Annotated in this window: 48 protein-coding genes (1 of these 48 running past the window's edge); 30 read left to right on the forward strand and 18 right to left on the reverse strand. The window is 57.3% G+C overall.

Annotated elements, in window-relative coordinates; genetic code table 11:
• The 5 genes from IM314_RS21940 to IM314_RS05660 form a co-directional block, all read left to right on the forward strand.
• Nucleotides 1-439: hypothetical protein (locus IM314_RS21940; protein ID WP_227008766.1), on the forward strand; the 439-nt coding region annotated here is incomplete at its 5' end.
• Between the two features lie 296 nt (nucleotides 440-735).
• Nucleotides 736-1983 (forward strand): integrase domain-containing protein, encoded by a 1248-nt coding sequence (locus IM314_RS05645; RefSeq protein ID WP_193358385.1) that lies wholly within the window; start codon nucleotides 736-738, stop codon nucleotides 1981-1983.
• 1 nt (nucleotide 1984) lies between these two features.
• Nucleotides 1985-2629 carry a hypothetical protein gene (locus tag IM314_RS05650; RefSeq protein WP_193358386.1) on the forward strand — a complete coding sequence of 215 codons (645 nt, stop codon included), beginning with the start codon at nucleotides 1985-1987 and terminating at the stop codon, nucleotides 2627-2629.
• Between the two features lie 446 nt (nucleotides 2630-3075).
• Nucleotides 3076-3798, forward strand: a complete 723-nt coding sequence (locus IM314_RS05655) for a hypothetical protein (protein ID WP_060572335.1) — start codon at nucleotides 3076-3078, stop codon at nucleotides 3796-3798.
• A 2-nt stretch (nucleotides 3799-3800) separates the two neighbouring features.
• Entirely contained in the window at nucleotides 3801-4268 is a 468-nt protein-coding gene (locus IM314_RS05660) for a hypothetical protein (RefSeq protein ID WP_041908572.1), read from the forward strand.
• A 324-nt stretch (nucleotides 4269-4592) separates the two neighbouring features.
• Here the strand turns inward: IM314_RS05660 and IM314_RS05665 are convergent, their stop codons facing one another.
• Nucleotides 4593-5315: an SDR family oxidoreductase gene (locus tag IM314_RS05665; protein ID WP_193358387.1), complete on the reverse strand. Its 723-nt coding sequence runs from the start codon at nucleotides 5313-5315 to the stop codon at nucleotides 4593-4595.
• A 98-nt stretch (nucleotides 5316-5413) separates the two neighbouring features.
• Here IM314_RS05665 and IM314_RS05670 point away from each other — a divergent pair, with 98 nt between their 5' ends.
• From IM314_RS05670 to IM314_RS05695, 6 genes are all read left to right on the forward strand, one after another.
• Nucleotides 5414-6331 carry a LysR family transcriptional regulator gene (locus IM314_RS05670; protein ID WP_193358388.1) on the forward strand — a complete coding sequence of 306 codons (918 nt, stop codon included), beginning with the start codon at nucleotides 5414-5416 and terminating at the stop codon, nucleotides 6329-6331.
• 401 nt (nucleotides 6332-6732) lie between these two features.
• Entirely contained in the window at nucleotides 6733-7089 is a 357-nt protein-coding gene (locus IM314_RS05675; RefSeq protein WP_028014145.1) for a hypothetical protein, read from the forward strand.
• A 766-nt stretch (nucleotides 7090-7855) separates the two neighbouring features.
• Nucleotides 7856-17968, forward strand: coding sequence for a BapA/Bap/LapF family large adhesin (locus IM314_RS05680; protein ID WP_193358389.1), 10113 nt, complete (start codon nucleotides 7856-7858; stop codon nucleotides 17966-17968).
• Nucleotides 17969-18048: 80 nt separating this feature from the next.
• Nucleotides 18049-19452, forward strand: coding sequence for a TolC family outer membrane protein (locus IM314_RS05685; protein WP_041908566.1), 1404 nt, complete (start codon nucleotides 18049-18051; stop codon nucleotides 19450-19452).
• Nucleotides 19449-21644: a type I secretion system permease/ATPase gene (locus tag IM314_RS05690; protein WP_028014148.1), complete on the forward strand. Its 2196-nt coding sequence runs from the start codon at nucleotides 19449-19451 to the stop codon at nucleotides 21642-21644. Before IM314_RS05685 ends, IM314_RS05690 begins: the two co-directional genes overlap by 4 nt.
• Before the next feature lie 10 nt (nucleotides 21645-21654).
• Entirely contained in the window at nucleotides 21655-22824 is a 1170-nt protein-coding gene (locus tag IM314_RS05695) for an HlyD family efflux transporter periplasmic adaptor subunit (RefSeq protein ID WP_088204896.1), read from the forward strand.
• Nucleotides 22825-22976: 152 nt separating this feature from the next.
• Here the strand turns inward: IM314_RS05695 and IM314_RS05700 are convergent, their stop codons facing one another.
• Nucleotides 22977-23693 (reverse strand): helix-turn-helix domain-containing protein, encoded by a 717-nt coding sequence (locus IM314_RS05700; RefSeq protein ID WP_045629905.1) that lies wholly within the window; start codon nucleotides 23691-23693, stop codon nucleotides 22977-22979.
• Between the two features lie 97 nt (nucleotides 23694-23790).
• On the opposite strand from IM314_RS05700, the gene IM314_RS05705 reads away from it, so the two are divergent.
• Nucleotides 23791-24210 carry a nuclear transport factor 2 family protein gene (locus tag IM314_RS05705; RefSeq protein ID WP_045260879.1) on the forward strand — a complete coding sequence of 140 codons (420 nt, stop codon included), beginning with the start codon at nucleotides 23791-23793 and terminating at the stop codon, nucleotides 24208-24210.
• A gap of 45 nt (nucleotides 24211-24255) precedes the next feature.
• On the opposite strand, the gene IM314_RS05710 is transcribed toward IM314_RS05705, so the two are convergent.
• Nucleotides 24256-25437 (reverse strand): PLP-dependent aminotransferase family protein, encoded by a 1182-nt coding sequence (locus IM314_RS05710; RefSeq protein WP_028014153.1) that lies wholly within the window; start codon nucleotides 25435-25437, stop codon nucleotides 24256-24258.
• Between the two features lie 20 nt (nucleotides 25438-25457).
• Nucleotides 25458-26345, reverse strand: a complete 888-nt coding sequence (locus IM314_RS05715) for a LysR family transcriptional regulator (RefSeq protein ID WP_045260881.1) — start codon at nucleotides 26343-26345, stop codon at nucleotides 25458-25460.
• A 97-nt stretch (nucleotides 26346-26442) separates the two neighbouring features.
• On the opposite strand from IM314_RS05715, the gene IM314_RS05720 reads away from it, so the two are divergent.
• The gene (locus tag IM314_RS05720) at nucleotides 26443-27045 is read left to right on the forward strand and encodes a short chain dehydrogenase (protein WP_047364367.1); all 603 of its coding nucleotides are present in this window, start codon (nucleotides 26443-26445) and stop codon (nucleotides 27043-27045) included.
• Here IM314_RS05720 and IM314_RS05725 read toward each other — a convergent pair.
• The 5 genes from IM314_RS05725 to IM314_RS05745 all read right to left on the reverse strand — a co-directional run bounded on the left by IM314_RS05725 (nucleotide 27039) and on the right by IM314_RS05745 (nucleotide 31821).
• Nucleotides 27039-27773, reverse strand: coding sequence for a bifunctional 2-polyprenyl-6-hydroxyphenol methylase/3-demethylubiquinol 3-O-methyltransferase UbiG (locus tag IM314_RS05725; protein WP_059353949.1), 735 nt, complete (start codon nucleotides 27771-27773; stop codon nucleotides 27039-27041). The genes IM314_RS05720 and IM314_RS05725 overlap by 7 nt on opposite strands.
• 74 nt (nucleotides 27774-27847) lie before the next feature.
• Complete coding sequence (locus IM314_RS05730) at nucleotides 27848-28846, reverse strand: transketolase family protein (protein ID WP_193358390.1); 999 nt, start codon at nucleotides 28844-28846, stop codon at nucleotides 27848-27850.
• Complete coding sequence (locus IM314_RS05735; RefSeq protein WP_193358391.1) at nucleotides 28846-29691, reverse strand: transketolase; 846 nt, start codon at nucleotides 29689-29691, stop codon at nucleotides 28846-28848. Before IM314_RS05735 ends, IM314_RS05730 begins: the two co-directional genes overlap by 1 nt.
• A gap of 12 nt (nucleotides 29692-29703) precedes the next feature.
• Nucleotides 29704-30453, reverse strand: coding sequence for an SDR family NAD(P)-dependent oxidoreductase (locus tag IM314_RS05740; RefSeq protein ID WP_003862216.1), 750 nt, complete (start codon nucleotides 30451-30453; stop codon nucleotides 29704-29706).
• Nucleotides 30454-30489: 36 nt separating this feature from the next.
• A complete protein-coding gene (locus IM314_RS05745; RefSeq protein WP_193358392.1) occupies nucleotides 30490-31821 on the reverse strand; it encodes an MFS transporter in 1332 nt (443 codons plus the stop codon).
• 215 nt (nucleotides 31822-32036) lie between these two features.
• On the opposite strand from IM314_RS05745, the gene IM314_RS05750 reads away from it, so the two are divergent.
• Nucleotides 32037-32957, forward strand: coding sequence for a LysR substrate-binding domain-containing protein (locus IM314_RS05750; RefSeq protein ID WP_028014161.1), 921 nt, complete (start codon nucleotides 32037-32039; stop codon nucleotides 32955-32957).
• 18 nt (nucleotides 32958-32975) lie between these two features.
• Here the strand turns inward: IM314_RS05750 and IM314_RS05755 are convergent, their stop codons facing one another.
• The 6 genes from IM314_RS05755 to IM314_RS05780 all read right to left on the reverse strand — a co-directional run bounded on the left by IM314_RS05755 (nucleotide 32976) and on the right by IM314_RS05780 (nucleotide 40571).
• Nucleotides 32976-34355 carry an amidohydrolase family protein gene (locus IM314_RS05755; RefSeq protein WP_193358393.1) on the reverse strand — a complete coding sequence of 460 codons (1380 nt, stop codon included), beginning with the start codon at nucleotides 34353-34355 and terminating at the stop codon, nucleotides 32976-32978.
• Nucleotide 34356: 1 nt separating this feature from the next.
• Complete coding sequence (locus IM314_RS05760; protein ID WP_126344979.1) at nucleotides 34357-35313, reverse strand: carbamate kinase family protein; 957 nt, start codon at nucleotides 35311-35313, stop codon at nucleotides 34357-34359.
• Nucleotides 35310-36890 carry a xanthine permease gene (locus IM314_RS05765; RefSeq protein WP_193358394.1) on the reverse strand — a complete coding sequence of 527 codons (1581 nt, stop codon included), beginning with the start codon at nucleotides 36888-36890 and terminating at the stop codon, nucleotides 35310-35312. Before IM314_RS05765 ends, IM314_RS05760 begins: the two co-directional genes overlap by 4 nt.
• Nucleotides 36891-36901: 11 nt before the next feature.
• Nucleotides 36902-38317 carry a DUF1116 domain-containing protein gene (locus tag IM314_RS05770; protein ID WP_193358395.1) on the reverse strand — a complete coding sequence of 472 codons (1416 nt, stop codon included), beginning with the start codon at nucleotides 38315-38317 and terminating at the stop codon, nucleotides 36902-36904.
• On the reverse strand, nucleotides 38317-39858 hold the full coding sequence (gene fdrA / locus IM314_RS05775; RefSeq protein WP_193358396.1) for an acyl-CoA synthetase FdrA: 1542 nt from the start codon (nucleotides 39856-39858) through the stop codon (nucleotides 38317-38319). The genes IM314_RS05770 and fdrA overlap by 1 nt, the downstream gene beginning before the upstream one ends.
• Before the next feature lie 107 nt (nucleotides 39859-39965).
• Nucleotides 39966-40571, reverse strand: coding sequence for an ankyrin repeat domain-containing protein (locus tag IM314_RS05780; RefSeq protein WP_041908539.1), 606 nt, complete (start codon nucleotides 40569-40571; stop codon nucleotides 39966-39968).
• 319 nt (nucleotides 40572-40890) lie between these two features.
• Here IM314_RS05780 and IM314_RS05785 point away from each other — a divergent pair, with 319 nt between their 5' ends.
• Nucleotides 40891-41820: a LysR substrate-binding domain-containing protein gene (locus tag IM314_RS05785; RefSeq protein ID WP_028014168.1), complete on the forward strand. Its 930-nt coding sequence runs from the start codon at nucleotides 40891-40893 to the stop codon at nucleotides 41818-41820.
• Here the strand turns inward: IM314_RS05785 and IM314_RS05790 are convergent.
• Entirely contained in the window at nucleotides 41817-41975 is a 159-nt protein-coding gene (locus tag IM314_RS05790; protein ID WP_032644909.1) for a YqaE/Pmp3 family membrane protein, read from the reverse strand. The genes IM314_RS05785 and IM314_RS05790 overlap by 4 nt on opposite strands.
• Nucleotides 41976-42154: 179 nt before the next feature.
• Here IM314_RS05790 and IM314_RS05795 point away from each other — a divergent pair, with 179 nt between their 5' ends.
• On the forward strand, nucleotides 42155-42676 hold the full coding sequence (locus tag IM314_RS05795; protein ID WP_028014169.1) for a rhodanese family protein: 522 nt from the start codon (nucleotides 42155-42157) through the stop codon (nucleotides 42674-42676).
• Nucleotides 42677-42755: 79 nt separating this feature from the next.
• Complete coding sequence (locus IM314_RS05800; protein ID WP_028014170.1) at nucleotides 42756-42935, forward strand: hypothetical protein; 180 nt, start codon at nucleotides 42756-42758, stop codon at nucleotides 42933-42935.
• A gap of 38 nt (nucleotides 42936-42973) precedes the next feature.
• Here the strand turns inward: IM314_RS05800 and stpA are convergent, their stop codons facing one another.
• Nucleotides 42974-43378 (reverse strand): DNA-binding protein StpA, encoded by a 405-nt coding sequence (gene stpA / locus IM314_RS05805; protein ID WP_041908535.1) that lies wholly within the window; start codon nucleotides 43376-43378, stop codon nucleotides 42974-42976.
• Nucleotides 43379-43871: 493 nt separating this feature from the next.
• Between stpA and alaE the strand changes: the two genes are divergently transcribed.
• Nucleotides 43872-44321 carry an L-alanine exporter AlaE gene (alaE, locus tag IM314_RS05810; RefSeq protein ID WP_028014172.1) on the forward strand — a complete coding sequence of 150 codons (450 nt, stop codon included), beginning with the start codon at nucleotides 43872-43874 and terminating at the stop codon, nucleotides 44319-44321.
• 32 nt (nucleotides 44322-44353) lie between these two features.
• On the opposite strand, the gene IM314_RS05815 is transcribed toward alaE, so the two are convergent.
• Nucleotides 44354-44698, reverse strand: coding sequence for a DUF2002 family protein (locus IM314_RS05815; RefSeq protein WP_023308923.1), 345 nt, complete (start codon nucleotides 44696-44698; stop codon nucleotides 44354-44356).
• A 160-nt stretch (nucleotides 44699-44858) separates the two neighbouring features.
• On the opposite strand from IM314_RS05815, the gene IM314_RS05820 reads away from it, so the two are divergent.
• The 12 genes from IM314_RS05820 to emrB all read left to right on the forward strand — a co-directional run.
• Entirely contained in the window at nucleotides 44859-45185 is a 327-nt protein-coding gene (locus tag IM314_RS05820) for a DUF883 domain-containing protein (RefSeq protein ID WP_023308924.1), read from the forward strand.
• A 243-nt stretch (nucleotides 45186-45428) separates the two neighbouring features.
• Nucleotides 45429-45668 carry a glutaredoxin-like protein NrdH gene (gene nrdH, locus IM314_RS05825; protein WP_041908533.1) on the forward strand — a complete coding sequence of 80 codons (240 nt, stop codon included), beginning with the start codon at nucleotides 45429-45431 and terminating at the stop codon, nucleotides 45666-45668.
• Entirely contained in the window at nucleotides 45665-46075 is a 411-nt protein-coding gene (gene nrdI / locus IM314_RS05830) for a class Ib ribonucleoside-diphosphate reductase assembly flavoprotein NrdI (RefSeq protein ID WP_041908531.1), read from the forward strand. Before nrdH ends, nrdI begins: the two co-directional genes overlap by 4 nt.
• The gene (gene nrdE, locus IM314_RS05835) at nucleotides 46048-48192 is read left to right on the forward strand and encodes a class 1b ribonucleoside-diphosphate reductase subunit alpha (protein WP_150144955.1); all 2145 of its coding nucleotides are present in this window, start codon (nucleotides 46048-46050) and stop codon (nucleotides 48190-48192) included. Before nrdI ends, nrdE begins: the two co-directional genes overlap by 28 nt.
• A gap of 9 nt (nucleotides 48193-48201) precedes the next feature.
• Nucleotides 48202-49161, forward strand: coding sequence for a class 1b ribonucleoside-diphosphate reductase subunit beta (gene nrdF, locus IM314_RS05840; RefSeq protein ID WP_045260892.1), 960 nt, complete (start codon nucleotides 48202-48204; stop codon nucleotides 49159-49161).
• Nucleotides 49162-49493: 332 nt separating this feature from the next.
• Nucleotides 49494-50696, forward strand: a complete 1203-nt coding sequence (gene proV / locus IM314_RS05845; protein ID WP_045260893.1) for a glycine betaine/L-proline ABC transporter ATP-binding protein ProV — start codon at nucleotides 49494-49496, stop codon at nucleotides 50694-50696.
• Nucleotides 50689-51753, forward strand: a complete 1065-nt coding sequence (gene proW / locus IM314_RS05850; RefSeq protein ID WP_193358397.1) for a glycine betaine/L-proline ABC transporter permease ProW — start codon at nucleotides 50689-50691, stop codon at nucleotides 51751-51753. Before proV ends, proW begins: the two co-directional genes overlap by 8 nt.
• Before the next feature lie 9 nt (nucleotides 51754-51762).
• Nucleotides 51763-52758: a glycine betaine/L-proline ABC transporter substrate-binding protein ProX gene (gene proX, locus IM314_RS05855; RefSeq protein WP_047364379.1), complete on the forward strand. Its 996-nt coding sequence runs from the start codon at nucleotides 51763-51765 to the stop codon at nucleotides 52756-52758.
• Nucleotides 52759-52930: 172 nt separating this feature from the next.
• Nucleotides 52931-54115 carry an MFS transporter gene (locus tag IM314_RS05860; protein ID WP_028014180.1) on the forward strand — a complete coding sequence of 395 codons (1185 nt, stop codon included), beginning with the start codon at nucleotides 52931-52933 and terminating at the stop codon, nucleotides 54113-54115.
• A 315-nt stretch (nucleotides 54116-54430) separates the two neighbouring features.
• Nucleotides 54431-54961 (forward strand): transcriptional repressor MprA, encoded by a 531-nt coding sequence (gene mprA, locus IM314_RS05865; RefSeq protein ID WP_041911975.1) that lies wholly within the window; start codon nucleotides 54431-54433, stop codon nucleotides 54959-54961.
• Between the two features lie 128 nt (nucleotides 54962-55089).
• Nucleotides 55090-56262 carry a multidrug efflux MFS transporter periplasmic adaptor subunit EmrA gene (gene emrA, locus IM314_RS05870; protein ID WP_021241959.1) on the forward strand — a complete coding sequence of 391 codons (1173 nt, stop codon included), beginning with the start codon at nucleotides 55090-55092 and terminating at the stop codon, nucleotides 56260-56262.
• 16 nt (nucleotides 56263-56278) lie between these two features.
• Nucleotides 56279-57671 carry the 5' portion of a multidrug efflux MFS transporter permease subunit EmrB gene (gene emrB / locus IM314_RS05875; RefSeq protein WP_028014182.1) on the forward strand. The gene runs 155 nt beyond the window's last position, so only the first 1393 of its 1548 coding nucleotides appear in the window; the start codon lies at nucleotides 56279-56281; its stop codon lies off the right edge, out of view.

The following is a 57671-nucleotide window of genomic DNA, read 5'->3' on the forward strand; positions in this document are numbered from 1 at the left end:
TGATAATACACTATCATTTAAACACCCTATCCCAAATGATAATCCTGCAAGCTATATGATCCGCTTAAATAGGTTATCTTTCAATATTGCTTCGTTACTTGATCTAATTTGTGCAAATTCAATTTCTCATGTGTACTGTCTTGTGAAACATGGAAGATATGAATTAAAGACTTTCACTCCAGAAGAACAAATACTAGCAGATACCCTAGAAGCAACATATCATTTATCAAGGAAATTGGTTCGGTTAATATATAATGAAGAACTACCAAACTTTAACAACATTTATAATTATTTGTATGTTGGTAATCTGAGATTCGACTTAAGACAAAAAGCTACTTTTTTACAGCCATTTTCATCGCAGGACTGGACCGATTATGTAACTGAAAGTTTGTCTCTGCTACCACATACCGTTGGCGACAACTTGGCGGCAGAGGTGTAAAATCGCCTAAAACGGATATAAACAAGATAATAACAAGTCATTGTTTTTAAATGAAAGTTACTGTTTTCATTACGATAATAATGGTATGTAGAAATTTCGGACGCGGGTTCAACTCCCGCCAGCTCCACCAAACATTCATTCATGATGCATCATGAACCTTAAAAAAGCCTGTAACTTCAACGAGTTACAGGCTTTTTTGTTGCATGTGTGGTCATGATCTCTGTATGAATCTTGAGCATTATGTATCTTGTTTTGCACCGCGTTGCCAGAACGCTAAAAAAACAAGGTGCAAAAACATGCCTAAGGTATTGAAATCCCTAACCAATACCGAGATCACTGCCGCCAAGCCGCAGAAGACCGAGTATATGCTGCGCGATGGCGACGGACTGGCGTTGTTGATTAAGCCATCCGGCAGAAAGATCTGGTACATCGAATACACTCCCCCGGCGCTGAAAAAACGGACCAAAATCAGCATTGGCCCCTACCCGGTAGTCACCCTCGCCATGGCGCGAGATTTCAGGTTGCAATACCGGCGTTTACTCGTGCAGGGCATCGACCCGAAGGCCCACCAGGAGCAGGTTGCAGAGGAGCAACGACTCCAGAATGAATGCACGCTGGAAAAAGTTGCGGAACAGTGGCTCAAAGAGAAAAAACGGACCAGCGATCTTAGCGAAGATCACGCCAAAGATGTCTGGCGCTCGCTGGAGATGCACGTCTTCCCTTCTCTGGGCAGTACGCCCATCACCGAGATCCGCCCGAAGATGCTCAAGGAACACCTTACACCGCTGGAAGAACAGGGCATCCTCGAAACGCTGCGGCGGGTTATCTCACGGCTTAATGAAATCTTCCGTTTTGCCATCTCCGAAGAACTCATCGAGTTCAATCCGGCTGACAACCTGGTCGCCCGTTTCAAGAAACCGAAAAAGCAGAATATGCCCGCCCTTCACCCCAGCGAATTGGGCAGACTAATGCTGGCGCTACAGAACGCCTCTATCCGTAAAGAAACCCGCTGCCTTATCGAATGGGAGCTACTGACCTGGGTTCGCCCCGGCGAAGCCGTTAGCGCCCGCTGGTGCGACATCGATATGAAAAAAGCGGAATGGTGTATCCCTGACACCTTTATGAAGATGAACCGTTCGCACACGGTGCCGCTCAGCAAACAGGCGCTGCGCGTTCTTCAGATAATGGAGCCCGTCAGTCGCCATCGCCCGTGGGTTTTCCCCAGCATTCGCAAACCACTGGAGCATATGCATCAGCAGACCGCGAACGCCGCGCTTATCCGTATGGGGTTCGGCGGTGAGCTGGTTGCCCATGGTATGCGCAGCATTGCCAGAACGGCGGGAGCAGGTCATTTTCCCCGCGAAGTCCTGGAGTCTGCGCTGGCACACCAGAAAGAAGACGAGATCGAAGCGGCCTACAACCGCAGCGACTATCTGGAACAAAGGCGGCCGCTCATGCAGTGGTGGGGAAACTACGTTGATGCCGCCAGACAGCAGGCGCTGCTCGGTGCAGAAGAACCGCTGCGGATCGTAGAAGGAGAATAATGTGACCAGTCCCATTCGTCAGAATCTGTTTGAACGGGAATGTGATATGCCGCTGCTGGAAGCCCGGCATCTCGCCCTTCTACTTCTCGGCCTTGATGCTTCCCAATCTGCAAACGCCCTGCCGGAAGAACATCAGGAGAATTACCGTATCCTGCACGACGCCATCAGCCGGACCATTAAGGCAACAGGCATGGTCAGCGCCCCGGCGAACAAACGCATGTTCTATGCCGATGAAATGTTCGCGCTGGCCTGGCGGCTTATTGATGACGAACTCACGCCGCCAGAAATTAAGGCCCGCAGCCTGAAGGCGGTGATGAAACTGTCACGCAACAGCCGTGGCCGCAAATGGCTTAAGACGCTCGGCGACGACGCGCTGCCGGATCTCACTGCATCCACACAACCTTCCCAGCGTGGGATGCATAAACGCGACAAAGCGCGGGAGAATACTGCCCGACTCTGCTGGCTGCTGGTTCAACTCCTGGTTGAGGAGACTGACGGGCGTTATGGGACGTCTGATAAACCGGCTTCGGATCGGATACTTCGTAATCTGAAGGCACTGGCGCAGGAACGAGGAGTGCCGTCAGACGGGCTTGGGCGGGGGACGTTTTATGAAGTGTTGAAAATGGGGAGAGAAAAGAGAGTGTAGGTAATTGCTATCTGTGCGCGATGCAGAGAACCGATTAAGATCTGAAAGCTCAGACGTATAGTCGGCTTCGTGCCAAAAGCGGACGTTGCTAAATCAGACTATGTTAATTAACGGGGAGCAAGTCACCTGGTGCAGGAATGCGCACTTGTTTTGCAGAACGAGGCCTATGCCTCACCTTAGGAAAGCCATCTTGAATCAGTTTTTTGAGAAGAACATAAAACCTACTGACCAGCAAAGTAATCCCTATTAAGAACAATCTCCATTCTTTTGAAGCTGCAAATCATTCATAGCGAAAAGTCACTAGCCTCACCAATATCACATTGAAATATAATGAAAAAATATAAAATTAAAAGCAAAGTTAATAAATTTTAAAAAGAACTTTTGAAGATAATGTGCTAGAAATTTGTTCAACGCATCTCAGAGCCAATGACAGGAACAATGAGAATATGGATACGACGTTGCTGAGCGCATTAGATACCGATGGACGCGATAAATTCGAAAGCGCGATGAATGCCTTGCAAGGCGATGTTTCCGCTGCGGCCGCGAGGTTGTCAGTTGATCCACGCCTACGCCTTGAGTACTCAAAAAGAATCAAAGAAATGTCCGCAGACTTACACGCAAAGGCCAATGCTGGTGTGATCTCCTGGGACAAAGCGGCAAGAGAGGCTCAGGAAACGAGAAATTTGATCATGGAGATGGTGCGTTCTCGCAGCACTGCACTCGGACGGGCAATGGCCGAACGAATAAAAAGCGAGGGTAAGACGCTTAATGAGTTGGTAGCAAAAAAAGCGAAAGCTTTATTTGGCCCACAGGCAAATTTTAACAGTCTTTCCGAAGTACAAAAAAATCAGATTTATGCAAGTATTGTTGAATCCGCAGGCAAGTCTAACCCACAAGTAAACATGAAAATGATGCAGCTCTCGCGCATTGGAAGGGGGTTAATTGTTCTTTCGATTGCGATTTCTGTTTACGAAATTTATGCCGCTGATGATAAGGTTTCTGAATCAGGCAGACAGATAGCTATTAATGGTGCAGGTATTGCCGGTGCTGCCGCAGGTGGTGCAATGGCGGGATTAATGTGTGGGCCAGGCGCACCTGTTTGCGTGCTTATCGGTGGCTTCGTCGGCGGCGCGCTTGCTGCATGGGAAATGGGACGTTTGTGGAATTGATTATGCAACAGGTTAATTCAATAACATTGGTTAAGGTTAGTGAAGCCACCGATGTATCCCAGGCTCAATCTGACGTTGTGCTCAATGGTAAAAGCACCGGTATTATTGTACCGGGGCAAGTGCTTGAAGCAGCGGTCCAGGTTAATGAGCAGCGTTACATCCTGTTTCTGACGGATGACATTATTTTTGAAGAATCCCTGACAATTGTCCTTATTGACGTTCATGACGGGCTTAAAGAAATTGTTCGTTTGGGCAATGAGTACTCTACAGGAACTTTTGCGGATCTCCAGGTCACTGACGATAGCGTGGACTTCAGGTTTATTGGGGATTATATCTGGACACTGAAAGTATCCGATTCACCTCGCTTGCGGCTTCCTTTTGTTTCCGATCCCAAAGGGGTTAAACGGGAGTCCGGTCTGAAAAAGTACATAACGATATTTGCCGCACCGGCGTCGGAAAACGTAAGCTGAAGCCATTATTTAACAGAATGAAAAGGCTTTCCGCTGAGCTGGATAAATGCTCCTGGGAAGTATGCAGACTTCGCATCCGATGAAGTCCTAAGAGCCCGCATGGCGCAAGCCCTGCGGGCTTTTTGTACCCTCAACTGGTTGTGGAGTTCTGCAAAATTCATATTCATTTCCTCTCAATAGAGTGAAAATGAATCTAAGCATTCAGTATGAACGTCACAACCGAAATTCCGACGACCATTTTTTAGCAAGCGTAGTCTGGACTCGCAGACCAGTCAGATCTGTTGTAAACCCGCTGCGCTAACCTGCATTTTTTCATCCGCAACGTTAGTTCGCAGATGCCGTCGGTCTGATCGTAATTTCTGTTGTATCGACACTCTCAGGCGCCTCGATGATGTGGCGTACAGCGCGGGCGATATCAGCAGGTTTGAGGGCAATAGCACGGTACGCGTCCATCGCCGCCATGGTTTCCGGGTGCGTAATGGTCGAGGCCAGTTCGCTTTCCACTACCCCAGGGTTAACGCAGGTCACGCGGATGTTCGAACTTTCCTGACGTAAACCATCCGAAATCGCCCGTACGGCGAATTTGGTGGCACAGTAGACGGCAGCCGTGGGCACTACGGACAAGGCACCAATCGAGCCGATATTAATGATTTGTCCCGAGCCCTGGGCTTCCATAATCGGCAGAACGGCGCCTATCCCCCACAGCACGCCCTTGATATTCACGTCAATGGTGCGCTCCCACTCATCCTGCTTGCCTGCCGAAAGCGGAGAAAGAGGCATGATGCCCGCGTTGTTAATCAGCACGTCAATGCGGCCCCACTTTTTACGCGCTGCCTGTACGAAGTCAGCCATCGACTGCCGGCTGGTAACGTCTAAGACTGCGGCCTCTGCTTCCCCCCCTGCACTGCGGATTTCAGCAGCCAGGGCGTTGATGCGATCCAGCCTGCGAGCGCCCAGGAAAACGTTCGCGCCTGCCTTGCCTAACTCTCTGGCAATACCTTCTCCGATACCGCTTGATGCACCGGTAATTAAGATAACTTTGTTCATATTTTGCTCCTTACGTTGAGTTCAACGTGATAATAGATACTCACCATTGTTTCTTGTATCCTGCATTTACTGGACTCACTGGTTAGCAATGTTAAACAATGAAAATCGATCTCAATCTGTTACCTGTTTTTCTGGCGGTCGCAGAGGAGCGCAGCTTTAGCGCTGCCGCCGCGCGGCTGGGCATAACCCGCTCCGCTGTCAGCCAGGGGATTAGGCGTCTTGAAGATGGTTTTCAAACCCTGCTGGTGATGCGCACCACGCGCTCGGTAAGCCTCACTGAAGCAGGGGAACGGCTGCGTAAATCGTTGCAGGCCCCCATCGCCAATATTGAAGCGGCATTTGAAGACGTCGCGTCGGACAGCGCACCGCGCGGCCAGCTCAGAATCGCGGTCACCTCAATCGCGGAAGCCTTTCTCTCTGGCCCGCTGCTCGCTTCGTTTGCGGCTGCGCATCCTGCGGTATCGCTTGATATCTTCGTGTCGGACGAAGAGTTCGATATCGTGGCGGCGGGCTATGACGCCGGGGTAAGGCTGGGTGAAGTTATTGAAAAAGACATGACCGCCGTTCCCCTTACGGGTCAGCAGCGTGAGAGGGTGGTGGCTTCACCATCCTATCTGGCGACTCATGGCGTACCTGAGCACCCCCGCGAGCTGGTGGCTCACCGGTGTATCGGCTGGCGCCCAGCCCCGGACGTTGCCCCCTATCGCTGGGAATTTGAGGAGGCGGGAGTTCCTTTCGATGTGGCGATTGAACCGCAGATCACCACAAACGATCTCCGCCTTATGCTCAGCCTGGCACTGGCCGGCGGCGGCATAACCTTAGCCACGGAGGATACATTCACTCCGTATATTGAAACGGGGCAGCTTGTTGCCCTGCTGGATGCGTTTCTTCCGTCTTTTCCAGGCTTTTATCTCTATTTCCCCCAGCGTCACAATATGGCGCCCAAGCTAAGAGCCCTGATCGAGCACGTCCGCCAGTGGCGACAGCCAGCGGCAACGCAAAGCGTTCAACGCTAACAAGGCCAGTAACTTTCATGCAGATTTTCCTTACCCTGCCGCTGCCCTTTGATAAACATCAACGACACCGCTCTCCTCCCATGGAAAAGTAAAAACGGACACAATTCACTCAGGGGATATGTCGTGCCGGGGATGGCTTAACGATGTATCCCGTACGCTGGACAAGACATCACACAAGGATGGAGCCTTAAAATGTACAGACCCATGGTCGTTATTTTCTTTATTCTGCTGACCCTTGCAGCCCTCATAGAAATAGGTTTTTTATCCTTCGGGTGATCCTCAAGCAAGGAGGCGCTTACCTGGGTACTTTGATCTCATTACAGTTTTTTCCTAAAGCCACCCCGCTTCGTCTGTGCCATGCTGAATCACGCTCATAACCGATAACGTTAAATGAGGATATTATGAAAAAAACAATTATCGCATTATCTGCCGTTCTGCTGGCTTCCCCAGTATTTGCTGCGACCACACATGCAACTGACGATACCGTCGCTGCGGCGAACGCAAACGCCAACGAAGCGAAGCAAAAACTGCACGAAGAGCAGAACAAAGGCGAAGAGCTGAAGCTGAAACAGCAGCATGCTGCGGAAGGTAAAAGCGAAAGCTTTGGCAGCAAAGTCAGCGAAGATTCCCAGAAAGCCTGGCATAAAACCAAAGAAGGCACCGAGAAGGGGTGGGATGCCACTAAAGAAGGCGCAGAGAAAGGCTGGAACAAAACCAAAGAAGGTGCCAGCGAGCTGGAAAAGAAAGTCACTGAGTAATCGACACACTCATCTCAGGGCCGCGTTAGCGGCCTTTTTAATGCTTCGAACAGAGGGTATTAATGCAAACGTCCGGCTGCCCATCCCCGTGGTCATATTTTTTCGACCTTAGTATCAGGCTAATAGATGAACCGCATTGAAAATAAAGCAGGTTATTATATTTTCGCTCGCAGTAGCAGAATTCCCACACCATATAAGAATATATTTTAAATTCTAATTAATATAATATATCCTACATCAAAAATGTTACCCTAACTTAAATACAAATTAAGCAGATTTAAATAATAACATTTTTAATTACATTCAAAAACGTCACTACCAATTATTGAATTACACCTAAAGCACAAATAAAACACGCAAACTAAAAATAAAAAAAACCAATAAAAACAAGACGTTGAGAAAATAAACACATAATACATATCAATAAATTAATGCCCTCTTTACGACTTACCCCTTTATTTACGAAAGCTTAATTTGCACATTCACCGTTTTCTGGCTATATCATTTTTATATCCTCAAAACCAAATCCTCTATTAATTACAGGGTTTTATAAGGCACAAAATACGCATAGCAAACATTCTGACTCGTAAGTAATTACATTCGCTCTGATGTTGCCACTCTGAGTCCTGGCGGGCATCGTTCGCTCTAAAAAAGACGGTGAGTGCTGTTTAATAAACAGTAACTCCGCCGGGGGCGCCCTTTACCTTCTCCAGAGATGGCTCGTCTTGCTCGTCGTTCACGATAACTCTGCTGGAGTAATACCTAAATGAGCCAAATCTCTGTTATATCAAAACTCACTGGCGTGGAAACGACTACGGAAGGCACACAGGTTACGCTGAGCCATTCCTCTATCGTTGAGCTTCATGTAGAGCGAGCCGATGTCTCCCACTTCGCGCGAAGTGGTAACGATCTGGTGGTGACACTGCACTCAGGGGAAGTGATCACCCTTAAAAACTTCTATGTCACCGACGCGCAGGGCGTGAGCCAGCTGGTGCTCCAGGAGAGTGACGGTGCGTTATGGTGGATTGAAGATCCCACCGGAGCCGCCACGTACGAATCCATCGCGTCCACGGACGCCTTGCTGGCCGCATCCGGGAGTGATGCGGGTGGTGCCGCCATCTGGCCGTGGGCGCTGGGCGGCATTGTCGCGGCTGGCGCCATCGCGGCGGTGGCAAGCTCCAGTGGCGGCGGCGGCGGCGGGGATGACGATGATGGGAATAACAACAATCCTAACCCTAACCCCGGTACGCCAGTCGATCCCACCAACCCGGATACAACACCGCCGAATGCACCCTCCAGCCTTCAGTTCTCGTCGGACGGTAAAAGCGTCACCGGTACCGCCGAGCCCGGCAGTACCATCACGCTGAAAGATGCGTACGGCAACGTCCTTGGCACCGGAAAAACCGGCAGTGACGGCAACTTTACCGTGTCTCTCGGCACTCCGCTGACCAACGGCGAACAGGTGACCGCCACCGCGACGGATGCGGCCGGGAATACCAGCCAGGGCACAACGATTACGGCGCCGGATCTCACCGCACCCGATGCCCCAACGATCGGCAGCGTGACGGACGATATTGATCCTCAAACGGGGTCGGTCACAAACGGCGGCAGCACCAACGATCCACGCCCGCAGCTCAGCGGCACCGCGGAGGCGGGCTCCACCGTAACCATCTATGACGGCGGAGTCGCCATTGGCACGGCGCTCGTCGCCAGCAACGGCACCTGGACATTTACCCCGTCAACCGATCTGACTGAAAGCACCCACCAGATTACCGTGCGGGCAACCGACGCCGCCGGCAACCTCGGACCGGCCTCACCGGTATTTACCCTCACCGTGGATCTTACCCCGCCGACCGCGCCGACCGCGATTGTGCTGACCGACGACACGGGTGCGATCAGAGGGACCATAACCGCAGGCACGCCTACCGATGCGTCAAAGCCGATCCTGGCGGGAACGGGCGAGCCCGGTGGCACAATCACTATCTACGATAACGGCGTCGCGGTTGGCACCACAACAGTGTTGCCCAACGGCACCTGGAGCGTCACGCCAGATGGCCCGCTCACGGACGGGACGCACACGATAACCGTCGTTGAAACCGATGCAGCCGGAAACCAGAGCGCGCCATCAGAACCTATCACTTTCACCGTCGACACCACGCCGCCGCTGGCCCCCGGGGACCTCGTCGTATCGAATGATGGCGGCACCATCACCGGCACCGCGGAGCCTGGCAGCACGGTAACCATCCGTGAAGGCGACGCTATCCTTGGCACCCCTGTGGCCGACAGCGAGGGCAACTTTAGCCTGACGCTGACCCCGCCTAAGCTCAACGGCGAAATCCTGACCGCAGACGCCACCGACGCTGCGGGCAACACGGGGCCAGCAACCTCCGCAGCAGCGCCGGATATCACCCCACCGCAGGCCCCGGTTATCGTGTCGGTGATTGACGACGTGCTGAACACAACCGGTCCCGTGGACCAGAATGGGCTGACCAACGACCGGGCGCCGACCCTGAACGGCACGGGCGAACCCGGTTCGACCATCACGATTTTCAACGGCAGCGATATCATCGGCACGGTGGCCGTCCCCTCATCCGGCCTGTGGAGCTTTACGCCGCCCTCACCGCTGGCCGATGGTACGTACGTGCTGACGGCAACGGCGACGGATGCCGCCGGTAACCCGAGCGGACAATCGAACGCGTGGACCATTATCGTCGACGGGACGGCACCGGCCGCCCCGGTGATTACGCAGGTCGTTGACGATGTGCCTGAACGTACCGGCTCGCTCGAACTCAATGAGACCACCAATGATTCAACCCCGACGCTCAGCGGTACCGCCGCGGCCAACGCCACGGTCACCATTCGCGTGGATGGGGTTGATATTGGAACCACCGTCGCCGATGGCCTCGGCGCGTGGAGCTTTACTCCGGACACCCCGATCGCTGAGGGTCAACATACCCTGACCGCCGTCGCAACTGACGCGGCGGGCAACATTAGCGACGTTTCCAACAGCTGGGGCATCATCATTGACAGCGTTGCCCCTGATGCGCCGGTCATTACCCAGGTGGTGGATGACGTGCCAGAGCGCCTCGGCGCGCTCAACTCTGGCGACAGCACCAATGACACCACGCCGACCCTGAGCGGCACCGCGGAGCCGGGCTCAACCGTCACCATCCGCCAGGACGGCGTTGATCTCACTACAATTGTGATCGACAGCAGCGGCACGTGGACCTATACCCCAACCACACCGCTTGTTAACGGCACCTATACCTTTACCGCTGTCACCACCGATGGAGCGGGTAATACCAGCCAGCCGTCAGGCGGCTTTACCCTGACCGTCGATACCACGCCGCCAGCGGCGGCCACCATCGCCACCGTAACCGATGACGTGGGCGGCGTTAACGGGCCGCTTACCAGCGGCGACACCACCGACGACACCACGCCGACCCTGAGCGGCACCGCGCCGGCAGATGCGGTGATTACCGTTTATGACGGTACCACCCTGCTCGGCACCGCGACCCTCGACGGCAGCGGCGGCTGGAGCTTTACCCCCGTTATCCCGCTCACCGACGGCCCGCATACGCTGACGGTGCATGCCACAGATGCCGCGGGCAATACCACCATCTCAACGCCGTTTGAACTGACGGTAGATACCGTTCCGCCAGCCACGCCGGATATCCCGGCAATCACCGTCAATCCTGACGGCACAGAAACGCCGCTGAACCCGGGAGAAACCACCCGCGACACCACACCGACCCTGAGCGGCACCGGCAATCCGGGCGATACCGTGACCATCTACAACGGTGGGGTCAAGCTTGATGATGTGCTCGTGGACGGCACCGGCAACTGGACCTGGACGCCAGCTACCCCGCTGCCTAACGGCACCTATGACATTACCCTGACCGTCACCAATATGGACGGCACGGGCAACGAAAGCGCCCCGTCGCAGCCGGTCACCATCACCATTGATACCGATGCGCCAACAGCACCAGCAGCACCGGTGATTACCGACAGCGTCAGCCAGATAACCGGCCCCGTTCCCGATGGCGGAACCACCAACGATCCGCGCCCGGTCCTGAGCGGCACCGGTACGGCGAATGACGTTATCAACATCACTGATACCGTTAACGGCATACCGACCATCGTGGGCACCGTGACGGTAGACAGCAACGGCAACTGGAGCTGGCGTCCTGACAGTAATATTGGCGAAGGCAGCCACGTCTATACCGCCACCGCCACCGATGAGGCGGGCAACGTCTCTGACCCGTCGCCAGCGATTACGATTACCGTGGATACCGTAGCACCGGATGTCCCGGTATTTGACGCCGTCGGGGGCCAGCCGAATGGGGGCTTAATCACCGATGCGACGCCAACCGTCGGAGGTACCGGCACGACTGGCGACACGGTCATCGTTTACAACAACGGCGTTGAGGTAGGACGTGTCGATGTCGTTAACGGAGAATGGAGCTTTGTCCTGCCACCACAGCAGGACGGCCTGCTGAACATCACCGTTGCGGGAGTCGATGCCGCGGGTAACGTCAGCGCGCCGAGCCCGGTCGTTTCCGTCACGCTCGATACCCTTGCGCCGGAAATCCCCGTCATTAGCGCCGTTGCTGACAGCCAGCTGTCCAACAACCAGCTGTATACTAAGGACGGCACGCCAACCCTTACCGGGACCGGTGAGCCGGGAACTACCGTGATCGTTTCCGTAGACGGCACGCCATCTGCCGTGACGGTAACAGTGCAGCCGGATGGCACCTGGAGCTGGACTGCCGACGCGACGCTGCCGGATGCTACATATACCTTCACCGTCTCTTCCAGCGATCCGGCGGGTAACCTCTCTGGCAGTTCAGCACCGCTGAGCGTGACGGTCGATACCGTCGCCCCGGCCGATCCAGGCAACATGCTCCTGGCTGATGAAGGGACACCGCTGACCGGTACCGGTGAAGAGGGAAGCACCATTACCGTGAAAGACAGCGGTGGCACGGTCATTGGTACCGGCGTTGTCGGCAGCGACGGCAGCTTCTCCATTGCGCTGAGCCCGGCGCAGCTGGATCCAACCACGCTGACCGTGACCGCCACGGACGCCGCAGGAAATGCCAGCGCTGACGTGCCTTTTATCGTCACCGACTCGCCGCTTGAGCTGCCGCAGGTACCCGTCATTACGGCTATTGTCGATGACGTGGACCCGGTCACCGGCGATGTGAAAGGCAAAACCACCAACGACACCACGCCAACGCTTACCGGTACGGCCGAAGCGGGCAGCGTGATTACTATCTATCAGGACGGTAGCACGACGCCATTAACAACGGTGACCGCCGACGGCAGCGGCAACTGGAGCTATACGCCGGCCGCGCTTGGCGAGGGGCTGCACACCTTTGAGGTGACCGCGACCCTCAACGGTGCCACCAGCGGCCGCTCTCCGGCGGCCAGCGTAACCGTCGATCTGACCGCGCCGGGCACGCCAACCATTGGCTCGGTCATTGATGACGTAGGTCCTGTCACCGGTCCGCTGACCAGCGGCCAGACCACCAACGACAGCCAGCCGACCCTCACCGGCACCGGCGCGGTGGGTGATACCATCTCCATCTACAACAACGGCGTGCTGCTGGACAGCGTGGTGGTTGGTAATACCGGCACCTGGAGCTACACCACGCCCGCCCTGCCAGAAGGCAGTAATGTTCTGACCATCCGCGAAACCGATCCGGCGGGAAATCAGAGCGGTCCTTCGGCGGACTTCACCATCGTGGTGGATTCCATTTCCACCACGCCGGTCATCACCAGCGTAACGGATAATGTGGGCAATACCGCCACCCCGGTAGCGAGCGGCAGCGAAACGAACGACGCCACGCCAACCCTTTCGGGGACAGCGGACGCAAACAGCATCGTGACCATTTTCGATGGCGCTACCCAGATTGCCGTGGTTACGGCTGATGACACCGGCGCGTGGAGCTTTACGCCAGAGACCGCGCTTGTCGAAGGGCCACACGCGTTTACGGTTCAGGCAACCGATCCGCAGGGTAACCTGAGCCTGGTCTCCGCCCCGTGGAGCGTGGTGGTTGACCTCACGGCGCCGACGGTTCCAACGCTGGATACGGTAAGTGATAACGTCCCTGGCGGCGTCACGGGCAACCTCACCAGCGGGCAGGCGACCAACGACAACACCCCAACGATTAGCGGCACCGGAGAGGCAGGCAGCACCATCTACATCATGAATAACGGTACGCAGTTGGGTACGACGACCGTCGACGTAAACGGTAACTGGTCCTTCACCCCGACCACACCGCTGGACGACGGCAGCTACTCCCTGCGCGCGTACGCAACGGATGCCGCGGGCAACGCCTCGGCGAACTCGTCGGTCTTCGCCTTCACCGTCGATACCGCAGGCCCCGGCGTGCCGGTGGTGACCAGCGTGATTGACGATGTCGCACCGACCACGGGGACGCTTACGTCGGGTAACAGCACTAACGACGCGCGTCCGACCTTCAACGGTACGGGCGACGTGGGTTCTACTGTACACGTGATTGTTGATGGCAACGAAATTGGCACCGCCGTGGTCAACGCCCAGGGCAGCTGGACCTTCACGCCGGGTACCGATCTGCCCGACGGACCGCATGCCATCACCTTCAATGCCACCGACGCGGCGGGCAACGTGGGTACTGCAACAGCACCGTTTAACCTGACGGTGGATACGGGCGTGCCGTCTGCGCCGGTCATTTCAGCCGCGGCAGATAACGTGGGCAGTATTCAAACCCCACTCACTTCCGGGCAAAGCACCGACGACACCACGCCAACGCTGAGCGGCACCGCGACGGCCAACGCCACGGTCACTATCTATGAAAACGGGCAGCCTGTCGGCACCGCACTGGCAGACGGTACCGGTACATGGAGCTTTACGCCGTCCACGCCGCTGGCGGCTGGCAGCCACACCTGGACCGCCACGGTCACCGATGCCGCAGGGAACATCAGCCCCGCCTCGCCGGGCTTTACGCTGGTTGTCGATAGCACGGCACCCACCGCGCCGGTTATCAGCCAGGCGATTGACGATGTGGGGAGCATTACCGGGCCAATCACGTCCGGGCAGACGACTGACGACACCGTACCGCGGCTGGTCGGAACCAGCGAACCGTTTGCCACCGTGAATATCTATGAGGGAACCACGCTGGTCGGGACGGGCACCGCAGACGGCAGCGGCAGCTGGAGTATCTTACTCAATACCACGCTGACAGAGGGGGCGCACAGCTTCACCGCGCAGGCTACGGATGCCGCAGGCAACACCAGCGCGTCGTCCGCAAGCTTCAGTCTGACGATTGACACCGCGCCACCAGCGCTGCCGGTGCTCACCAGCATTCTGGATGACGTCGGCAATGCGGCAACGCCAGTCGCGAACGGAGGAATAACCAACGACGCGCAGCCAACCCTCAGCGGTACGGCGGAAGCGGGTTCTACGGTGAAAATTTTCGATAACGGCGTGCAGATCGGCAGCGTGATCGCTACCGGCGGGGCGTGGAGCTATACGCCTTCTCCGGCGCTGGGCAACGGCCCGCACACGTTGACCTTTACCGCCACCGATGCGACGGGCAATGCCAGCGCGCCAACCGCCGGGTACACGATTAACGTCGATACCCTTGCCCCGGCAGCGCCGGTCATCAGCTCGGTAATTGATGATGTCGGCAGCGTCATCGGACCGGTAACCGGCACCAACCCGACCAACGACACGCGTCCGGCGCTGAGCGGGACCGCCGAAGCGAATGCAACGGTACGGATCTACGATGGCATCACGCTGGTGGGCACCGTCACCGCCGACGGCAATGGCAACTGGACGCTGCCGGAAACCACCACGCTGACGCAGGGCACCCACAACTTCACCGCCACGGCCACCGATGCCGCAGGCAACACCAGCCCGGCATCGGCCGTGACGACGATTATCGTCGATCTGACCGCGCCAACGGCCCCAACCGGAACCTTCAACGCCGACGGTAGCGTATTAACCGGCAATGCTGAAGCAGGCAGTACCGTCACCATACGTCTAACGGACGGCTCGACGGTCACGACCACAGCGGGCAGCAACGGCACGTACAGCTACACCTTCGTTAACAAACAGACTGAAGGCCAGACGCTGCAAATCACCGCCACCGACGCGGCGGGCAATATCTCGCAGCCCGGCTCGGCGCTCGCGCCGGTGGTGCCGCTCTCCGCCAGCAATAATGTCGAAGAGCTGGATCTCAGCACCACGGCCACCGTCACCAACAGCCAGTACAGCGACTACGGCTTCCTGCTGGTCGGCGCCGTGGGCAACGTCCTGACGCTGCTCGGTAATGACACCGCTCAGGTCAACTTCACCGTGGGCAGCGGCGGCAGCGCGGATATCGTCGTGAACGCCAACGCCACGGGGGCCGTACTCTCTCTGCTCAACACCCTTGAGCTGGTGGTACAGCGCTTTGACACCGTTAACAATACCTGGACTACCGTAGTCGATACCGGACAGCCGCAGTTTGCCGACCTGCTGACCCTGGGGGCAACAGGCGTTTCACTAAACCTGACCGGGCTGGCGGACGGCAACTACCGCGTGCTGAGCTATAACACCAACCTGCTGGCAACCGGCTCCTACACCAGCCTCGACGTGGCGGTGAAAGAGACCGGGCCGGGCACCGTTACGGGCGACACCAGCCTCGGCGGTAACGTGATCACCGACGTTGACCCAACCGCAGGCAGCGACAACGCTCCGGCAGGGGCAACGGTCACGGCCGTCACTAACGCCCAGGGTGTCACCACCAGCGTCACTGCCGACGGCACGGTGATCCAAGGACAGTACGGTACGCTGACCATTAACCGCGACGGCAGTTACACCTACGATCTGACCAACACCAGCGCATCGGTGATTGGCCGGACGGAGAGCTTCAGCTACACCATCACGCATAACGGCGTCAGCGCGTCGGCGAATCTGGTGCTGTCGCTGGGCACCGGTACCGCCACCAGCGGTATTGTCGCGGTTGACGATACGAACTCGCTGACCTTCGATACCACCGTCAACGCGATTAACAACGGTACGTCGTCCCAGGGCGGCTTTACCCTGGTGGGAATCAATCTCGGCAACACGCTGGGGCTGAACCTGCTGGACGATATGACCAATCCCATCATCTATAACGTGGAGGAAGGCACTACCCGCACCATGACCATCCAGGCCTCCGTGGGCGGCGTGGCGCTGGCGTCGGTGTTTGATTTGTACGTTTACAAGTTCAACAACGCGACCCAGACCTTCGAGCAGATGCGCGTTGAACCAGGCTGGCTGCGCGCGCCGCTGCTGGGCGGCACCTCGCCTCAGCTGACGCTGCAACTGCCGGCCGGTGAGTACCTGTTCCTGCTCAATACGGCTGCGGGGATTACCGCCCTGACGGCCTACACGCTGGACGTGCTGCAGGATCATGTCTACAGCGTGGCGAGCGTCAGCGCGAGCACTACCGGGGACGTTCTGTCGGATGATATTGCGCCAGTCGGCACGCTGGTGACGGAAGTTAACGGCGTAGCGGTGAACAGCAGCGGTCTGACGAACATTACCGGCGAGTACGGTACGCTGAGCATCAACGCGGCCGGGGAGTACACCTACACCCTGAATAGCGGCGTCGGCGTTGACCACATCAGCACCCCGGATACCTTCGTCTACACCATTACCGCGCCGGACGGCACGAAAGACACGGCTTCGCTCAACATCACCCCAACCGCGCAGCCGATGAATGCGGTGAATGATGTCAGCACCGCGATGGACGTGACGTCGGTACACCACACCGCCGCGTACTCGGATACAACCGTCGGGTCGGCGAGCTGGAACGCCGCGCTGCTCGCTTCAACCCAGGGCTCCGGCTCCGGTACCTTCGTGGTGGATGCCAATACCGCGCTGCACAACGTGGTGCTGTCGTTTAACGTCGCCTCGTTGCTGACGCTTACAGGGTTGACGGTTGACTGGACGCTGACCAACGGCGCCACCACCGTCAGAACCGGCTCGTTCAACGGCGGGCTGCTGCTGGGCGGCACGGCAACGGTCAACCTGACGGGTCTCGACCTGGAGGCGGGGACCTACACCCTGAGCTATACCGGCAGAATGGGGCCGCTGGGAGTAGGAAATATCACCATCACCCCAAGCGTCACCGGCACAAGCTACTCGCTGTCGCAGTTCGACGCCACGGGCACCCACACCGTTGACGGCAACATTTTCGACGGCACCGGTTCCGCAGGGACGATGGATCAGCTGCACTCGGTGGATACCCGCGTGAGCATTACCGGCTACGACGGCATTACCACTACGCTGGATCCCTACACCGGCAGCACGCAGTCGAGCATCACGGGTCACTACGGCACGCTGGCGATTGCCGCAGACGGCAGTTACACCTATACGCTCAACCCGGGGATATCGCTCTCTACCATTACCACGAAGGAGGTCTTTAACTACACCCTGACCGATGCCAACGGCACCACCGACACCGCGTCGCTGACCATCAACATGGCGCCGAAATTTATCAGTTCGGAGCATAACGATGTGATTAGCGGTACGGCCTACGGCGACACGCTGATTTATCAGGTGCTGAACAGCACGGCGGGCAACGCGACGGGGGGCAACATCACCAGCGCCGGCGGCGACCACTGGACGAACTTCTCCCTGGCGCAGGGAGACAAGATCGACATTGGCGATCTGCTGGTGGGCTGGGACGGTAATACCGCCTCGCTGGGGAATTATATCAATGTCACGCAAAGCGGTAGCAACACTGTGATCTCCATCGACCGTGACGGCGCAGGGAGCACCTACACTAATACTGCACTCGTTACGCTTGATAACGTGCAGACCACGTACGACGAGCTTGTGAACCAGCAACACATCATTACCTGATAGCACCTGCAGGACATGACCCGGGCGCACAGCGCCCGGGCATAAATAATAAAGCTGTACTTATTTATTAGGGACAAGACATGGGAATAAAGATGCCTTACTGGTGGCTCTCGTGCTGCCTGATATCTGTACCCGCCATCGCGGCAAACCCGGCGGCAACCATCAATACCGGACAGCTCCGCGAAACGCAGGAACTCCCCTCACTGAATGGCCGCGTCGCCCCGGTGGCAGGCAAAGCCGCTCCCGGTTCACTACAGCTTGGCGAGGCCGTTAATCGCGCCGTCACCTGGCACCCGGCGATCGCTGAAGCCGTGGGCAAACTCTACGAACAGAATGAAGAGGTCGACGTCGCCAAATCGAAATACTATCCGCAAATCAACGCCGGCATGGACAACGGGTATTCCCACGACGGCGACCAGAACGGCTTTACGCCGTCGCTGGTGCTCTCTCTTTCACAGATGCTCTACGACTTCGGCAAAGTGGCAAGCCAGGTGCGGGCCGAAAACGCCGGGGTCGCCCAGCAGCAGGCCAACGTGCTGGTCAGCATCGACACCATCGCCCACGATACCGCTATCGCCATGGTGCAGGTGCAAACCTGGCAGCAGATGGTCGACACCGCCAAAGAGCAGCTTGACGCCCTCTCATCAATAGGCACCCTGACCCGCCAGCGTAACGACGAAGGGGCCACTTCCCTGTCTGACGTGGTGCAGACCGACGCGCGCATTGAAGGGGCGCGCGCCCAACTGATGCAGTATCAGGCCAGCCTCGACAGCGCCCGCGCCACGCTGATGAGCTTTCTCGGCTGGAACAGCCTGAACGATATCAGCAATGACTTTCCGCAGAAGCTGGCCCGCAGCTGCGATATCGCCGAGCCGGACGATCGTCTGGTGCCTGCGGTCCTCGCCGCCTGGGCACAGGCGAACGTCGCTCAGGCTAACCTTGACTACGCCGACGCGCAGATGACGCCAACCGTCTCGCTGGAGCCGGAAGTCCGTCACTACCTGAACGATCGCTACGCGGGTAACGAAACGCGGGACCGTACCCAATATTCCGCCTGGGTGAAAGTCCAGATGCCGCTCTATCAGGGCGGCGGACTCACCGCCCGACGCAACGCCGCCGGTCACGCGGTGGAAGCGGCGCAGTCGACCATTCAGCGCACGCGCCTCGATGTCCGCCAGAAGCTGCTGGAGGCCCGCAGCCAGGTCATGAGCCTGCAAAGCACGCTGCAAATTCAGGGCCGCCAGGAGGCGCTCAGCGCCCGCACCCGCGAGCTCTACCAGCAGCAGTATCTCGATCTCGGCTCGCGCCCGCTGCTGGACGTGCTCAACGCCGAGCAGGAGGTCTATCAGGCGCGCTTTACCCAGCAGCAGACCCTCGGTCAGCTGCATCAGCTGCAGCTCAACTGCCTCTATAACACCGGGCAATTGCGTCATGCGTTCGATCTTGATAACCGCACCATCCAGACCGTGGAGATCCAGCCATGAAGCAACGCGACATCCCGCAGGGGGAAACGATGACGGATGAGGCGCTGGAGCAGTGGGCTCAGGCGTTTGGCTTTGTCGCCACGCGCTACCGCGTTGCCTGTTCGCCAGGCTCGCTCGTCGCGGGCGCGCCGTGGCTGAAAGGCAAACCGATGGTGCCCGCGCTGACTCAGCTTGCCCGTGAAGCCGGGCTGACGTTCCAGCTGCTGACGGCCGATCAGCAGTCGATCAACAGCTGGCGTCTGCCGGTGGTAGTGGCGCTGAACGACGGAAAAATCGGCGTGATCGAGAATTTCGACGGAGAAGATACGCTCGAGGTCAGCTTTTTCGACGACAAGACATACACCAACCGCCTGTCGATGAGCGCAATGCTGCCCGCCATCCGCCACGTTATCGCCCTGCGTCCGCTGGCCGCGCTGAAAGACAGCCGCGTGGACGCCTACATCTCAAAGTACCGTCCGGACTGGCTCTACCGGCTGGTGATGCGCGACCTGCGCCCCTACAGCTGGGTGATGCTGGCGGCGCTGTTTATCAATGTGCTCTCCCTCTCCGGCATTGTCTTTTCCATGCAGGTGTATGACCGGGTGATCCCCGCCCAGTCCTACCCGACGCTCTACGTGCTGACCATCGGGGTGCTGATCGCCACCCTGTTTGGCTTTGTGCTGCGCGTTGCGCGCGGGCACATTATGGATCTGCTGGGCAAACGCTCGGATCTGCGCGTCTCGGATCGCGTGTTCGGCCACGCGTTACGGCTGCGCCACAGCGCCATTCCGCGTTCCACCGGCAGCTTTATCTCCCAGCTGCGCGAGCTGGAGCAGATCCGCGAGATGGTCACCTCTTCCACCATCTCGACGATTGTCGATCTGCCCTTCTTCTTCCTGTTTGTGGTGGTGCTGGCGATCATCGCGCCGCAGCTGGCGTGGATCGCCCCGGTAGCGGCGGTAATCATGGTCCTGCCGGGCCTGCTGCTGCAAAAGAAGCTGGCCGAGCTGGCGAAGCAGTCGGCGCATGAATCCACCCTGCGCAACGCGGTGCTGGTGGAGAGCGTACAGGGGCTGGAGGACATCAAGCTGATGCAGGCGGAGAACCGCTTTTTGCAGCAGTGGAACAGCTATATCCAGATCACCGCGGAATCCGGCCTGCGCACCCGCGAGCTGACGCAGAACCTGATCAGCTGGGGGATGACCGTCCAGAGCCTGGTTTACGCCGCCGTGATCGTGGTTGGCGCGCCGATGGTGATTGACGGCACGCTGACCACCGGCTCGGTGGTGGCCGCTTCGATGCTGGCCTCCCGGATGATCGCCCCGATGGCGACGCTGTGCGGCGTGCTCGCCCGCTGGCAGCAGGTTAAGGCCGCTAAAGAGGGGCTGGACAGTATTATGCAGCTTCCTACTGAAAATCAGCGTGAAGAGACGCCGATCCGCCAGGACGTGCTGCGCGGACACTATCTTTTCGAGCAGGCGCAGTTCCGCTATCAGCCGGAAGATCCGCGCATGGCGCTGCGCATTAACCGTCTTGAGATCAGGCCGGGCGAGAAAGTGGCGATCCTCGGGCGTAACGGCGCGGGCAAATCCACTCTCCTGCAGGCGATGGCGGGCGGCATGGATCTGGCGGCCGGCGAGTTGCGGCTCGACAACCTCAGCCTGCCGCATCTGGACGTGGCCGACGTGCGGCGAAACGTCGGCTTTATGACCCAGAACGCGCGGCTGTTTTACGGCACCCTGCGCGAGAACATCACCCTCGGCATGCCGCGCGCCACCGACGAAGAGATCTTCGAGGTGCTGGAGATGTGCGGCGCGGCCAGCTTTGTGCAGAAGCTGCCGAAGGGGCTGGACTACCCGATTATGGAGAACGGCGTGGGATTGTCCGGCGGGCAGCGGCAGTCGATTCTGCTGGCGCGGATGCTGCTGCGCGATCCGAATATCGTGCTGATGGACGAGCCGACCGCTTCCCTTGACGAGCACACCGAGCGGGAATTTATCCAGCGCCTGGGGGCGTGGCTCGGCAACCGGACGCTGGTTGTCGCCACCCACCGCGTGCCGGTGCTGGAGCTGGTGGAGCGCGTGGTCGTGCTGAAAGATGGGATGCTGGTCATGGACGCGCCAAAAGCGCAGGCGCTGAACAACAGCCGCATGCAGCAACAGCAGCAGGCAGCAACCGGACGGGAGTGGAAAAATGAAAATCAGTCAGCGTGACGTGGCCGCGATGGACGATCTGGATAATGCGCTCGACTCCGAAAGCGGCTATACCGGCGCGCGGCGGATTGTGATCTTCTCGCTGCTGATGTTTGTGGCGCTGGGCGTCTGGGCGTGGTTTGGGATGCTGGATGAAGTCTCAACGGGAACCGGAAAAGTGATCCCCAGCTCGCGCGAGCAGGTGCTGCAGTCGCTGGATGGGGGGATCCTCACCGAGCTGAACGTTCACGAGGGCGATCAGGTGCAGGCCGGACAGGTGCTGGCGCGGCTGGATCCAACACGTTCCGAATCGAACGTCGGCGAAAGCGCGGCGCGCTACCGCGCGTCGCTTGCCTCCAGCGCCCGTCTGTACGCCGAGGTGAACGATCTGCCGCTGAAGTTCCCGCCTTCGCTGGAGAAATGGACCGAACTAACCGCCGCCGAAACGCGGCTCTACAATTCTCGCCGCGCGCAGCTGGAGGACACGCAGCGTGAACTGCGTTCAGCGTTAGATCTCGCAAACAAAGAGCTGGCAATCACCCAGCGGCTGGTAAAAACCGGTGCCGCCAGCCACGTGGAAGTGCTCCGCCTGCAGCGACAGAAAAGCGACCTGGAGCTGAAGCTCACCGACGTGCGTTCCCAGTATTACGTTCAGGCGCGCGAGGCGCTATCCAAGGCCAACGCCGAGGTGGATATGGTCTCGGCGATCCTCAAAGGCCGCGAGGATTCCGTCACCCGCCTGACGGTAAAATCCCCGGTGCGCGGGATCGTGAAAAATATCAAAGTCACCACCATCGGCGGCGTGATCCCGCCCAACGGCGAACTGATGGAGATTGTGCCGGTGGACGATCATCTGCTGATTGAAACCCGCCTCTCGCCGCGCGATATCGCCTTTATCCACCCGAACCAGGAGGCGCTGGTGAAGATCACCGCCTACGATTACGCCATCTACGGCGGGCTGCACGGGGTGGTGGAGACTATATCCCCGGACACTATCCAGGACGAGGCCAAGCCGGAGGTGTTCTACTACCGCGTGTTTATCCGCACCAGCCAGGATTACCTGGTGAATAAGGCGGGCAGGCATTTCTCGATCGTGCCGGGGATGATTGCCACAGTGGACATTAAGACCGGGGAGAAAACGGTACTGGATTATCTGATCAAGCCGTTTAACCGGGCGAAGGAGGCGCTGAGGGAGCGATAGTCTTCGCCGGGCAGCGGCTACGATCTTCTCCCTCTCCCCAAAGGCTGAGGGTTCCCCACACATTAATGCTAGCACTGAACAATCCCCTCGCCCCTTTGGGGAGAGGGTTAGGGTGAGGGGAACATACGGCTGTGGTGGTCATTCCGTTCACTTTAGCCACCTTTAATCCCCCACTGCCCCGGCGTTTTACCGGTCCATGCTCTGAAAACCTCAATAAATGCGCTGACGCTGCTGTAGCCGCAGGACAGCGCAATCCATCCCACCGGCTTCCCCGCCGCCAGCCACTCTATTGCCTGCATGACGCGCGCCAGCTGCCGCCAGTTGACGAAGTTCATTCCCGTCTGGGCGCTAAATCGACGGTTAAACGTACGTACGCTCATCCCGGCATGGCTGGCATGGCTCTTGACCGTTTGATTATCATCGACACACTGCAGCAAGTGGCTGACCACGTTCTTCAGACGCGGATCCGTCGGTACGGGCAGATAAAAGTGCACCTGAGGCGTCAGGGCAAGCTCATCCAGCAGCAGGGTGAGCTTTCGCGGATCGTACTCGTTTTCTGCAACGCTTAAGCGGGAAAACAGTGCATGAGTGAGATCGTCGGGCTCGAACAGCGCGGGGGCATCGGGAAGCATTGCACAGCACGGAGGGTCAAGATAGATAGCGCAGCCTTCTATCGCGCTTTCAGAAAAGGCGGCATGCTGCTGGCCCGGCGGGATCCAGCCAATATGGTTTGCCGGTACAACCGAACGCCCCTGTTGGGTCTCAATCACCAGCAGCCCCGTTGCAATACGCCAGAGCTGTCCGGTGGGATGGCTGTGCCACGCGGTGCGGTAACCGCCGGGATGGCGGAGCGTCTCTGTACCGATCATCTTATCCTGGCCGAAAATCGTTATTCATCGACGTATTACAGAAACTACGCCATCGACTGTCAAGGATAATGGTGGCTCAACTACACAAGGAGCCAACATGAGCATCATCACAACCCTGATAGCCCAGCCTGACAATACCCTACAGCGCGAAAAAATGGCGTGCCTGTTAAGCCGCTTGTTCAAAGGCGAATTAGATCCCGCAGAGGTGTTCACGCCCGATTACCAGCAGTACACGGATGGTCACGCGCTTGATTATCGGGGTTTTGTGCAGCACCTGAACCACGTCCGCTCGCAGATCCGCGCGATCGCATTCAGGGTAGAAGAGCTGGCCTGTCACGAGAATCTTTTAGCAGACCGGCACTGGGCTACGGTGACGTATCCAGATGGTCGCCAGGCGGAATTAGAGGTGTATATGTTTGCCACACTGCGCGAGGGGAAAATCTGTCGTATCCATGAAGTGACGCAGACGATCGGCGGCGATGCTTCAGACCGCGCGCTCGCCCACGCCACGCAATAAGCTCACCCTGCGCGCACAACGGCAACTGCCGTTATGCGCGCTCTGTTACAGGGAGATTTTCAGGCGTCGAACCGCTTCTTTAAGCTGCTCATCTGTTGGGGTGACGAATGACATGCGCAGCGTTGTCTGGTCCGGTTCGTTGCAGTAGAAGAACTCGCCCGGTACAAACACCACGCCGTTGCTTAAGGTTTTTTCCAGCCATTTCGTCGTATTCATGCCGTTGTTCATTTTTGCCCACAGGAACATCCCGCCCTTCGGCTTGTGGAATGACATCACATCGCCCAGCTCGGCTTCCAGTTCCGTTGCAAACGTCTGGTATTTCTGGCGATAGGCCTCGCGGATCATTTTAATCTGGTTCGCCAGACGCCCGGTTTTCAGGTACTCGTAGGTCATCAGCTGGGACAGCGTGCTGGTGTGCAGATCGGTGGTTTGCTTGAGGTTCACCACCGCGCGCTTCAGCCATTCCGGCACCAGCACCCAGCCCACGCGGGTGCCCGGCGCGAGGATTTTGGAGAAGGTAGAGGTGTACACCACGTTATCTTCATTGCCGATATCTTTCGCATGGGCAATCAGCGGGCGGAATACGTCGTCGGTGTAGTTAATTTCGCTGTACGGATCGTCTTCGATAATCACGAAATCATAGCGCTTTGATAATTCCACCAGCTGTTTACGGCGCGCTTCGGAAAGCGTTACGCCGCCAGGGTTACCAAAGGTTGGAACGATATAAACCGCCTTGATGGTTTTCTTCGCCACCAACGCTTCAAGTTCATCGACCTTCATGCCGTCGCCGTCGGTGCCGACGGATTCAAAATTCGCCTGTGCCAGGCCAAAGACCTGCAGCGCGGCGAGATAGGTAGGACGTTCAACGACAACCGTATCGCCCGGATTAATTAACGCACGCGCCAGCACGTCCAGAGATTGTTGAGAGCCGGAAGTAATGACCACGTCATCGGCCTTACAGGCGATGCCGCGCCCCTCGCAGATGCGTTTAATTTCTTCGCGCAGCCCCGGTACGCCTTCCGTCAGGCCATACTGGAACGCCTCGCCAAAATTCTGTGACAACACGGCATCGGCGGCAATTTTAAGCCCTTCGCGATCGAACAGGTCCGGATTGGGAATACCGCCGCCCAGCGAAATCACGCCCGCCATTTTGCTATGTTTTAATAATTCACGGATGGCAGATGATTGCAGGCCCTGCGCGCTGCTGGCGAGTTTGTTTGCAGACATTCTTTGATTACCTTCTTTTTTTATATTGTGCCCAATCTTAGCAGAATATGAGCAATAAATTCCGTTAGCTTAGGGAGGGGACGCAAATCCTGACGCCACAGTAAATGTACCGGCCTCGGCGCGGGCGTGAACGGCTCCAGCACGCGCACCAGCCTGCCGCTTGCCAGCTCTTCCGCCACCAGCACTTCCGGTTGCAGCAGCAGCCCTGCCCCGGCTCGCGCCGCCATGCGTAAGCCGTAGCCGTCGTTGCATCTTAAGATCGCATCACGCTTCCAGCGCACCTCCCCTTCCGCACCCGGCAGCCGCCACTCGTTGCGCGCGGTCCACACCGTGTGCGACAGGCACAGATGATCCACCAGATCGGCGGGCGTCTGCGGCGTGCCGTGTCGCGCCAGATAATCCGGCGCGGCGCAGATCACCATGTTGTAGGGACACAGATATTTCGCCACCAGATCGTCATTGCGGATATCGCCAATGCGAATGGCCAGATCGACCCCCTCTTCCACCAGATCGACCATCCGGTTGGTGAGATCCAGTTCGATACGCACTTCCGGGTAGCGCTGCAAAAATGTGGCCGTCAGAGGGGCGATCGCGCAGCCGCCAAACGACGTGGGGGCGGTGACGCGCAGGGTGCCGGCGGGCGCCGCGCGCAGCCGTTCAACCGCGCTTTCGGCAATCGAGACCTGCTCCAGCACGCGCCTGGCCTCTTCGAAATAAACGCGTCCGGCGTCGGTCAGGCTCTGGCGACGGGTATTGCGCTCCAGCAGCCGCGTGCCGAGCTGAGATTCGAGCAGCGCAATATATTTCCCGACCATCACCGCCGACATCTCCAGCCGCGCCGCCGCGCCGGTGAAGCTGCCGCTCTCTACCACCGCGATAAACGTCTCCATGCCGCGAAGCTTATCCATATTCCAAACCCCTGGTTAGTAATCATCTAACTTTAGCCCAGTTTATCTGACTTTTTATTTATTAAAGAATGAGGGCTCACAACATGAGGAGTCGGATATGAAAATCGTCATTATTGGTGCCAGCGGTACGGTCGGTCGTGCCGTAACCGAAGAGTTAAGCCGTCGTCACGAGGTCATCCGCGTGGGTCGCACGCGGGGCGACTACCAGGTGGATATCACCTCGCAGGCGAGCGTGCAGGCGCTGTTTGAGAAAATCGGCCCGGTGGATGCGATTGTCTCCGCCAGCGGTGGTCTCTACTTTGGCCCGCTCGCGACCATGAAGGACAGCGACTTCAACCAGGGCCTGCAGGACAAGCTGCTCGGGCAGGTGCGTCTGGCGCTGACCGGCCAGCATTATCTGAACGAAGGCGGCTCGATTACGCTGATAAGCGGGATTGTGGCGCAAGAGCCGATTGCGCAGGGCGTGAACGCCACCACGGTCAATGCGGCGCTGGAAGGGTTTGTCCGCGCCGCAGCCTGCGAACTGCCGCGCGGGATCCGCATTAACCTGATTAGCCCAACGGTATTGACGGAATCCGCCGAAGCGTATGACGGGTTCTTCCCCGGCTTTGAAAGCGTTCCCGCCGCGACCGTGGCCCAGGCCTACCGCCGCAGCGTGGAAGGGGTGCAGAGCGGGCGGGTGTATAAGGTAGGTTACTGAGCCTTACGGGCGGACATCAGCACCAGCATCGGGCGCTCCGCCTCTTCGGACAATGCAGGCCAGGCGTCAATCTGCGCCTGCGTTGGTCCCCACTCATTGACTTCACTTATCGTTAACCCGGCCTTTATCAGCGCGTTAAGCGTGGTGCCCAGCGTTCGGTGGTATTTAATCACTCCATCCGCCAGCCAGTTGCTGACGCGCTGGCTTTCGTCCTGATAATGGTTCACGCCCCAGAACCGCTCGCCGCTGTCGTCGGTCAGCCAGCCCTGACGGGTGGCGCAGGTGTAAATCGGGTGCTCCATCGAGAAGACCAGGCTGCCACCCGGTTTTAGCGCGCGCTGAACGTTGGCGAATAGCGTGTCCAGCTCCGGCAGGTAGTGTAGCGCCAGCGAGCTGTAGACCAGATCGAGACTGTTTTCGCGAAGCTGAAGAGATTCCAGATCGCTACGCTGATAGTGAATCTGCACGTCATCCGTCAGTTCAGCCGCGCGGGCAAGCATTTTTTCTGAGATATCGACGCCCGTAACGTCGCTAGCGCCCAGCGCGCGCGCCGCGCGGCAGAACCAGCCGTAGCCGCAGCCGAGATCGATAACCGCTTTGCCGGTTAAATCAGGCAGCATTGCTTTGAGCGCAGGCCACTCAGGCGCACCGTCCAGCCCGTGCACCGAACGCGGAAGCTGAGCGTAGCCTTCAAAAAACGCCGGGTTGTCGTAGATGTTTTGTGCCATGACGGACTCCTTTATCGCAACAGAGGCGAGGGTAAAGCACCCCTCGCCCGTTGGCAACGTATCCGTCTGATAAATCACAGCCTGCGCCGGATTTTCTCCACCATGGCTGTGGTTGAGATCCCGTAGCGGTCATGGAGGGTGGGCAACGCGCCCGCATCAAGGAACGCGTCCGGCAGCGCGACGGTATCGAAATCCACGTTCACGCGGTTGCGCATCAACAGCGACGCGACGGCTTCGCACAACCCGCCTACGCTGCTGTGGTTTTCCGCCACGATGACCAGCCGTCCCGGCTTCGCGGCCTGCGCCAGGATCGTCTCTTCGTCCAGCGGCTTAATGGTGGGCGAGTGCAGCACCGCCACGCTAACGTTATCCTTACGCAGCTGCTTCGCCGCCTCCAGCGCACGCATGGTCATCAGGCCTGAGGCGACGATCAGGACATCGCTCCCCTCTTCCAGCAGCGCAGCTTTGCCAATCTTAAACTGGTAGTTGTACTGGTCCAGCACGACCGGTACCTTGCCGCGCAGCAGGCGCATATAGACAGGGCCATCGTGCGCTGCCATCGCCGGCACCGCCTGTTCCGTGTCAATTGCGTCACAGGGATCGATAATCGTCATGCCCGGAATACCGCGCATAATCGCAATATCTTCCGTCGCCTGGTGGCTCGGCCCGTAACCGGTGGTTAGCCCCGGCAGCGCCGCACAGATCTTCACGTTCAGGTGCTCTTCAGCAATCACCTGATGGATAAAGTCGTAGGCGCGGCGGGTAGCGAAGACGGCATAGGTTGTGGCGAAAGGAATAAAGCCCTCTTTCGCCATGCCGCCCGCGGCCCCCATTAGCAGCTGTTCGGCCATGCCCATCTGGAAGAAGCGTTCCGGGTAGGCCTGGGCAAAGATATGCAGATCGGTGTATTTGGACAGATCCGCCGTCATACCGACGATCTCCGGTCGCTGTTCCGCCAGCTTTACCAGCGCGTGGCCGAACGGTGCGGCGCGCGTCTCCTGGCTCTCTTCCGCGATAGAGGCAATCATCGCCGACGTGGTTAAACGCGGTTTTTTCTCCGTGGTCTGGCTCATTACAGCACTCCTTCAGGTTTGTTGGCATCCAGCACGGCGAGTGCCTTTTGCCACTCGTCAGCATCCACGCGAATAAAATGGTTCTTGTCACGCTTTTCGAGGAACGGCACGCCCTTGCCCATCAGCGTGTCGCACAAAATGACGCGCGGCTGGTTTTCCGGGTAGCGTTTGGCGTTATCAAACGCCGTCACCAGCGCAGGAACATCGTTGCCGTTCACGCGCTGCACGTACCAGCCGAAGGAGGTCCATTTATCCTCCAGCGGCTCAAAGCCGAGGATCGCGTGCGAGTTGCCATCCGCCTGCTGGCGGTTAATGTCCACCAGCACGATCAGGTTCGACAGGCCGTGATGTGCCGCCGACATCGCCGCTTCCCAGGTTGACCCTTCGTCCAGCTCGCCGTCCGACATGGAGTTAACGACCCATGCCGCGCTCTGCTTGTGCTTCAGCCCCAGCGCCATGCCAACGCCAATGCTTAAGCCCTGCCCCAGCGAACCGCCGGAGATCTCCATACCTGGCGTGTAGGTTGCCATACCGGACATCGGCAGGCGGCTGTCGTCCGCACCGTAGGTCTCCAGCTCCTCTTCAGGAACGATCCCGGCTTCAATCAGGGCCGCATAACAGGCAATGGCGTAATGGCCGTGGGAGAGCAGAAAACGGTCACGCCCTTCCCACTCCGGCTCGCCCGGCTTAAGGTTCATTCCGTGGGTAAACGCGGTGGCCAGCACATCGGCATAGCCCAGCGCCTGCCCGATGTAGCCCTGCCCCTGCACTTCGCCCATGCGCAGCGCGTAGCGGCGAATGCGCCAGGCCGCAGCGGCAACCTGTTGAACTGTGGTATCCATCATCGTCGTATCTCCTTAATGGATCAGCATCCCGCCGTTCACGTCGAGCGTGATACCGGTGGAGTAAGAAGAGAGGTCGCTGCCGAGGAACAGCGCGGCGCGGGCAATATCCTGCGCGTCTCCGAGGCGGTTAAGCGGAATGCCCGCCAGAATGGACGTTTTCATCTCATCGCTCAGCTTGCCTGCGGTGATGTCCGTCTGGATAAGACCCGGCGTGATGCAGTTTACCCGCACATTGTCGGGCCCCAGCTCGCGCGCCATGGCTTTTGCCAGTCCCAGCACACCCGCTTTTGCAGCGCTGTAGTGTGGGCCGCCGAAGATGCCGCCGCCGCGCTGGGCCGATACCGATGAAATGCAGACGATGCTGCCCGACTTTTGCGCGCGCATAGTGGGAATAACCGCCTGGGACATTAGCAGCGTGCCGCGCAGGCTGACGTCGAGCACCGCATCGTAATTTTCGCGTTTGATATCCATCAGCTTGATCGGCTGAGTAATGCCGGCGTTATTCACCAGAATATCGATGCGCCCGTATTTCCCCAGCACCTGCTCAATGGCGGCATTAACCTGTAATTCATTGCTGACGTTCGCCGCAAGGCCCAGATGTTCGTCGCCCAGACTCGCGGCGGCAGCCCGGCTGGCTTCAGCGTTTAAATCGATAATCACCACTTTCGCACCCTGTTCGGCATATAATTTCGCCGTAGCGAAACCCAAACCGCGTACGGAAGCCGCGCCGGTAATAACGGCGACTTTATTTTTCAGTAGCATATATTTACTCCATTCGGACAAGAGATATTTAATGATTTATTTCGGTTCTTCCAGCAGCATAATCATAATTAAGCCAATGGCTGCGCAAATACCGAAATAAATAAACACGGAATTAAAACTACCTGTTTTATCCAGCAGATAACCTGCCAGCATCGGGGAAACAAATCCGCCGAGATTACCGCCGCTATTGATGATGGACGCGGCAATGGGATAGGTTTTACTGTCCGCAACAGCCATGCCATAAGCTGTAAAAGCGGGCCAGCCAATATTCAGACAGAGACCGACAAAAAATAGTCCGACGCAAACCGCCACGGTGCTTTGCGGAATATTCAGCATAATGACCATCATTAAAACGGTGCTGATGGCGGTAAACATCATGGTCGGTTTACGTCGGCGGCCGAGCAGTTTGTCGGAGACGTAGCCGCCAAAAATCGCACCGATAAATCCACCGATGCACGGCATGCTGGCGACCAGCCCCATGCTCATAAACGTAAAGCCTTTCTCTTTCACCAGATAGAGCGGGATCCACGTCAACAGTCCGTACAGCACGCTGACCATCATAAAATAGGCCAGGCAGTCGCCGAGAATATTCTTCGAGGTAAACAGCCTTTTCACCGTGCTTACCGGGGCTAACTCCCGCACGCGGATCAGCCGATCGAGGCGTGCAAAGCCCGGTGAAATCACGATGTTTTCACGTCTGGCGTCCGGCGTCTCCTGGCCGGCGGTAATGGTCTCCAGCTCCGCTTTAGAGACAAATGCGCTCTCGGACGGCTTCGTGCGTACCAGCAGATACCACAGGACGGCAATGACCAATCCTGGGATCGCAAAGGAGAAGAAGACCCAGCGCCAGCCCCAGGTCATGGCGATCCACACGGCCAGCGGCGGCACGAGGATGGGCGCGAACATGGTGGCGGCGATGTAGACGCCCGTGGCCGTGGCCTTCTCCTTTGGCGGAAACCAGTTATTGATGGTGGAGGCCAGCCCGACCGGGCACGGCCCCTCTGTTAACCCCAGCCCCAGGCGGATACACTTCAGGCCCAGAACCGAGGTTGCGGTGCCCATCAGCCAGGTAAAGGCAGAGAAGCCGAATATCGACAGTGCCACCATGCCGCGAATTCCCTTTTTGGCAATAAAAAAGCCCGCAGGAATTTGGCTCAGGGCGTATCCCAAAAAAAACATGCTGGCGATGGCACCGGCTTCGAAATTATTGATATGAAATTCGTCAATGATAAACGGCAGTACCGCACCAATATTTGTTCGGTCAGCATAGTTAATGGCATAAACAATAAAAATTAATGCCAGCACAACGAAACGGTAATTGGTTTTTTTAGTCTTTATGTAGGGGACAGCTTGTTCTATACGAGACATAACTTACCTCATTATTCGAACACCGTGAGTCGTTTTATTATTGCGTTCAACGTCAATATATCGGCTCACCCATGAAACGCCATTCAATAAAGCTCATTTATTGCTGAGATAAATTTGATTCGCGATACAGCTCAAAAAAATAACATCGGGATAAAATTGCCCGCTCGCAGTCTCAATGTTATGTTTTTTATCAATTATCGTGTAAGGAGTAGGCCATGTCCGCGCAGGATCGCCAGACGTTATCGCTGCCCTCGCTCAGAAATTTGCAGGCGTTTATCGCCGTTGCTAACGCCCTGAGCATCCATCAGGCGGCGGAACAGCTCAACGTCACGCCTTCGGCGGTAAGCCACCAGATTGCGTCGCTGGAATCGTGGCTGGGCAAGAAATTATTTATCCGCAGCGGCAAAGGGGTTCAACTCACCCCGACGGGAGAAAAATATCTGCGGGAGGTCTCGGCGGCGATGAGCGCCATTGGGCGCGCCACCGATCAGATCGTGAAAGAAAAAGACAATGCTGTGCTTCGCGTGCACTCTTCCCCCACCTTCGGACTGTCATGGCTGTTGCGCCGTCTGGGCAGATTCCGCGCCGAATATCCTGATATCACCATCAATCTCACCTGCTCCTATGAGAACCTGCAGTTCGCCAGAGATAATATCGACATTGATATCCGTCATGGTATTCCGGACTGGGATGCTTACCGGGTGATGACCATTAAAAACGACACGCTGGTAGTATTGGCCTCGCCGGGCTATGCAGAAGAGCATCCCATCAGCACGCCCGCCGATCTGCTGCAACAGTCGCTTATCTCCTCCACCAGCACTCTGGTGAACTGGGAAAAATGGTTCGCCTGGCACAATATCGACAGGCCCTGGCTCAATTTCAGCCTCAGCTTCGACCGTTCCTACATGAGCTTTGAAGCGGCGCGCATGGGGCTGGGGTTTATTCTGGAGAGCAAAATGATGGCTACCGATCACCTGAAGGATGGCTCGCTGGTACAGGTGCTGCCGGATGAGATGGGAATCGCCATTAACGCGCATCATCTGGTGATGCCGCACATGAACGAACGCGCGTGGAAGATCCAGCAGTTCGTCGAGTGGATTGATCGGGAGTTGCGATTGTCGGGGTATCACCTGTAGCGATACCCCATCGTGGCGTCAGGCGACCGTGCCCCAGACGAGATTCCCCTTGTGGAACGTCGCGGTGCGCGGAGAAATGCGCGCCACCGCCTCGGCGGAACAGGAGGCGTCCACCAGCACAAAGCTGGCGTCGTCCTGCGCTTTCGGCCATACGCGTTCACCTTTATCGTTCAGCGGCAGCACGTCGCCGGTAGCGATGCCGAGCGCGCGGGAGAGCGTCTGCTCGTTCGGGCGAATATAGAGCTGGGCGTACAGATTAGCTTTCTCCAGCATGTCACCCAGACCGTACGGCGACCAGTGGTCGATCACGCTGTCGGTGCCGGTCATAACAAACACACCCTTCTCCCGCAGCTGCTTCAGCGGCATGTGCAGGGTGCCAATCGGCACCGTGGAGGCGATGGTCACCTGCTGCGCCGCCATGCGGGTGGCAATCTCATCCACCTGCTGCTCGTTGAGCGTCGCCAGCGCGAAGGCGTGGCTGATGGTCAGCTTGCCCTTCAGCTCCGGCGTTTTCTCCACGGTTTCCACCATGTAGTTCACCGCCGCCACGCCCGCCGGGCTGGTTTCATGGAGGTGAATATCCACCCCTTTGTCGTAATCCAGCGCAATCTGGAACATAGTATCGAGCGATTTCTCCATCGCGCCGTCAACGCTGGTTGGGTCCAGCCCGCCTACGTAGTGCGCCCCCGCCTGCATCGCCTCGCGCATCAGCTTTTCAGAGTTGGAGAGCAGCAGGCCGTGCTGCGGGAAGGCAACGATTTCGCAGTCAAAACCTGCGCTGCGGCGCGCCAGCACCGCCTGCAAATTTTCCAGGTTTTTCAGGCCGGAAACCGGCTCAATATTGCAGTGGCTGCGGGCGATGGTGGACCCTTTGGACTGGATCAGGTCGATCAGCTTTTCGGCGCGTTCTTGCGTGTAGGGCTGTAACTCCGGCAGCAACTTCTGCTCCAGGCGGATCATGTCCTGAATGGTGGTGCCCGCCGGACGGTTCAGGGAGCGCCACGGGCCGCCGTAGAAGGTTTTATCCAGGTGAATGTGCATGTCGCGCATCGCCGGAAGCATCAGCTTTTTACCCGCGTCGTAGTGCGGCAGCGCGGCGTCGGCGTGGCTCCCGTTATCGCGCAGGGCGACAATTTTCCCGTCTTTGATCTCCAGCGTTTTCAGCTCGGTGCGGGTGCTCGTCGCCACGCTGCCCTCGAAGTTGAACCCGGCCTCCAGCAACACGTTGTCCAGATAGTAATGTTTTGCGGTGATGTTCATCGGTTTCCCCGTCTCGCAGGTTGCCTTTGCAGTGTCGGCAGCATACGCGACGGAGCCGGTTGCGCCAAACAGCGCGCAGGCGGTGACCAGTTTGCCGCTCTGGCTGATAAACTCGCGGCGGCTTTTGTTTTCACTCATCTTATCTTCCTTCATTAACAATGTGGGTACCCGTTTCACCGCGCAGCGCCGCGGGCAGGCAGTCCGGCGAGGTAATGATCACGCGCCTGCCGCCGTGGCGTAAAAATGCCAGCGAGGCGACGATTTTGGGCAGCATGCTGCCCGCCGGAAAGTGTCCTTCATCCATGTAGCGCGTCATCTGCGCCACGCTGACGGTGTCCAGCGCCTGCTGGTCTGGCTTGCCGAAGTTAACGCAGACTTTCTCCACGCCGGTGGTTATCACCAGCACGTCGGCGCAAATCTCACGGGCCAGCAGCGCGGTGGAGAGATCTTTATCGATAACCGCATCCACGCTCTGATAATCCCCCTGCTCGCTGCGCACCACGGGAATGCCTCCGCCGCCCGCGCCGATGACCACAAAACCTTTCTGCGTTAGCGCCTTAATCGCATCCGCCTCGACGATGCGCAGCGGCTGGGGCGAGGCCACCACGCGGCGATAGCCCCGGCCTGAATCCTCGACAAAATGCCAGTCCGGGTGCGCGAGCTGTAGCTCGTCGCGCTGCACCTCGCTGAAGAACGCGCCGATCGGTTTTGTCGGGTGCGTAAAGCCGGGATCGTTTTTATCCACCTCCACCTGGGTGACGACCGTGACCGCCTTTTGCTCGCCACGCGCCGCCAGGCGGTTGTTGAGCGCCTGCTGGATCAGATAGCCGATACCGCCCTGGGTATCCGCCACGCAGTTTGCCAGCGGGGTCAGCGGCAGCCCTTCCCGCTCGTGAGCGATCTCGGCGCGGCGCAGATCCAGCCCCACCTGAGGGCCGTTGCCGTGGGTAAGCACGATGTCATAGTCGGAGGCCAGCATTTCGAGCACGGACTCGGCCACCGCTTTGACCGCCTGCGCCTGATGTTCCACCGACTGGCTGGCGTTGTCTTTGATAATGCTGTTGCCGCCAATGGCGACGACCATAAGCTCTTTCATTTTGTTTCCTTTAGAAGGTGCGTTCTGGTGCCCTCACCCCGGCCCTCTCCCACAGGGAGAGGGGGATTAACAGAGGTATCCAGCACATGCTTCACCACAAACATGCCGCCCATCATCAGATACGCGGTGACGAACATCAGCGAACTGCCTTCGGCAAAGCCCACGACCGGAGCGTGGATCACCCCGAACAGCGCCAGCAGCGCCCCGCCCGCCGCAGCCACGGCACCGCGCAGCGGTTTGTTGATGATGGCGAAGATAGCGATACAGCCCCAGAGCATGCTGGCGAGCGGCGCACCGTTGCCGAGGTGCATCAGCCCCTCGTAGTAGATCCCTTTGCTGTGCAGCACGTCGGTGCCAATTTTCGCCGCGCTGGTTCCCGCCGCGCTCATCACGCTGTTCATCATGGTCAGCGCCCAGTTAGCGATCCACGGGAACAGGCAGATAAAGATGACGGGCACCTCCACTTTGGGGGTTTCCCGCACCACCTGGTTGGCGGTGACGACGCCGATAAACACCAGAATCGGCACGATAGCGGTCATCGGTATGATGGCGAGCATAAAGGCCCCCAGCCCGAACAGCGGCACGATGAACATGGTCACGCCGGACGCCAGCGTGTAGCCGATGCTCGCCCCCATCGCCTTCCAGCCGGGATGGCCCACGTAGACCGTGACCGGGAACGGGTTGCCCATCAGGCAGCCGAGCATGGAAGCCAGGCCGTTCGCCAGCATCACCTTGCGGGTCGGGTACTCATCCCCCGCCGCGTGGGCGCTTTCGATGTTCTCCAGGTCAAAGATGTAGTTCGCCAGCCCCAGCGGTACGGCGGACGCCAGATAAGGCAGCGCGTGCGGCAGGCCCTGCATAAAGCTGTCCACGTGCACTTCCGGCGGGTTAAAGCCGAAGGATGACATGGACGCCTTAATGGCATCCGGGCTTTGCAGTCCGGAAATCCACGCCAGCGCCGTTCCGGCAATCAGCAGCAGCAGGCCGGTCGGGATTTTGGCGAAAATCGGCTTTTTACCGAACCAGTTAATGAAGATCAGCAGCAGAACGATGAACGACACGGTGGGCGCTTCGAACGCCTGCAACATCGGGTTCATCGCCAGCAGCAGCAGGCCAAGACCGGACAGGCACGACAGCAGCACGGTGCGCGGGATCATCTTGCGGATGGTCTCACCCAGGAACGAGCCGCCCGCGAGGATCATTGCTTCCACAAAGCACCACACCAGGCCAATCTGAATCGCGAAATCCGCATCGCCGGTTTGCTGGTAGACGGGCATCAGGACCAGGAAGGTCACGGTAAAAATCGAGGGTGCGCTCGGGCCGGACGGCAGCGCGGTGACGTCCGTACGTCCGGTGGCGCGCGCCATTTGCAGACCAAACCATGTGTAGCATAAGCTTGCTACCAGCACCGCCAGCCCGAAGGCCGGCGCGATGCGTCCATAAACAATCTCCTTCGGGATGCCGACGACAAAAATGAGCAGCCCCATCATGGTCAGCAAATTAGTCAGGTTGTTGGTCATCAACCCGAAATAGGCCGCCCAGTCACCTCTTTTCCACTCCAGTTTCATGTTTTTCATGGATGCATACCTTATAGAACGTAGCGATCGCGGAAGGTCAACAGCGCCTTTTCAAAACAGCTAAACGGCGGGTGAACGATGCCCGCCCCAATCATGCCGATACCCGCGTCTTTGTGGGCAATGGCGGTGTTGATCACCGGCAGAATGCCGCTGCCCGCCACTCTGGTGATGTCGATGGCGGTTGGAATGCCCATAAACGACAGCAGCGGAATGGTGACGTTCGGGTTCTCGCCGAGGGTGATCTCGCGCATCTGGCGCGAGAAGTCGATGGCTTCCTCCACCGTGCCGCCCACCAGCGCAACGATGGCCGGTGCCGTCGCCATCGCAAAGCCGCCGATGCCGTAGGTTTCGGTGATGGCGCTGTCGCCAATATCCAGTCCGGAGTCTTCCGGCTTGTAGCCCGCGAACATCGGGCCAATCACCTGCTGCGCCGGGCCGGTGAACCACTGCCCCGGCAGGCCGGAAACGCGCAGGCCGAACTCGTAGCCGTTGCGCGCCATGGTGGTAACCACGGTGCTGTATTCAATGCCGTGAGCGGCATCCAGCGCGGCTTTACACATCGCCATCCACGTCGGGCCGGAGAAGTAGTCGCTGCTGGCGACAAACTCGAACACCTCACGCTGCTGCTCCACCGGATAGCCCGCCTGAATCAGCCCCGGCGTCAGCGCCTGGATCAGCAGCGTGGTGCCGGCGTTGTTGCGGTTGTGGCACTCGTCGCCCATGTGCAGCGCCTGGGCCAGCATCAGGCGCAGGTCGATTTCGCCGATGATATTCATCGCGTCGCGCAGCATCGGGTCGAGCACGTCGCGCATCCAGTTCAGACGGTCGATCACGCTCTGGTCGTTAGCCCCCATGCGCAGGATCTTCGCCATCTGCTCGCTGAGGTTGGTGAAGGCGCGGTTGCCGTAGGTTTTGTTTTCAACAATGTGCATAAACATCGACGCGGAGGTGACGCCCGCCATGGAGCCCACGCAGTCGTGCTCGTGGCACGGCGAGAAGGTGATCTCGCCTGAAGCCGCCAGCCTTGCGGCATCCTCCAGATCCGTCGCCAGCCCTTCAAATACCAGCGCACCGGTAACCGCGCCCTTCATCGCCCCGCACATGTTTTCCCAGGCGACGGGCGGACCGGCGTGCAGAATGGTGGTGCGGGTCATGCCCGGCACTACGTTAATTGCCTGGTCATAGCCCACCAGCACCGGGTGAGACTGGATGATGCGCTCAAGGGCGATTTTGTTCGCGGCGGCGATCTTCTCCGCCAGCGGTTTCTCTGCCAGCTGGTCGAGCGCTTCTACCACCTGCATGTTGCCCTGCCCCGGCGGCGTCCAGTCGAGCTGGGTCACGGGAACGTGCTGCTTTTTGAGGTCGTCGCTGAACATCGCAATGCCGACGTTAATGACGTTAAGCGGCTGGTTGAATAAAGTGGTCATTATGCGTTCTCCCCTTTGCAGACAAATTCGCGTGCCAGTAATCCGGTGTTGGTGCTGCTGCTGGCCCAGATGACGCCTGCGTCGGTCAGCCGCTGGCACTGCTGCGCCAGCGACTGCGGATCCTGGTCGGTGCCGAGCACGTAGCCGAGGATCTCCAGCGGACGGTTATCGGCTTTCGCGATCGCCTGTGCCTCTTTGATCGCGTCGATCATCCCCCCCACCGGATCCTCGTGCGCGCCGAAGCCGAGCACGAAGTCCATCACGATAACGCCCACCTGCGGATCGCTCGCCTCCTGCAGCAGGCGGCTGATGCGGTTGGTCGGGTCGATCATTGGGTGCGGTTTGCCGTTGGTGAAGTCGTCGTCACCGAAGTCAAGGAAGGTGTGGGCCTGGCTGACGCTGATGTCCTTCAGGCGCTTAGCCGGATCGGGCTGGATGTTGCTCCAGACATCGTCGAACTTCTCCAGCGCGGCAAACATCGCTTCGTCGCACAGGGTGCCGCCGCAGAACAGGCCGCGAATGTACTTCTGCTGTGGGGTCAGGCGGGCGCGCACCTCTTCAATCAAAGGCCAGTTGAGCGGATGCAGATCCAGGGACTCTTTTTTAATGCCGGTAAGCAGCACCGCCTTCAGCGCCGCCTCTTTGGTGCCGCGCGCAAACTGCAAGCCGTCTTCGTCGGTGGGCGGGTCGTTACGGCCAAGGAAACAGACGACCACGGGCTTGCGGCAGGCACGCGCACGGGCCAGCACTTTCCCGGCCACCGCGGGTGCAGGCGGCTTGGAGATGAGCGCAATCACCCGGGTGCCCTCATCCGCCTCAAGCATGTCGATGGCGTCGAGCATCATCAGGCCGCCGATTTTCTCGCTGAGATCGCGCCCGCCGGTGCCGATCAGCTGCGATACGCCGCCGCCGAACTCGTGAATGCGCACGCTCAGCTCCTGGCTGCCGGTGCCGGAGGCGCCAACAATCCCAATCGGCCCGCGACGTACCGCGTTGGCGAAGCACAGCCCCGCACCGTTGATGATGGCGGTTCCGCAGTCAGGCCCCATCATCAGCAGCCCTTTCTCATGCGCCAGCTGCTTCAGTGCCAGCTCGTCGTCGAGCGACACGTTATCGGAGAACAGCATGACGTTAAGATCGTTTTCCAGCGCCTGACGCGCTTCGCGGGCGGCAAAGGTGCCGTTGACGGAAATGACCGCCAGGTTGCTGTCCGGGCGATGAGTTTTGGCGCTGGCAATCGTCGCGTAGCGTGCTTCATGGGTGCCGCCGCTCGCTTTATGGGTAAATAAAGCCTCTATTTCCGCCAGCGTTTCATCGTTCGCCGCGTCGCCTTTAATCACGATCATCAGGTCGCCATTTTTGGCTTCCGCTAATTCCGGCGTGAGCAGCCCGAGATTTTTCAGAACGCCTTTATTCATTTCCGTCGCCATTGCCACAAACGCCTGTTCGACGCCCGGCAATTTATTGGCTTTGGTGGAAACCGACATTAAGGAAACCGAATCGAAATACGTGTTCTTTTTTATGACGATTTTGGTTGGCATTGTTTTCTCCTGAATACGGATAAAAGGGGGCCGCCGTCGCGCAGAATGCACGTCGGTAAAAATACTGTTTGAATTAACGGCCAGCCGGACGTGGCTGGCCGAATGCGTTATGCGCCCGCCGCCAGCAGCAGATCGGCTATGGCATCGAAGCCTTTTTCCCGCGCCAGTTCGAGCGGGGTTTTGCCGTATTTATCGGTCATGTGCGGATTCGCGCCGTGATCCAGCAGCAGCTTCACAATTTCCTGCTGCTTTGCGCCGCCGTCATTCAGCACGATGGCTTCCAGCAGCGGCGTCCAGCCGACAAAGTTAGTGTGGTTGACGTTGATATCGGTTTTTTCCAGCAGCTCGCGCACGATTTCAACGTGGCCTTTTTCACTGGCAGGGGTAATGCCCACGCCGCCGAAGCGCGTCAGACGGTCGAGATCCGGATTCGCCGGAAGAACGATGCGCAGCAGGGTTAAATCATTGGTCAGGCAGCTTATCAGGAAGGGGTTAAAACAGGTCTGGTCCTGTTTATCAATATCCGCGCCGGCGGCAATTAAAAATTCCACGCAGGCATAATGCTTTTTCAGGCTGGCAATAATAATGGCGGTTCTTTTCTGGCGGTTGGTGGCGTTAATATCCACGCCGTTATCCAGGCAGGCTTTTAGCGCGTCGATGTTGCCCTCTTCTGCCGCCAGCAGAAATTCCGTAACGAGTGCGTTTGCAGACATATCCAGTCTCCCAATGTTTCACTTCTGATGACCTGAGAATAGCAACAGCCTGGTCACAAAAGAATCCGCTTAAAAATGATTCATCGACACGCAATTCATTGTTGAGTTAAATTCAACAGTCAGGCTAAAACGTGCGTCTGTGCAACCTTTTTCTTATGGTTTACCGCTTTTTAGCGCCTCAGACAGCATTATCCTTATGGTTGTAAAAGCCTTGCAGGACGCGGCTCCGCGTAAATAGTCAGAACTGTGACACACTTCAAATATGATGTAACGGCGCCGTTAAAATATGTTCAAAACTGATGGCTGAGGATGCTGTGATATGAATTCCATCTTTACCGAAGAGAACCTGCTGGCCTTCACCACCGCGGCACGCTTCGGCAGCTTCAGCAAAGCCGCCGCCGAGCTGGGTGTGACGACCTCCGCCATTAGCTACACCATTAAACGCATGGAGACCGGGCTGGACGTGGTGCTGTTTGTGCGCAACACGCGCAGCATCGAACTGACGGAGTCCGGGTTTTATTTTTACCGTAAGGCCACCGACCTGCTGAACGACTTCCACGCCATCAAGCGCGGGATTGATACCATTTCGCAGGGCATCGAGGCGCGAGTGCGCATCTGCATTAATCAGCTCTTGTATACGCCGCGCCATACCGCGCGTTTGCTGCAGGTGCTGAAAAAGCAGTTTCCCACCTGCCAGATCACGGTGACGACCGAGGTGTATAACGGCGTCTGGGATTCGATCATCAACAATCAGGCCAACATCGCGATTGGCGCGCCGGATACGCTGCTGGACGGCGGCGGGATTGATTACACCGAAATTGGCGCCATTCGCTGGGTGTTTGCCATCGCGCCGGAACATCCCCTCGCCTTTGTTCCCGAACCGATAGCGGAGAGCCAGTTGCGCCTGTACCCCAACATCATGGTGGAAGATACAGCGCATACCATCAACAAGAAGGTCGGCTGGCTGCTGCACGGGCAGGAGGCGATTCTGGTGCCGGATTTCAACACCAAGTGCCAGTGCCAGATTCTGGGGGAAGGGATTGGCTTTTTGCCGGAATACATGGCAAGAGAAGCGATGGAAGACGGTCTGCTCATCACGCGGCGTATTAACAATCCGCGTCAGGACTCGCGCATGCTGCTCGCCACGCAGCATGCGGCGACCGGCCAGGTGACGCGCTGGATCAAACAGCAGTTTGGCCCGGAAGGCGTATTAACCGGTATATACAGTGATTTACTGTGGCGTGCTTAGTTTTTCGTCTGCACCCAAAACGCGTGGATAAGGCCCGGGAAGTAACCCAGGATGGTCAGAAGGATGTTCAGAATAAACGCCCAGCCCAGTCCCTTGCCAAGCAGCACGCCCAGCGGCGGGAGAATAATCGTAAAAACAACGCGCCAAAAACCCATAATCACTCCGTGCAAGCTAACCAATTGAAAATTAAAAAGAGACATTTCTCTAAGCATAGCCAGTTTACGGGTTACTGCCATTCGTCTCTCGCGCTTTTACCTGCCTTTACCCTCTTTACACTGGCTTAAGCCCTTCCTTAAATGTTCTACTACTCATAAATTGACCGTAAGGAAACACCATGTCTCTTTCTCTTATTTCGCCACAGCAGGCGAACGCGCTTATTAAAGAAGGCGCAAAACTGATTGATATTCGCGATCCCGATGAGTATGCCCGCGAGCATATTCCGGCAGCACGCTCCATACCGCTGGATTCTTTACCCGGCGGGCTCAACGCTGCCCCTGGTGAAACGGTGATTTTCCACTGTCAGTCCGGGACACGGACATCAAACAATGCTGCGCGACTTGCGCAGGCAGCGTTGCCGGCTCAGGCCTTCGTGGTTGAGGGGGGCATTCAGGGCTGGAAGCAGGCCGGGCTGCTGACCGTTGAAGATAAATCCCAGCCGCTCCCGCTGATGCGGCAGGTACAAATTGCCGCCGGGCTGCTGATCCTCTGCGGCGTGGTGCTGGGTTATAGCGTCTCCAGCGGCTTTTTCCTGCTAAGCGGTTTCGTCGGTGCCGGGCTGCTGTTCGCCGGTGTGACAGGTTTTTGCGGTATGGCACGGTTGCTGAAAGTGATGCCGTGGAACCGTCATACCTCATAAGCAGTAATCAATGAATTACGCTGTACCCGGCATCAGACGTCGGCTAAGGTGAAGATCGCTAAAACGATGAGGAGGTTATATGTTTTCTGTCGGTGATTATGTGCAACCGCTTAAAGGCGGCCCAAAGCTGAAAGTGCTCGAAGTGAACGGTGAAAACGTGGTGGCGGTACAGGCCAGCAATGAACAAGGCGAGAAATATACGCTGAAAGCGGCCGATTTGGCGCCGTATACCGAAGAAGGTGATTTCGGCGTCTGCTGAACAGACAACCGGGCGGCTTGTTCCGCCCGGTCCACGTATTAGATCAGAAAATCATCCAGTGATTTACCCTCTGCCAGCGCGCTGGCAATAGGCTTCGGCGTGCGGCCCTGGCCGGTCCACGTTTTTTCTTCACCGTTCTGGTCAATAAAGCGATATTTCGCTTCACGCGGTTTACGCTTTTTAGTCGGTTTACCCGCCTGCGCCAGTTCTGAACCCAGCAGGTCAGTCGGAGAAATACCATCGGCTTTCATCAGTTCCAGCAGGGTATTAATTTTTTCCTGCTGTTCAGCGCGCTGCTGCTCTAATTCCGCCAGCTCATTGCGTTTTTCTTCAGTAACGACCCTGACCTTTTCCAGCATTTCCTCAAGAACGTCCAGGGTTAATTCTCGCGCCATCGCGCGCAGGGTTCGGATATTATTAAGATTCTGTAACGTCAAAGACATATTATTGAAAACCTTTTCTTTGGGGTAAATAGATAAATCGCCCCAAGAATAATTCATTTCAGTTGAAATATCTACCCAAGGATCCAAACGGGCATAAATGTAAATATATTTAAATATCGCCGTTAATAATAGCGCATAGCATTGGCGGGAAACACGTAGATCTAATCACTGAATCAATATAAATGGTCAACTTTAATCCAAATCACAGCATACTGCGCTCACATCAGGGGAGTGGATTTCTGCGTCAAAAGCAAAACACATAAGACACTGATTTATATAAGTAAAACATTTGATGAGACAGATTATAACGAACCGGATAAAAAACAATCAATTTTAGAGAATTTTGTGGACAAAAGGCGAGTAAATAAAAATTAATCACTAGTTGTTAGTTCAAACATAGAGATATACGCTATACACCTCAAACAAACCAACCTAAAGCACTAGCCGCTGAAGGAAAACCGATTCCACTGCGTTCTTCTCAAGGAGTTCAGACATGTTCTCGCCGCAATCTCGCCTGCGCCACGCGGTGGCGGATACTTTCGCGATGGTTGTCTACTGTTCCGTTGTGAACATGCTGATTGAAATATTCCTCTCCGGAATGACCTTCGAGCAGTCACTTTCTTCTCGTCTGGTGGCGATCCCGGTCAATATTATTATCGCATGGCCTTACGGGCTATACCGCGATGCCGTTATGCGTTTCGCGCGCCGCATCAGCCCGGCGGGCTGGATGAAAAATCTTGCCGACGTGCTGGCGTACGTCACGTTCCAGTCGCCGGTCTACGTGGCTATTCTCCTGACAGTGGGCGCGGACTGGCACCAGATCGCCGCAGCGGTCAGTTCGAATATCGTGGTATCAATGCTGATGGGTGCGGTATACGGCTATTTCCTCGACTACTGCCGCCGCCTGTTTAAGGTCAGCCAGTATGGCCAGGTAAAAGCGTAATGTGAAGCGACTGGCGAAAGCCAGTCGCAGATTTACTGTACGTCGCCAAACAGTCCCTTCAGAAACCGCTCCAGCGCCATACGCGAACTGAAACCGTGCGGAATACCATAATGCTCATGCCGTTCACCGCCTAAATAGAGCGGAAATTGCTGATAGTGATCGCAGGTTTTAATATCCGAGGCAGGCTCAGCAAATGACAGACTTCTGTCTTTCAGCGTCGGGTGAATAATGAGAGCGGTACGTCCCATCCTGGCTTCACGATTAACATAAACATAATTCTCGCCGCGGCGATATCCATACGCTTTTGGCGTCACCTCATCCATGGTGAATCCCTCTTTTTCAAGAACGCGTGCCACCTCGTCAGGTCGTAAATACATATCTTTTCCTCGTTATCTTTTCCTGCCCGGCAACCTTACAGTAATCAGCATTAGCAGGGCTTTCAGAATAGTCCATAAACTGGCGGATAACGCGTGACGCGCTTCAGATATTAAATTTCTGAACTAAACTAAACGGGAACACAAAATTACGGAGGATCGTATGTTTAACAGACCGAACCGAAACGATATTAACGACGACGCGCAGGATATTCGTAATGATGTCAGCCAATTAGCGGACACGCTTGAGGAAGTGCTGAAATCCTGGGGATCGGATGCGAAGGATGAAGCAGATGCTGCGAAACGTAAGGCTCAGTCTCTGCTCCGTGAAACCCGCGCCCGTATGAACGGACGTTCACGCGCTACGCAGGCGGCCTGCGACATGGCAAGCTGTGCTACGACCTTCGTACGTGAAAAACCACTGTGTACGCTGGGAACCGTCGCGGCGGTCGGCATTTTTGTCGGAGCCCTGCTCAGCCTGCGTAAGTAAGCCCGCATTCTCAACCCCGGTAGCCTCAGGCGCCGGGGCTTTTTTATGCCTGTAAGCCTGAAAAACCCGTACAGCCCGCCCTGCCCCGCTGTGCTCATCACCAGGGCAATATTAATCTGAATTTCCCATATCTTGTATGGTTGAATCTTTTCTCAACTACATCTAGTATTCCCTTAAGAAAGACACACACTCTATGACGCGTTAACTCGCGCCGTTTTCTCATTCTAAATGGAAATACGAATCATGAGCATTATTATTTACACTCGTAACGATTGTGTTCAGTGCCACGCCACCAAACGGGCGATGGAGAGCCGCGGCGTGGCGTTTGAGATGGTAAATATCGACCTGGTGCCCGATGCCGCGGATACCCTGCGCGAACAGGGATTTCGTCAGCTTCCGGTAGTGGTTGCCGGTGATACCAGCTGGTCTGGCTTTCGCCCGGACATGATTAACCGCCTGAGCGCTCAGGCCACGCGTGCATGAGTGGGCTGGTCTTCTTCTCCAGCAGCTCAGAAAACACGCTGCGCTTTATTGAGCGCCTCGGGCTGCCAGCGGTGCGTATTCCGCTCAATGAGCGGGAGCGCATTCAGGTAGACGAACCTTACATACTGGTGGTGCCCAGCTATGGCGGCGGCGGTACGGCAGGAGCAGTACCTCGCCAGGTGATCCGCTTTCTGAACGATCCTCATAACCGGGTACTGATTCGGGGCGTGATCGCGGCGGGCAATCGTAATTTTGGCGATGCCTTTGGCCGCGCCGGGGATGTCATCTCTCAAAAATGCGGCGTGCCGTATCTCTATCGTTTTGAACTGATGGGGACACAGCAGGACGTAGAAAACGTGCGTAAAGGAGTGAACGAATTTTGGCAACGACAACCGCAGAACGGGTAATTCAGGCGACGCCGGACTACCACGCATTAAACGCGATGCTTAACCTCTATGACCGGGAGGGGCGCATTCAGTTTGGCAAAGATCGCGAGGCGGTAGAGGCTTTTTTCGCCGCCCACGTGCGGCCCAACAGCGTGACGTTTGCAAGCCAGAATGAACGTCTCGACTATCTGGTTAACGAGGGCTACTACGAGGAGCGCGTCCTGGCCCGCTACGATCGTCCCTTCGTGGTAAGACTGTTTGAACGTGCGCACGCCAGCGGTTTTCGCTTCCAGACGTTTCTTGGCGCATGGAAGTATTACACCAGCTACACCCTGAAAACCTTCGACGGCAAACGCTATTTAGAAAGCTTTGAAGATCGCACCGTGATGGTGGCCCTGACGCTGGCCCAGGGCGATGAAGCGCTGGCTGAACGGCTGACGGAGGAGATCCTCTCCGGCCGCTTCCAGCCCGCTACGCCCACCTTCCTCAACTGCGGCAAGGCCCAGCGCGGCGAGCTGGTCTCCTGCTTCCTGCTGCGCATCGAAGACAATATGGAGTCGATTGGCCGTGCGGTGAACTCGGCGCTGCAGCTTTCCAAACGCGGCGGCGGCGTGGCGTTTCTGCTCTCGAACCTGCGGGAAGCGGGCGCGCCGATCAAACGCATCGAAAACCAGTCTTCCGGCGTCATCCCGGTGATGAAGATGCTGGAAGATGCCTTCTCCTACGCCAACCAGCTTGGCGCGCGCCAGGGGGCGGGGGCGGTTTACCTGCACGCGCACCACCCGGACATCCTGCGTTTTCTCGATACCAAGCGCGAAAACGCCGACGAAAAAATCCGCATCAAAACCCTGTCGCTCGGCGTGACGATCCCGGATATCACGTTTAAGCTGGCCAAAGAGAATGCCGACATGGCGCTCTTCTCGCCGTATGACGTGGAGCGGATCTACGGCAAAGCGTTTGGCGACGTGGCGATAAGCGAGCTTTATGACGAGCTGGTTGCAGACGATCGCATCCGCAAGAAATACATCAACGCCCGCGATTTCTTCCAGACGCTTGCGGAAATTCAGTTTGAATCCGGCTATCCGTACATCATGTACGAGGATACGGTAAACCGCGCCAATCCGATTGCCGGGCGCATCAACATGAGCAACCTGTGCTCGGAAATTTTGCAGGTCAACAGCGCCTCCGCTTACGACGAAAACCTGGACTACGCGGAGATCGGCAAAGATATCTCCTGCAACCTCGGGTCGCTCAATATTGCCCACACCATGGATTCGCCAGATTTTGGCCGCACGGTGGAGACTGCCGTTCGCGGGCTGACGGCGGTATCGGACATGAGCCACATCCGCAGCGTGCCGTCCATCGAGGCGGGCAACGCCGCATCGCACGCCATCGGCCTGGGGCAGATGAACCTGCACGGCTATCTGGCACGGGAAGGCATCGCCTACGGCAGCCCGGAAGGGCTGGATTTCACGAATCTCTATTTCTACACCGTCACCTGGCATGCGCTGCATACCTCAATGATGCTGGCGCGCGAGCGCAACCAGCGGTTCGCAGGCTTTGAGCAGTCGCGCTACGCCAGCGGGGCGTATTTCAGCCAGTATCTGGAAGGCGACTGGCAGCCGAAAACCGAAAAAGTGCGCGCGCTGTTTGACCGCGCCGGCATTACCCTGCCGACGCGCGAGATGTGGCAGCAGTTGCGCGACGACGTGATGCGCTACGGCATTTATAACCAGAACCTGCAGGCGGTGCCGCCAACCGGTTCGATTTCCTACATCAACCACGCCACGTCGAGCATTCACCCGATCGTGTCGAAGATTGAAATTCGTAAGGAAGGCAAAACCGGACGCGTCTACTACCCTGCCCCGTTTATGACCAATGAAAACCTGGCGCTGTACCAGGACGCGTACGAGATCGGCCCGGAAAAAATCATTGATACCTACGCCGAGGCCACGAAGCACGTGGACCAGGGGTTGTCGCTGACGCTCTTCTTCCCGGACACCGCTACCACGCGGGATATCAACAAAGCGCAGATTTACGCCTGGAAGAAAGGCATCAAAACGCTGTACTACATTCGCCTGCGCCAGCTTGCGCTGGAAGGCACCGAAATCGAAGGCTGCGTGTCCTGCGCGCTGTAAGGAGAAAGGATGAAACTGTCACGCGTGAGTGCCGTTAACTGGAACAAGATTCAGGACGATAAAGACCTGGAGGTGTGGAACCGCCTGACCAGCAATTTCTGGCTGCCGGAAAAGGTGCCGCTCTCCAATGATATTCCAGCCTGGCAGACGCTGAGCCACGCCGAACAGCAGCTGACGATCCGCGTCTTTACCGGCCTGACGCTGCTGGACACCATTCAGAATACCGTCGGTGCGCCCGCTCTGATGAGCGACGCGCTGACGCCGCACGAAGAGGCGGTGATGTCGAACATCAGCTTTATGGAGGCGGTGCACGCCCGCTCCTACAGCTCGATTTTCTCCACGCTGTGCCAGACCAAAGACGTGGACGCGGCCTACGCCTGGAGCGAAGAGAGCGCGTCATTGCAGCGCAAGGCGGAGCTGGTGCTGGAGTATTACCGCGCCGACGAGCCGCTGAAGAAGAAGATCGCCAGCGTGTTCCTGGAATCCTTCCTCTTCTATTCCGGCTTCTGGCTGCCCATGTACTGGTCGAGCCGGGGCAAGCTCACTAACACCGCCGATTTGATTCGCCTCATTATCCGTGACGAGGCGGTGCACGGGTATTACATCGGCTATAAGTATCAGAAAGGGCTGGAGAAAGTCAGCCCGGAAAAACGCGAGGAACTCAAGGGTTTCGCCCTCGATTTGCTGATGGATCTGTATGACAACGAGTTGAGCTATACCGAAGAGCTGTACGCCGGAACGGGCTGGGAAGAGGACGTGAAGGCGTTTCTCTGCTACAACGCGAACAAAGCGCTGATGAACCTGGGCTACGACGCGCTTTTCCCGCCGGAGATGGCGGAGGTAAACCCGGCGATCCTCGCGGCGCTGTCGCCCAATGCGGACGAAAACCACGATTTCTTCTCCGGGTCCGGATCGTCGTACGTGATGGGTAAAGCGGTGGAGACAGAAGATGAGGATTGGGATTTTTAATGTATGAATTAACGTTCATTAATTAAATATAAATCTCATTATTTCCACACCACTATTTCACCAGGCACTACACTGTAATTTCCCCGTCATATTCGCCTGAATCACTCCGATTCAGGCGAATTTCCCGACGCAGCAGCAAAAAATTGAGAAAAATTCAAACCGTCCTCAGCCCTTTATTCATGGGAAATTCAGCCGTTTCGCTTGCAGCAAAATTCCGGCGTCAGGCCAACTCAGGGTTGTCTCAGATTCTCAGTATGTTAGGGTTATGCCCGTTAACAATTTACCATGGTAATCATATCGACATAAACAAATAACAGGACACTCTCTATTGCATGGCAATTAAATTAGAAGTGAAAAATCTTTATAAAATATTTGGCGAGCACCCGCAGCGCGCATTCAAATATATTGAGAAAGGCCTTTCGAAAGAGCAAATTCTGGAAAAAACCGGGCTGTCGCTTGGCGTTAAAGACGCCAGTCTGGCCATTGAAGAAGGCGAGATTTTTGTCATCATGGGGTTATCCGGTTCGGGTAAATCCACTATGGTTCGCCTTCTCAATCGCCTGATTGAACCCACCCGCGGACAGGTGCTGATTGACGGCGTGGATATCGCCAGAATCTCAGACGCAGAACTCCGCGAGGTGCGCAGAAAGAAGATCGCAATGGTGTTTCAGTCATTCGCGCTGATGCCGCATATGACGGTGCTCGATAATACCGCCTTCGGTATGGAATTAGCCGGCACGCCCGCTCAGGAACGTCAGGAAAAAGCCCTGGATGCTTTGCGTCAGGTTGGGCTGGAAAATTACGCTCATGCCTACCCGGACGAGCTTTCGGGCGGGATGCGTCAGCGCGTCGGATTAGCCCGCGCGTTAGCCATTAATCCAGACATATTATTAATGGATGAAGCCTTCTCCGCCCTCGATCCTTTAATTCGCACCGAGATGCAGGATGAGCTGGTAAAATTACAGGCCAAACACCAGCGCACCATTGTCTTTATTTCTCACGATCTCGATGAAGCCATGCGTATTGGCGATCGCATTGCCATTATGCAAAATGGCGAAGTGGTGCAGGTCGGCACGCCGGATGAAATTCTCAATAATCCGGCAAATGATTACGTGCGCACCTTCTTCCGCGGCGTGGATATTAGCCAGGTATTTAGCGCGAAAGATATTGCCCGACGAACGCCAAACGGCATTATTCGAAAAACGCCAGGCTTCGGCCCGCGCTCCGCGCTGAAGCTGTTGCAGGATGAAGACCGTGAATACGGTTATCTGGTTGAACGCGGCAATAAATTTGTCGGCGTTGTCTCCATCGACTCTCTGAAAACCGCCCTGAGCGAAAACCAGGGAATCGATGCGGCGTTGATTGACGCTCCGCTTGCCGTGGATGCCGAAACGCCGCTCAGCGAGTTGCTCTCTCACGTGGGTCAGGCGCCTTGCGCCGTGCCGGTTGTCGGTGAAGAACAACAGTACGTTGGCATCATCTCAAAACGGATGTTGCTACAGGCTTTAGATCGCGAGGGGGCAAACAATGGCTGATCAATCAAACCCATGGGGTACCACTGAAGCGGCGGATAACGCTGCACAATCCGCCGACGCGTGGGGTTCCACGCCCGCACCTGCCGACGGCGGCGGCGCGGCAGACTGGCTGAACAGCGCACCCGCGCCTGCGCCAGAGCACTTCAATATTATGGATCCGTTCCACAAGACGCTGATCCCGCTGGACAGCTGGGTGACGGAGGGGATCGACTGGGTGGTCACGCACTTCCGCCCGGTTTTCCAGGGGATCCGCATCCCGGTGGATTACATCCTGAACGGCTTCCAGCAGCTGATGCTGGGCATGCCGGCGCCCGTGGCGATTATCCTGTTCTCCCTGATCGCCTGGCAGTTTGGCAGCGCCGGGATGGGTGTCGCCACGCTGATTTCGCTGATTGCCATCGGCGCGATTGGGGCCTGGTCGCAGGCGATGATCACCCTGGCGCTGGTGCTGACCGCCCTCCTCTTCTGCATTGTCATCGGCCTGCCGATGGGGATCTGGCTGGCGCGCAGCCCGCGGGCGGCGAAGATTATTCGTCCCCTGCTGGATGCGATGCAGACCACCCCGGCGTTCGTCTATCTGGTGCCTATCGTGATGCTGTTCGGCATCGGTAACGTGCCGGGCGTGGTGGTGACCATTATCTTCGCCCTGCCGCCAATTATTCGCCTGACTATCCTGGGCATTAACCAGGTGCCTGCGGATCTGATTGAGGCCTCGCGCTCGTTCGGCGCCAGCCCGCGTCAGATGCTGTTTAAGGTTCAGCTTCCGCTGGCGATGCCGACCATTATGGCGGGCGTTAACCAGACGCTGATGCTGGCGCTGTCCATGGTGGTGATCGCCTCGATGATCGCCGTTGGCGGTCTCGGCCAGATGGTGCTGCGCGGTATTGGCCGTCTCGACATGGGGCTGGCGACCGTCGGCGGCGTCGGGATTGTGATCCTCGCCATTATCCTTGACCGCCTGACCCAGGCTGTCGGTCGTGATTCACGCAGTCGCGGCAACCGTCGCTGGTACACCACCGGCCCTGTCGGGTTACTGACCCGCCCATTTACAAAATAAGGAACAACGATGCGACATAACGTACTTTTTGCCACAGCGTTTGCCACCCTTGTCTCCACCAGCGCGTTTGCCGCTGACCTGCCGGGCAAAGGCATTACCGTGCAGCCGGTGCAGAGCACCATTTCAGAAGAGAGCTTCCAGACCCTGCTCGTCAGCCGCGCGCTGGAGAAGCTCGGCTACACGGTTAACACGCCGAGCGAAGTGGATTACAACGTGGGCTACACCTCGATTGCCTCCGGTGACGCCACCTTTACCGCAGTGAACTGGCAGCCGCTGCACGACGACATGTATGCCGCCGCCGGTGGTGACAAGAAATTCTACCGCGAAGGCACCTTCGTGACGGGCGCAGCGCAGGGGTATCTGATCGACAAGAAAACCGCCGACCAGTACCACATCACCAATATTGAACAGCTGAAAGATCCGAAGATCGCCAGACTGTTCGACACCAACGGTGACGGTAAAGCCGACATGATGGGCTGCTCGCCGGGCTGGGGCTGTGAAGCGGTGATTAACCACCAGAACAAAGCCTTCGATCTGGCGAAAACCGTCGACGTGAGCCACGGCAACTACTCCGCGATGATGGCCGATACCATTGCCCGCTTTAAGGAAGGCAAGCCGGTGATCTACTACACCTGGACGCCATACTGGGTGAGCGACGTGCTGAAGCCGGGTAAAGACGTGGTGTGGCTGCAGGTGCCCTTCTCCTCCCTGCCGGGCGAGCAGAAAGATATCGACACCAAACTGCCGAACGGCATGAACTATGGCTTCCCGGTGAACACCATGCACATCGTGGCGAACAAAGCCTGGGCGGAGAAAAACCCGGCTGCGGCGAAGCTGTTCTCGGTGATGAAGCTGCCGCTGGCGGACATCAACGCCCAGAATGCGATGATGCATGCGGGCAAATCCTCTGAGGCGGATGTCAAAGGCCACGTGGATGGCTGGATCAAAGCCCACCAGCAGCAGTTTGATGGCTGGGTGAAAGAGGCGCTTGCGGCGCAGAAGTAAAAACACAACACAACCTTACCCCTCACCCCGGACCGTACACCCCTCTGGGGAGAGGGTTAGGGTGAGGCGATTAACCGCACAAACACACACATAACAATCCCCCAACATTCACAATCATTAGCTATTATGGTTTCCGGAAAAATAATCACTTAACTCACGATTCCTGAAACTAATGACAAAAACATCTCAGGGGCTTAGCCCCGCACTCATCCTTTTAATGTCCGTGGCAACGGGTCTGGCAGTCGCCAGCAACTATTACGCACAACCTCTGCTTGATACTATCGCGCGCGCCTTTGATCTCTCAGCCAGCTCCGCCGGCTTTATCGTCACCGCTGCGCAGCTAGGCTATGCGGCAGGGCTGCTGTTCCTGGTGCCATTGGGCGATATGTTTGAGCGCCGGATGCTTATCGTCTCTATGACGCTTCTGGCGGCAGGCGGCATGCTGATCACCGCCAGCAGCCAGTCGCTGACGATGATGATCGTCGGTACCGCGCTAACGGGGCTTTTCTCCGTCGTGGCGCAAATCCTGGTGCCTCTCGCCGCAACGCTCGCCTCGCCGGAAAAACGCGGCAAAGTGGTCGGCACTATCATGAGCGGCCTGCTGCTGGGCATTCTGCTGGCGCGAACCGTTGCCGGGCTGCTGGCAAGCCTCGGCGGCTGGCGCACCGTTTACTGGGTGGCGAGCGTATTGATGGTGGTGATGGCGCTGGCGCTGTGGCGCGGGCTGCCGAAGGTGAAGCAGGAGAACCACCTGAATTACCCGCAGCTTCTGGCCTCCGTGTTTAGCCTGTTCACGCAGGATAAACTGCTGCGCACCCGCGCTCTGCTGGGGTGTTTAACCTTCGCCAACTTCAGCATTCTCTGGACGTCGATGGCATTTCTGCTGGCCGCACCGCCGTTCAATTATTCCGAAGGGGTGATTGGTCTGTTCGGTCTGGCCGGTGCAGCAGGTGCACTGGGCGCTCGCCCGGCAGGCGGGCTGGCTGATAAAGGCAAATCGCACATGACCACGACAGCCGGACTGATTTTGCTCCTGCTCTCCTGGGCGGCCATCTGGTATGGGCACGTCTCGGTGCTGGCGCTGATCGTCGGTATTCTGGTGCTCGATCTCACCGTACAGGGTGTGCACATCACCAACCAGACCGTGATTTACCGCGTGAAGCCCGAGGCGCGTAACCGCCTCACGGCCGGATACATGACCAGCTACTTCATTGGTGGTGCGGCGGGTTCGTTAATATCAGCGTCGGCGTGGCAGCATGCCGGCTGGTCAGGTGTGTGCGGGATAGGGGCACTCGTCGCCGCGCTTAACCTGGTTGTATGGTGGCGCGGCTATCATCGTCAGGAAGCAATTCATTAAGTTTTACATTGCTTTGGGCCTCTTAGGGTGTAAAGGGGCCCGGCAGTCTGTTAATGTAAACGTAATCATTTATCCCAGAAATTTTAATGTGGGTGACATATCTACAATTGGCATGAATAGTTCAGACCCCCGTCCCCACATCCTCTCTTCAGCGGGTTTATACCCTACGCTTTCTGTGCTCACCGGGTCACGGACTTACCCGGCGCTCTTTGATGGTGGCATTCGTTTGGCGGATATAACCGCACAAATAATTCATTTACATTATTTGTCACCATCGTTACTATATCGGCTGTAATTAATGAGGTTATGCCCAAAATGGATAGTTCGTTTACGCCCATTGAACAAATGCTTAAATTCCGCGCCAGTCGTCATGAGGACTTCCCGTATCAGGAAATCCTGCTGACACGCCTGTGCATGCACATGCAGGGTAAGCTACTGGAAAATCGTAATAAAATGCTGAAAGCTCAAGGGATTAACGAGACGTTGTTTATGGCGTTGATTACGCTGGAGTCTCAGGAAAACCATAGCATTCAGCCTTCTGAGCTGAGCTGCGCGCTGGGATCGTCCCGTACCAATGCGACCCGTATTGCCGATGAGCTGGAAAAGCGCGGCTGGATTGAGCGCCGTGAAAGCGATAACGATCGCCGCTGCCTGCATCTGCAATTGACCGATAAAGGTCACCAGTTCCTGCGTGAGGTGCTGCCACCTCAGCACAATTGCCTGCACAAACTCTGGTCTGCCCTCAGTACTTCCGAGCGCGACCAGCTTGAGCACATCACTCGCAAGCTGCTCACCCGTCTGGACCAGATGGATGAAGAAGGCGCTGTTCTTGAGGCGCTGCGCTAACGCGACGACACGCTCAACAATCCAGATTTATATAAGAAAACCGACAGGCCAGCACGTCACACTGCTGGCCTTTCTGACAACAGGTCGGCTCAGCCGATGTGAAAATAAGAAGATCGTGGAGAACAACAATGAGCGCAAATGCGGAGAGCACTACCCCGCAGCAACCGGCCAATAAGAAAGGCAAACGTAAAAGTGCCCTTCTTCTGTTGACCTTGCTCTTTATTATTATTGCCGTGGCATATGGGATCTATTGGTTTTTAGTATTGCGTCATGCAGAAGAGACTGACGACGCATACGTGGCAGGGAACCAGGTACAGATTATGGCGCAGGTGTCGGGCAGCGTGACGAAAGTCTGGGCTGACAATACCGACTTTGTGCAAAAAGGCGATGTGTTGGTGACCCTCGATCCAACCGACGCCCAGCAGGCATTTGAGAAAGCCCAGACCGCGCTGGCCTCCAGCGTCCGTCAGACCCGCCAGCTGATGATCAACAGTAAACAGCTGCAGGCCAACATCGACGTGCAGAAAACCGCACTCGCGCAGGCGCAGAGCGACCTGAACCGCCGTGTACCGCTCGGCACGGCCAACCTGATTGGCCGTGAAGAGCTGCAGCACGCCCGCGACGCCGTCGCCAGCGCTCAGGCACAGCTGGATGTGGCCATTCAACAGTACAACGCCAACCAGGCGATGGTGCTCGGCACCAGCCTCGAAAACCAGCCCGCCGTACAACAGGCGGCGACTGAAGTACGCAACGCATGGCTTGCCCTGCAGCGTACCAAAATCGTCAGCCCGATGACCGGCTACGTCTCCCGCCGTTCCGTCCAGCCAGGGGCGCAGATTAGTCCGACCACGCCGCTGATGGCGGTCGTGCCGGCAGACAACCTGTGGGTAGACGCCAACTTTAAAGAGACGCAGCTCGCCCATATGCGTATCGGCCAGACCGCAACCGTGGTCAGCGATATCTATGGCGATGACGTGAAGTACACCGGGAAAGTGGTGGGTCTGGATATGGGGACCGGCAGCGCCTTCTCCCTGCTGCCTGCGCAAAACGCCACCGGTAACTGGATTAAAGTGGTTCAGCGTCTGCCCGTGCGTATCGAGCTGGATGCCAAACAGCTGGCGGATCACCCGCTGCGTATCGGCCTCTCCACGCTTGTGACGGTCGATACCGCCAACCGCGACGGTCAGATCCTGGCAAGCCAGGTGCGTAGCAGCCCGGTTTATGAAAGTAACGCCCGTGAAATTAGCCTCGATCCGGTCAACAAACTGATCGATGACATCGTGAAGGCAAACGCCGGTTAATCCGAAGGTGAGCGTTATGCAACAGCAAAAGCCGCAAAAACCGCTGGAAGGCGCGCAGCTGGTCATTATGACCATTGCGCTGTCGCTGGCGACATTCATGCAGGTGCTGGACTCCACCATCGCAAACGTGGCGATCCCAACCATCGCCGGTAACCTTGGCTCGTCGCTGAGCCAGGGGACCTGGGTCATTACTTCGTTTGGGGTGGCAAACGCCATCTCCATCCCTATCACCGGCTGGCTGGCGAAGCGCGTCGGTGAGGTGAAGCTGTTCCTCTGGTCCACGGTAGCGTTTGTTCTTGCCTCCTGGGCGTGCGGCATGTCCAGCAGCCTGACGATGCTGATTTTCTTCCGCGTCATTCAGGGGATTGTCGCCGGGCCGCTGATCCCGCTGTCGCAGAGTTTGCTGCTGAGCAACTACCCCCCAGCAAAACGTTCGGTCGCGCTGGCGCTATGGTCAATGACCGTTATCGTCGCGCCTATCTGCGGACCGATTCTGGGCGGGTACATCAGCGATAACTACCACTGGGGCTGGATCTTCTTTATCAACGTACCGATTGGCGCCGTCGTGGTATTGATGACGCTGCAGTCGCTGCGGGGACGAGAGACGCGCACCGAACAGCGCCGTATCGACAGCATCGGGCTGGCGCTGCTGATCCTGGGTATCGGCAGTCTGCAGATCATGCTCGACCGCGGTAAAGAGCTCGACTGGTTCAACTCGCAGGAGATCATCATCCTGACCATTGTCGCGGTGGTGTCGATAAGCTTCCTGATTGTCTGGGAGCTGACGGACGACAACCCGATTGTCGATCTCTCGCTCTTCAAATCGCGAAACTTCACCATCGGCTGCCTGTGTATCAGCCTCGCCTATATGCTCTACTTCGGCGCGATTGTTCTGCTGCCGCAGCTGTTGCAGGAGGTGTATGGCTATACCGCGACCTGGGCGGGTCTGGCCTCAGCGCCCGTTGGGGTGATCCCGGTTCTGCTGTCGCCGATTATTGGCCGCTTCGCCCACAAGCTCGACATGCGTCGGCTGGTGACGTTCAGCTTCATTATGTACGCCGTGTGCTTCTACTGGCGCGCGTATACCTTTGAGCCGGGAATGGACTTTGGCGCCTCGGCGTGGCCGCAGTTCATTCAGGGCTTTGCGGTGGCGTGCTTCTTTATGCCGCTGACCACCATTACGCTCTCTGGCCTGCCGCCTGAGCGTCTGGCGGCGGCATCAAGCCTGTCGAACTTCACCCGTACGCTAGCGGGTTCCATCGGGACGTCGATCACCACCACCCTGTGGACCAACCGTGAATCGATGCACCATGCCCAGCTGACCGAAGCGGTGAACCCGTACAATCCGAATGCCCAGCAGATGTACAGTCAGCTTCAGGGCATGGGGATGACGGAGCAGCAGGCATCCG

The organism is Enterobacter cloacae complex sp. P42RS (genome assembly GCF_014930595.1).
GTDB lineage: Bacteria > Pseudomonadota > Gammaproteobacteria > Enterobacterales > Enterobacteriaceae > Enterobacter > Enterobacter bugandensis.

Excerpts from the sequence above, each read along its gene's own strand:
- IM314_RS05645 (WP_193358385.1), top strand. The coding sequence starts at position 736 with ATGCCTAAGGTATTGAAATCCCTAACCAATACCGAGATCACTGCCGCC.
- IM314_RS05655 (WP_060572335.1), top strand. The coding sequence starts at position 3,076 with ATGGATACGACGTTGCTGAGCGCATTAGATACCGATGGACGCGATAAA.
- IM314_RS05660 (WP_041908572.1), top strand. The coding sequence starts at position 3,801 with ATGCAACAGGTTAATTCAATAACATTGGTTAAGGTTAGTGAAGCCACC.
- IM314_RS05665 (WP_193358387.1), bottom strand. The coding sequence starts at position 5,315 with ATGAACAAAGTTATCTTAATTACCGGTGCATCAAGCGGTATCGGAGAA.
- IM314_RS05670 (WP_193358388.1), top strand. The coding sequence starts at position 5,414 with ATGAAAATCGATCTCAATCTGTTACCTGTTTTTCTGGCGGTCGCAGAG.
- IM314_RS05675 (WP_028014145.1), top strand. The coding sequence starts at position 6,733 with ATGAAAAAAACAATTATCGCATTATCTGCCGTTCTGCTGGCTTCCCCA.
- IM314_RS05680 (WP_193358389.1), top strand. The coding sequence starts at position 7,856 with ATGAGCCAAATCTCTGTTATATCAAAACTCACTGGCGTGGAAACGACT.
- IM314_RS05685 (WP_041908566.1), top strand. The coding sequence starts at position 18,049 with ATGGGAATAAAGATGCCTTACTGGTGGCTCTCGTGCTGCCTGATATCT.
- IM314_RS05690 (WP_028014148.1), top strand. The coding sequence starts at position 19,449 with ATGAAGCAACGCGACATCCCGCAGGGGGAAACGATGACGGATGAGGCG.
- IM314_RS05695 (WP_088204896.1), top strand. The coding sequence starts at position 21,655 with ATGGACGATCTGGATAATGCGCTCGACTCCGAAAGCGGCTATACCGGC.
- IM314_RS05700 (WP_045629905.1), bottom strand. The coding sequence starts at position 23,693 with ATGATCGGTACAGAGACGCTCCGCCATCCCGGCGGTTACCGCACCGCG.
- IM314_RS05705 (WP_045260879.1), top strand. The coding sequence starts at position 23,791 with ATGAGCATCATCACAACCCTGATAGCCCAGCCTGACAATACCCTACAG.
- IM314_RS05710 (WP_028014153.1), bottom strand. The coding sequence starts at position 25,437 with ATGTCTGCAAACAAACTCGCCAGCAGCGCGCAGGGCCTGCAATCATCT.
- IM314_RS05715 (WP_045260881.1), bottom strand. The coding sequence starts at position 26,345 with ATGGATAAGCTTCGCGGCATGGAGACGTTTATCGCGGTGGTAGAGAGC.
- IM314_RS05720 (WP_047364367.1), top strand. The coding sequence starts at position 26,443 with ATGAAAATCGTCATTATTGGTGCCAGCGGTACGGTCGGTCGTGCCGTA.
- IM314_RS05725 (WP_059353949.1), bottom strand. The coding sequence starts at position 27,773 with ATGGCACAAAACATCTACGACAACCCGGCGTTTTTTGAAGGCTACGCT.
- IM314_RS05730 (WP_193358390.1), bottom strand. The coding sequence starts at position 28,846 with ATGAGCCAGACCACGGAGAAAAAACCGCGTTTAACCACGTCGGCGATG.
- IM314_RS05735 (WP_193358391.1), bottom strand. The coding sequence starts at position 29,691 with ATGATGGATACCACAGTTCAACAGGTTGCCGCTGCGGCCTGGCGCATT.
- IM314_RS05740 (WP_003862216.1), bottom strand. The coding sequence starts at position 30,453 with ATGCTACTGAAAAATAAAGTCGCCGTTATTACCGGCGCGGCTTCCGTA.
- IM314_RS05745 (WP_193358392.1), bottom strand. The coding sequence starts at position 31,821 with ATGTCTCGTATAGAACAAGCTGTCCCCTACATAAAGACTAAAAAAACC.
- IM314_RS05750 (WP_028014161.1), top strand. The coding sequence starts at position 32,037 with ATGTCCGCGCAGGATCGCCAGACGTTATCGCTGCCCTCGCTCAGAAAT.
- IM314_RS05755 (WP_193358393.1), bottom strand. The coding sequence starts at position 34,355 with ATGAGTGAAAACAAAAGCCGCCGCGAGTTTATCAGCCAGAGCGGCAAA.
- IM314_RS05760 (WP_126344979.1), bottom strand. The coding sequence starts at position 35,313 with ATGAAAGAGCTTATGGTCGTCGCCATTGGCGGCAACAGCATTATCAAA.
- IM314_RS05765 (WP_193358394.1), bottom strand. The coding sequence starts at position 36,890 with ATGAAAAACATGAAACTGGAGTGGAAAAGAGGTGACTGGGCGGCCTAT.
- IM314_RS05770 (WP_193358395.1), bottom strand. The coding sequence starts at position 38,317 with ATGACCACTTTATTCAACCAGCCGCTTAACGTCATTAACGTCGGCATT.
- fdrA (WP_193358396.1), bottom strand. The coding sequence starts at position 39,858 with ATGCCAACCAAAATCGTCATAAAAAAGAACACGTATTTCGATTCGGTT.
- IM314_RS05780 (WP_041908539.1), bottom strand. The coding sequence starts at position 40,571 with ATGTCTGCAAACGCACTCGTTACGGAATTTCTGCTGGCGGCAGAAGAG.
- IM314_RS05785 (WP_028014168.1), top strand. The coding sequence starts at position 40,891 with ATGAATTCCATCTTTACCGAAGAGAACCTGCTGGCCTTCACCACCGCG.
- IM314_RS05790 (WP_032644909.1), bottom strand. The coding sequence starts at position 41,975 with ATGGGTTTTTGGCGCGTTGTTTTTACGATTATTCTCCCGCCGCTGGGC.
- IM314_RS05795 (WP_028014169.1), top strand. The coding sequence starts at position 42,155 with ATGTCTCTTTCTCTTATTTCGCCACAGCAGGCGAACGCGCTTATTAAA.
- IM314_RS05800 (WP_028014170.1), top strand. The coding sequence starts at position 42,756 with ATGTTTTCTGTCGGTGATTATGTGCAACCGCTTAAAGGCGGCCCAAAG.
- stpA (WP_041908535.1), bottom strand. The coding sequence starts at position 43,378 with ATGTCTTTGACGTTACAGAATCTTAATAATATCCGAACCCTGCGCGCG.
- alaE (WP_028014172.1), top strand. The coding sequence starts at position 43,872 with ATGTTCTCGCCGCAATCTCGCCTGCGCCACGCGGTGGCGGATACTTTC.
- IM314_RS05815 (WP_023308923.1), bottom strand. The coding sequence starts at position 44,698 with ATGTATTTACGACCTGACGAGGTGGCACGCGTTCTTGAAAAAGAGGGA.
- IM314_RS05820 (WP_023308924.1), top strand. The coding sequence starts at position 44,859 with ATGTTTAACAGACCGAACCGAAACGATATTAACGACGACGCGCAGGAT.
- nrdH (WP_041908533.1), top strand. The coding sequence starts at position 45,429 with ATGAGCATTATTATTTACACTCGTAACGATTGTGTTCAGTGCCACGCC.
- nrdI (WP_041908531.1), top strand. The coding sequence starts at position 45,665 with ATGAGTGGGCTGGTCTTCTTCTCCAGCAGCTCAGAAAACACGCTGCGC.
- nrdF (WP_045260892.1), top strand. The coding sequence starts at position 48,202 with ATGAAACTGTCACGCGTGAGTGCCGTTAACTGGAACAAGATTCAGGAC.
- proV (WP_045260893.1), top strand. The coding sequence starts at position 49,494 with ATGGCAATTAAATTAGAAGTGAAAAATCTTTATAAAATATTTGGCGAG.
- proW (WP_193358397.1), top strand. The coding sequence starts at position 50,689 with ATGGCTGATCAATCAAACCCATGGGGTACCACTGAAGCGGCGGATAAC.
- proX (WP_047364379.1), top strand. The coding sequence starts at position 51,763 with ATGCGACATAACGTACTTTTTGCCACAGCGTTTGCCACCCTTGTCTCC.
- IM314_RS05860 (WP_028014180.1), top strand. The coding sequence starts at position 52,931 with ATGACAAAAACATCTCAGGGGCTTAGCCCCGCACTCATCCTTTTAATG.
- mprA (WP_041911975.1), top strand. The coding sequence starts at position 54,431 with ATGGATAGTTCGTTTACGCCCATTGAACAAATGCTTAAATTCCGCGCC.
- emrA (WP_021241959.1), top strand. The coding sequence starts at position 55,090 with ATGAGCGCAAATGCGGAGAGCACTACCCCGCAGCAACCGGCCAATAAG.